Consider the following 56442-nt stretch of genomic DNA (forward strand, 5'->3'; position numbering starts at 1 on the left):
TGAGCGGCCCAGAGGCAGGCTCTGGGTGAATTCGTCGAATTCGACGGCGCTCGCCAGGAGGGGCAAGCAGAACAGCAACATCAGCAAATAGCGCATTGAAGCCCCAGCGTGGCTCGTCCGGTTGTGTCAGGAAGCCCCCCATTCCCTTTGAGTAGACGTAAAACCGGTATTACCTGTTATTGGTTTGGATCCAGACTAGCATAGCCGTTGATGGCCATTGAGCACCATTGAAATTTTTCCTACAAAGGCTCTAGAACGGGCGTTTCAGAGCAAAGCGGCGGGCTAGAGCTGTTGGATTGGTCAACTTGCGACGACAGCCTCATTGATAGGTGACCAATTGTGGCGAGGGGATTTATCCCCGTTGGGCTGCGAAGCAGTCGCAAGTCCATCCAGCGATGGTGTGTCAGAAAGAACCGGATTGCAGGGTTTGGGGCCGCTTCGCAGCCCAACGGGGATAAATCCCCTCGCCACAAATGTGCTCCAAATAAAGACTGCGGGGTTGTCCGACAATCTGCTCGCAAACACCGTCAGTACTGAACCCGAAAATCAGCTTTGGTGGTAAGCTCGCGCACCATGAATATCTACAGCTCCCGCCCCGTTGTCCTCTGTCTCTCCGGCCACGACCCCAGTGGTGGCGCCGGCTTGCAGGCAGATATCGAAGCCCTGCTCGCGCAGGGTTGCCATGCGGCTCCGGCCGTCACCGCCCTGACCGTGCAAGACACCGTCAACGTCACTGACTTTCGCGTCCTCGATCGCGAGTGGGTCCTGGCCCAGGCCAATGCCGTGCTCAACGACTCCGAAGTCGCGGCGGTGAAACTGGGCATGCTCGGTTCGCTGGCGATGGTCGACACGGTGGTCGAACTGCTTTCGGCGCACCCGCACCTGCCCGTCGTTTGCGACCCGGTACTGCGTGCCGGCGGCGGTGGACGCCTGGGCAAGGACGAGGTCGGCTATGCGATGCGCGAGCGTCTGCTGCCGCTGTCGATCATTGCCACCCCTAATCTTCCTGAAGCCCGCATCCTCGCCGAACTGCCCGAAGGCACTGCGGATGAGTGCGCGGAAAAACTCCTGCCTTTCGTCAAAAACCTGCTGATCACCGGCGGCCACGGCGACGAAACTGAAATCCACAACCGCGTGTACAGCCGCGACGGTCTGCGCGAAACCTTCATCTGCCAGCGCCTGCCGGGCAGCTATCACGGCTCCGGCTGCACCCTCGCCAGTGCGCTGGCCGGGCGCCTGGCTCAGGGCGAACACCTGGCCAGCGCCGTGCGCAGTGCCCTGGATTACACTTGGCGGACCCTGCGCGATGCCGAACAACTGGGCAAAGGCCAGTTCGTCCCGCGTCGCCTGCCGCTGGATTTCTGCTCGTAACGTCGTGAGGTCTGCCTGATGAAACTACGTGGCCTGTATGCCATTACCGACAGCCAATTGCTGGCCGGCAAGTTTCTGTCTTATGTCGAGGCGGCGCTGGAAGGCGGCGTCACCCTGCTGCAATACCGCGACAAGAGCAGCGACGAGGCCCGCCGCCTGCGCGAGGCCGAAGCACTGCGCAACCTGTGCGAACGCTACAAGACGCAGCTGATCATCAACGATGACGCCGAACTGGCCGCGCGCCTCAACGTCGGCGTGCACCTGGGCCAGACCGACGGCCCGCTGTCACCGACCCGCGCCCTGCTCGGTTCGAAAGCCATCATCGGCTCGACCTGCCACGCGCAAATCGCGCTGGCCGAACAGGCCGCCAAAGAAGGCGCCAGCTACGTCGCCTTCGGCCGTTTCTTCAATTCCAATACCAAGCCCGGTGCGCCGACGTGCAGCCTCGAACTGCTCGCCGAGGCCAAACGCTCACTGCACCTGCCCGTCTGCGCGATTGGCGGCATCACCCTGGAAAACGCCGCGCCACTGGTCGAACACGGTGTCGATCTGCTCGCGGTGATTCATGGCCTGTTCGGCGCCGACAGCAGCGCCGAAGTGACCCGCCGCGCCCGCGCATTCAACGAACTGCTGCGTAAATAATTCGCCAAATCCTGAAGATTGAGAGCCCGATCATGTCTCGTTCCGAAACCCTGTTTGCCAATGCCCAGAAACACATTCCCGGTGGCGTCAACTCACCGGTCCGCGCGTTCAAGAGCGTGGGCGGCACGCCGCTGTTCTTCAAACACGCCGAAGGCGCCTATGTCACCGACGAAGACGACAAGCGTTATGTCGATTACGTCGGTTCGTGGGGGCCGATGATCCTCGGCCATAGCCATCCGGACGTGCTCGACGCGGTACGCAATCAGCTGCAACACGGCTTGTCGTACGGCGCGCCGACTGCGATGGAAACCGAGATGGCCGATCTGGTCTGCGCGCTGGTGCCATCGATGGACATGGTGCGCATGGTCAGCTCCGGCACCGAAGCGACCATGAGTGCGATCCGTCTGGCCCGTGGTTACACTGGCCGCGACAGCATCATCAAATTCGAAGGCTGCTACCACGGTCACTCCGACAGCCTGCTGGTCAAGGCCGGCTCCGGCGCGCTGACCCAAGGTGTACCGAGTTCGGCCGGCGTGCCGGCGGCATTCGCCAAACACACCCTGACCCTGCCGTTCAACGACATCGGCGCGGTTGAAACCATGCTCGCTGAAGTTGGCCAGGACGTGGCGTGCATCATCGTCGAGCCAGTGGCCGGCAACATGAACTGTGTGCCGCCAGCGCCGGGCTTCCTCGAAGGCCTGCGCTCGCTGTGCGACCAACATGGCGTGGTGCTGATTTTCGACGAAGTGATGACCGGTTTCCGTGTTGCTCTCGGCGGCGCCCAGGCGCATTACGGCGTGACTCCCGACCTGACCACCTTCGGCAAGATCATCGGCGGCGGCATGCCGGTGGGCTGCTTCGGCGGCAAGCGCGAGATCATGCAACGCATTGCGCCACTGGGCCCGGTGTATCAGGCGGGCACCTTGTCAGGCAACCCGCTGGCGATGGCGGCCGGTCTGACCACCCTGCGCCTGATCAGCCGCCCGGGTTTTCACGCTGAACTGACCGACTACACCACGCGCCTGCTCGACGGCTTGCAACAGCGCGCCGATGCGGCGGGCATTCCGTTCGTCACCACCCAGGCCGGCGGCATGTTCGGCCTGTACTTCAGCGGCGCCGACGACATCGTTACCTTTGAAGACGTGATGGCCAGCGATGCCGCACTGTTCGGTCGCTTCTTCCACCTGATGCTCGAAGGCGGCGTGTACCTGGCGCCGAGCGCCTTCGAAGCCGGTTTCACCTCGATTGCCCACGGCGAAGCCGAGTTGAAACTGACCCTGGACGCCGCCGAGCGCGCCTTCGCCGCACTGAAGTAAGCACCGCCCCCGCTGACGTTGGCTATCGCCAGCGTCAGCTTTCACCTACAACTGCACGGTTTTTCCGACGTGTCTGCTAAAAATGTACGCAGAAGTGGGCGATATATTCCCCACGCAGCAGAAAAACGAGTAAAGACTTTGTAAGGATGGCCCTGCTTATTTCATAATGCGCGCTTATTGGATCCCTCGACGGGTCCACGTGCCCTTCAGAGGTAAGTCGATTCCCATGAACCGCACCGGCCGCACCCTTGCATTGGGCTGCCTGTTGCTCCTTCAGCCCCTGCTCGCGCATGCACAAGCAGGCGGCAACTCGTTGTTGATCCCGGCGATGGGTCGTTGCACCCTCAATACTCAGCCGCAAGACGTCACGCAGGCACTGGCCGCCTGCCAGAAAGCGGCGGACGAAGGGGATGCGCAAGCGCAATACGAGTTGGGTGAGTTCTACTATGACGGCAAGAACACGCCGCGCGACCTCAATCAAGCCCTGAGCTACTTCGAAAAGGCCTCGCTGCAAGGCCACGCGCAGGCACAGTTCAAGCTCGGCACCATGTTCTTCCACGGCGAAGGCGTGCAGGCCAACAATATCCAGGCCTACATCGTGCTGAAGATGGCCGCGGTCAACGGCGCCGAAGACGCGCTGGACACTGCCGACGAAGTCTCGGAAAAAATGTCCCGCGAAGATCTCGAAACGGCTACTCAGGTGCTGGGGCAGATCTTCCGCAAATATCTGATGGAACTGCAGAGCGCCGATGGGCGTACGCCATTCTCACCACTGCCATAAGCGCTGTGGACATAACCCTGTGGCGAGGGGATTTAGCGAAACGTCGCACCGCCCCGTTCGGCTGCGCAGCAGTCGCAAATCCATTCAGCGAGGTGTGTCAGACAGAACCGGATTGCAGGGTTTGGGGCCGCTTTGCAGCCCAGCGGGGATAAATCCCCTCGCCACAACTCATTCCAATGCAGAATCTACTGTTACTTCTCAGGCATCGGCATCGGGAACGGCATGACATTGCCGACCGCGCCGCGGGCTTCGCTGATTTTCGGGGTGCCCAGACGTTCCACTTCGTCGATGCGCACGATCGAGTGCATCGGCACAAAGCTGCGCACCACGCCCTCGAACTGCGCCTTGAGCTTCTCTTCGCTCGGGTCGACGACCACTTGCGTGCGCTCGCCAAAGACGAATTCTTCCACTTCCAGAAAGCCCCACAGATCACTTTGATAGATCTGCTTGGCGTACATTTCGAACACCTGGCCCTGGTTGAGGAAAATCACCTTGTAGATTGGAGCTTCGCGTTTGGTCATGGCGGACGGATAACATCGGGGAGAAAAATGAGGGCGCGAACTATAGCATAGCCACCGGACGCACAGCGGTAGGAACCTGACGGCTTGTTCCCTATAATGCGCGGTTCTTTGAATCACGTGACGACACTAATCCATGGCCAAGAAGCTTTACATCGAAACCCACGGTTGCCAGATGAACGAGTACGACAGCTCGCGCATGGTCGATCTGCTGGGCGACCATCAGGCCCTGGAAGTCACCGCACGCGCGGAAGACGCCGACGTGATTCTGCTCAACACCTGCTCGATCCGCGAACGTGCCCAGGACCGCGTGTACTCGCAACTGGGCCGCTGGCGCGAGCTGAAACTGGCCAACCCGGACATGGTCATCGCCGTCGGAGGTTGCGTGGCCAGTCAGGAAGGCGCGGCAATTCGTGATCGCGCTCCTTACGTCGACGTGGTGTTCGGCCCGCAGACCCTGCACCGTCTGCCGGAGATGATTGACGCCGCGCGTCTCACCAAACTGCCGCAGGTCGACGTCTCGTTCCCGGAAATCGAAAAGTTCGACCACCTGCCCGAGCCGCGTATCGATGGGCCGAGCGCCTATGTCTCGGTGATGGAAGGCTGCAGCAAGTACTGCACGTTCTGCGTGGTGCCGTATACCCGTGGCGAAGAAGTCAGCCGGCCATTCGACGACGTGATCGCCGAGATCATCCACCTCGCCGAACACGGCGTGCGCGAAGTGACCCTGCTGGGGCAGAACGTCAACGGCTATCGCGGCTTGACCCACGACGGTCGTCTGGCCGATCTGGCCGAGCTGATTCGCGTGGTCGCCGCCGTCGATGGCATCGATCGCATTCGCTACACCACCTCGCACCCGCTGGAATTCTCTGACAGCCTGATTCAGGCCCACGCCGAAGTGCCGGAGCTGGTCAAGCACCTGCATTTGCCGGTGCAGTCGGGCTCCGACCGGATCCTCGCGGCGATGAAGCGCAACCACACGGCGCTGGAGTACAAGTCCAAGCTGCGCAAACTGCGCGCCGCCGTGCCGGGGATCAGCATCAGTTCGGACTTTATCGTGGGCTTCCCGGGTGAAACCGAGAAAGACTTCGAACAAACCATGAAGCTGATTGCCGATGTCGGCTTCGACTTCTCCTATTCGTTCGTTTATAGCCAACGCCCGGGCACGCCCGCCGCCGATCTGGCCGACGACACCCCGGAAGAGTTGAAGAAAGAACGCCTCAACGCATTGCAACATCGTTTGAATCAGCAGGGCTTCGAGATCAGCCGACAAATGGTCGGTTCGATCCAGCGCATTCTGGTGACCGATTATTCGAAGAAAGATCCGGGCGAGCTGCAAGGGCGCACCGAGAATAACCGTATCGTCAACTTCCGCTGCGACAATCCAACCCTGATCGGCCAGTTCGCCGACGTGCACATCGACGCGGCGCAACCGCACTCGCTGCGCGGCTCGCTGGTTCAATAACAATGCCTATCCCCTGTGGGAGCGAGCCTGCTCGCGAAAGCGCTGTGTCATTCAACAGAGATGTCGTCGGGCACTCCCCCCTTCGCGAGCAGGCTCGCTCCCACAGGTCAAGCGCAGCGGCGCTTATCGGCTGAGCTATTTAAGAGCTTTCGCACCCAAGCCACTGGCGTTATCCTTGATTTCATCTTAATTGCCCCAGGGCGGCTAAATACGACCTTGAACGCACCCATCGAACCACATCGTTTTATTCTCGAGCCCTTTGAGGCTCGCCGCTTCGCCAATCTGTGCGGGCAATTCGACGAGCATTTGCGCTTGATCGAACAGCGCCTGACCATCGAGATCCGCAACCGCGGAAACCAGTTCGAGCTGATCGGCGATCCCAAGCTCACCACATCTGCGGAAAACCTGCTGCGCCGCCTGTACCGGGAAACCAAGGGGACCGAGCTGTCGCCGGACCTGGTGCACCTGTTCCTTCAGGAATCAGCCGCCGAGCAGATGGACAACCACTCTCCTGCCGAACCGTCCGTCGCCCTGCGCACCAAAAAAGGCATGATTCGCCCGCGCGGCCTGAATCAGCTGCGCTACGTGAAGGAAATCCTCGGCAACGACATCAACTTCGGCATTGGCCCGGCCGGTACCGGCAAGACTTATCTGGCCGTGGCCTGCGCTGTCGATGCGCTGGAACGCGAGCAGATACGGCGCATCCTGCTGGTGCGTCCGGCGGTCGAAGCGGGCGAAAAGCTCGGCTTCCTGCCCGGTGACCTCGCACAGAAGATCGACCCGTACCTGCGCCCGCTCTATGACGCACTCTACGAGATGCTCGGATTCGAGTACGTGGCCAAGCTGATCGAGAAGCAAGTGATCGAAGTCGCTCCGCTGGCTTACATGCGCGGTCGCACGCTGAACAACAGCTTCATCATTCTCGATGAAAGCCAGAACACCACGGTCGAGCAGATGAAGATGTTCCTCACCCGGATCGGCTTCGGCTCCACCGCGGTTATCACCGGCGACATCACCCAGGTCGACCTGCCACGCGGCACCAAGTCCGGCCTGCATCATGTGATCGAGGTACTCAAAGACGTGCCGGGCATCAGCTTCACTCACTTCCAGCCTAAAGACGTGGTGCGCCATCCATTGGTGCAGCGGATTGTCGAAGCCTACGAGCGCTTCGAAAGCCGCGCCGATGCGCCAAAGGAAGCCCCACGCGATGCTTGAGCTGGATCTGCAAATTGCCACCGAAGCGTCGGCGCCGAGTGAAACCGAATTGCGCCAATGGTGCGAACTGGCCCTGCGCCAGCGCACCGCCGACTCGGAGATGACCATTCGTCTGGTCGACGAGGAAGAAGGCCGCGAACTCAATCACACCTGGCGTCACAAGGATTACGCGACCAACGTCCTGTCGTTCCCGGCCGAAGTGCCTGACGAGTTTCTTGACATCCCGCTGCTCGGTGATCTGGTGATCTGCGTGGCGGTGGTCGAACGCGAGGCCGCCGAGCAGGGCAAGGCACTCAACGCCCACTGGGCACATCTGGTCATTCACGGCTGCTTGCATCTGCTCGGTTACGACCATATAGATGACGAAGAAGCCGAGGAAATGGAAGCACTGGAACGCGAGTTGCTTGCTGAACTGGGCTTTCCCGATCCGTACGCGGACGACGAAACCGAACACTCCCCCATCGTTACAACAAAGGATTCAGAGTAATCGCTATGAGCGAAGATCGATCGAGCAACGGGCAGAAGTCATGGCTGGGTAAACTCACCCAGGCTTTTGCCCACGAGCCGAAGAACCGTCAGGAGCTGCTTGAGCTGCTGCGCGATGCACATCAGAACAAATTGCTGGACAGCGAAGCGCTGGCCATCGTCGAAGGCGCCATTCAAGTGGCTGACCTGCAAGTTCGCGACATCATGGTGCCGCGCTCGCAGATGATCAGCATCAAGGCGACCCAGACACCCCGCGAATTCCTCCCTGCCGTGGTCGACTCGGCCCACTCGCGCTATCCGGTGATTGGCGAAAGCCACGATGACGTGATGGGCGTGTTGCTGGCCAAGGACTTGCTGCCGCTGATCCTCAAGGAAAACGGCGACAGCTTCAACATCAAGGACCTGCTGCGCCCGGCCACCTTCGTGCCGGAGTCCAAGCGCCTGAACGTGTTGCTGCGTGAATTTCGCGCCAACCACAACCACATGGCCATCGTCATCGACGAATACGGCGGCGTGGCGGGTCTGGTGACCATCGAAGACGTGCTCGAGCAAATCGTCGGCGACATCGAAGACGAACACGACGTCGAAGAAGACAGCTACATCAAGCCGCTGCCCAGCGGTGATTTCCTGATCAAGGCGCTGACGCCGATCGAGAACTTCAACGAGTTCTTCGACAGCGAATTCTCCGACGACGAGTTCGATACCGTTGGCGGTCTGGTGATGAGCGCGTTCGGGCACTTGCCAAAACGCAACGAAATCACTGAAATCGGCGCCTATCGTTTCCGCATCCTGAACGCCGACAGCCGTCGGATTCATTTGCTGCGACTCACGCCAATTGCTCGGTAAAGAAATCTAAGGACTGAAATGCGCTGGACAACCCGCCCCGGCTGGCCCGGTAACCTGCTGGCCGTGGCGGCCGGTGCAATCACCACGTTCGCTCTTGCTCCGTTCAACATCTGGCCGCTGGCGTTGCTGGCGGTCGGTCTGTTCTATGCCGGTTTGCGTGAACTGAACCCGCGTCAGGCGCTGGGCCGTGGCTGGTGCTTCGGCTTCGGCCTGTTCGGCGCCGGCACCAGCTGGATCTATTACAGCATTCACCATTTCGGCGGCGCTTCGGTATTGCTGGCCGGGTTCCTGATGCTGCTGTTCACGGCGGCGATTGCCTGGTTCTTCGCGCTCCCTGCCTGGCTATGGGCGCGCTGGTTGCGCCGTAACGAAGCACCGCTGGCCGATGCGTTGGCGTTCGCTGCGCTGTGGGTCGGCCAGGAAGCGTTCCGCGGCTGGTTCCTCACCGGTTTCCCTTGGTTGTATTCCGGTTACAGCCAGCTCGACGGCCCGCTGTCCGGACTCGCGCCAGTCGGCGGCATGTGGCTGGTGTCGTTCGTGCTGGCGTTGACGGCAGCGTTGATCTACAACGCGCCGCGCCTGTTGCAGGCTCGTCGCAAGGGCTTTATCGCCGCCGGTGTGTTGCTGCTCGTTGGCCCTTGGGCGGCGGGGATCGCCTTGAAAGGTCACGCCTGGACCAGTCCGTCCGGTGCACCGCTGACGGTCGCCGCGATTCAGGGCAACGTTGCGCAAAGCATGAAATGGGACCCGGCCGAGCTCAACGCGCAACTGGCGTTGTACCGCGATCTGAGTTTCCGCTCCAAACCGGTCGACCTGCTGATCTGGCCGGAAACCGCCGTGCCGGTGCTCAAGGAGTCCGCCGAGGGCTACCTGACGATGATGGGCACGTTCGCCGCCGAGCGTAAATCGGCGTTGATCACCGGCGTACCGATTCGCCAGACCGTGCACCACGAACGCCGCTTCTACAACGGCATCACCGTGGTGGGCGAAGGCGATGGCACGTATCTCAAGCAGAAACTGGTGCCGTTCGGCGAATACGTACCCTTGCAGGACGTGCTGCGCGGACTGATCGCATTCTTCGACTTGCCGATGTCCGACTTCGCTCGTGGCCCGTCCGATCAGGCGTTGTTGCAGGCCAAGGGTTATCAGATAGCACCGTTCATCTGCTACGAAGTGGTCTACCCGGAATTTGCCGCCGGGCTGTCGGCACGCAGCGATCTGTTGCTGACGATCAGCAACGACACCTGGTTCGGCACTTCGATCGGCCCGCTGCAACATCTGCAGATGGCGCAGATGCGCGCGCTGGAAGCCGGCCGCTGGATGATCCGCGCGACCAATAACGGCGTAACCGGCCTGATTAACCCGTTCGGGCAGATCACCGAGCAGATTCCGCAGTTCGAACAGGGCGTGCTGTACGGCGAAGTGGTGCCGATGCACAACCTGACGCCATACCTGCAATGGCGGTCGTGGCCGCTGATCATTGTCTGCTTGCTGCTGTTTGGCTGGGCGCTGATGGCGAACCGGATGTCGAAAACCCTCTGACAAATGTGGCGAGGGGATTTATCCCCGTTGGAGTGCGCAGCAGTCCCCTCTTCTGAAGGGAAGAGAGGGGCCGCTACGCGCCCCATCGGGGATAAACCCCCTCGCCACAGTGATCTTCAGCGGTAAAACAACGAATACCCCACCTGCCCCACCGCCTCGTTAATTAACTGCCCGCTCTGCCAGATCGACTTGAACTCCGGCAACCAGCCGCCAAAAGGCCGGGCGTTGTCAGTGCCTAAAAAGCCAACCGGCGCCGGCACCACTTCAAATCCCGCCTGCTGAAAACTCCAGACCGAACGCGGCATATGCCACGCCTGCGTGACCACGACGACACGTTTGATCCCTTGCGGCAGCAACATGTCGGCGCTGAATTTGGCGTTTTCCCAAGTGGTGCGACTTTCGCCTTCCTGCCAACGCACCGTCACGCCGAAGTCATCGCGCAACGAATCAGCCATCAACTTGGCCTCGGTCGGCGGCGTACCGTAATGCAGGCCGCCACTGGTCAGAATCGGCAGGCCAGACGCCTTCGCCAGACGCGCCGCGTAACGCTGGCGCTCAAGCCCGATCCCGGTCGGCTGATCGTCGCCCCAGGCCAGATCGCCACGCTCACGCCCCGAACCCAGCACCACAATCGCATCGGCACGTTGCGCTAGCGTCGCCCACTCTTCGCGGGCCAACGGCGGCTGGCGTTCGAGCGCCTTGGCGCCCCACTGCACGACCACCGGCAGGCTCATCAGCCAGAGGCCGCCAAAGCCAAGGGCAAAGCACACCCCGGCCAGTCGCGGCCGCGAGCGGCGCAACCACCAGGCGGCGAGCAACAGCAATAAAAGAATGCCGGGCGGCAAGAGCAGTTGTTTGACGAAATAACGAAACGGCATCGGGCATCTCCAGAGATGCCCGAAGCCTAAGTGGCTTAATCCAATGCGACAACCGCCAGGGTCGGATCCTGTTGAAAAAGATCTCGTTGTTGCCCTGCCATGGGGTTACTTGGCCTGCAGAGAACGAACCTTGACGGCCTCTCTGGCCGGCTTCTTGTCCTTGAGCCAGATGACCTTGGCCGAATGAGCCGCATCGAGCTGCTTCACTGCTTGTGACAGGCATCCGTGGGTTTCACGCTCACTTCGATCCAGATAGGCCTTGACCAGTTTGAACTCGGCGGGGCTCAAGCCACGCAGTTCCAGTTCCAGGGGGCGCTCGTCGCGCAGCCGGTCAGCGGTTTTCAAGGCGTCCAGGGCCGTGCCCAGACGATCGATCAGCCTTTCGTACAACTCGGGTTTCGTTACGTTTTTTTTCCGTTGCTCCACCATCCCTCACCTCATTGAAGATAAGACTCACTCCCCAGTTAGAGCTTAGCTTCACTGCGCAAACCGGCTACACGCCGCGACCAACGGCCCCCGCTGCGCTTTGACCGGGCCCACCCGCTGTAATCAGGGTTTCCCTAGGCCAAGCGCGGTCATGTATGCTACGGCGCTTCCTGTCATTCCACTTCCAGCGCACCCGGGCCATCCCGAATGCTGCCGTCGAAGAGGATTAGGCCACCCCTATCCAGTACAAAAGTAGCCATGCACGAACAATATCAGCCCCGTGAGATCGAAGCCGCCGCCCAATCGTTCTGGGACGAGCAAAAGTCCTTTGAAGTCAGTGAACAGCCAGGCAAGGAAACCTACTACTGCCTGTCGATGTTCCCTTACCCCAGCGGCAAGCTGCACATGGGGCACGTGCGCAACTACACCATCGGCGACGTGATCTCCCGCTATCAGCGCATGCAAGGCAAGAACGTCCTGCAACCGATGGGTTGGGACGCCTTCGGCATGCCGGCAGAAAACGCCGCGATGAAAAACAACGTCGCGCCGGCCAAATGGACCTACGAAAACATCGCCTACATGAAGTCGCAGCTACGCAGCCTCGGCCTTGCGGTCGACTGGTCCCGTGAAGTGACCACCTGCAAGCCGGACTACTACCGCTGGGAACAATGGCTGTTCACGCGTCTGTTCGAAAAAGGCGTGATCTACCGCAAGAACGGTACCGTGAACTGGGACCCGGTCGACCAGACCGTGCTGGCCAACGAGCAAGTCATCGACGGTCGCGGCTGGCGCTCCGGCGCGCTGATCGAGAAGCGCGAAATCCCGATGTACTACTTCAAGATCACCGCCTACGCGGATGAGCTGCTGGAAAGCCTCGACGAACTGACGGGCTGGCCGGAACAGGTCAAGACCATGCAGCGCAACTGGATCGGCAAGTCCCGTGGCATGGAAGTGCAATTCCCGTACAACGTCGACTCCATCGGCGAAGCCGGTACCTTGAAAGTCTTCACCACCCGTCCGGACACCCTGATGGGCGCGACCTACGTCGCCGTTGCTGCCGAACACCCGCTGGCCAGCCTGGCCGCGCAGAACAACCCTGAGCTGCAAGCGTTCATCGCCGAATGCAAGGGCGGCAGCGTCGCGGAAGCCGACGTCGCCACCCAAGAGAAAAAAGGCCTGCCGACCGGCCTGTTCGTCGAGCACCCGCTGACCGGTGAAAAACTCCCGGTGTGGGTCGCCAACTATGTGCTGATGCACTACGGCGACGGCGCGGTCATGGCCGTACCGGCCCACGACGAGCGCGATTTCGAATTCGCCCACAAGTACAACCTGCCGGTGAAATCGGTGGTGCGCACCAGCTCCGGTGATACCAACCCCGCGCCGTGGCAAGACGCCTATGGCGAGCATGGCACGCTGATCAACTCCGGCGAATTCGACGGCCTGGACTTCGCGGGCGCATTCGACGCCATGGAAGTCGCCCTGATCAAGAAGGAACTGGGCGCCTCCCGTACCCAGTTCCGCCTGCGCGACTGGGGCATCAGCCGTCAGCGCTACTGGGGCTGCCCGATCCCGATCATCCACTGCGATGCGTGCGGTGACGTGCCGGTGCCGGAAGACCAACTGCCTGTCGTGCTGCCGGAAGACGTGGTGCCGGACGGCGCCGGTTCGCCGCTGGCGCGCATGCCGGAGTTCTATGAGTGCAGCTGCCCGAAATGCGGCGCGCCGGCCAAACGCGAAACCGACACCATGGACACCTTCGTCGAGTCGTCGTGGTACTACGCCCGCTACGCCTCGCCGCACTTTGAAGGTGGTCTGGTCGAAAAATCCGCAGCGGATCACTGGCTGCCGGTCGATCAATACATTGGCGGTATCGAACACGCGATTCTGCACCTGCTCTATGCGCGCTTCTTCCACAAGCTGATGCGCGACGAAGGCCTGGTCAGTTCCAACGAGCCGTTCAAGAACCTGCTGACCCAGGGCATGGTGATCGCCGAGACTTACTATCGTCGCGAAGCCAACGGTGCCTACACCTGGTTCAACCCGGCGGACGTGGAACTTGAGCGTGACAGCAAAGCCAAGGTCATCAGCGCCAAGCTGAAGTCAGACGGCCTGCCGGTGGAAATCGGCGGCACGGAGAAGATGGCCAAGTCGAAGAACAACGGCGTCGACCCGCAGTCGATGATCGATCAGTTCGGCGCCGACACCTGCCGCCTGTTCATGATGTTCGCCTCGCCGCCCGACATGAGCGCGGAATGGTCGGACTCCGGTGTTGAAGGCTCGCACCGTTTCCTCAAGCGCGTCTGGCGTCTGGCCCAGTCCCACGTTACCCAGGGTTTGCCGGGCAAACTGGACATCGCAGGCCTGAGCGACGAGCAGAAAGCCGTCCGTCGTGCCATTCACCTGGCGATCAAGCAAGCCAGCCATGACGTTGGCCAGAACCACAAATTCAACACCGCCATCGCCCAGGTCATGACGCTGATGAACGTGCTGGAAAAAGCCGCGCAAGACACCGAACAGGATCGCGCGCTGCTGCACGAAGGGCTGGAAGCGGTCACGCTGCTGCTGGCGCCGATCACCCCGCACATCAGCCACGAACTGTGGAAGCAACTGGGTCACGCCGACGCCGTGATCGACGCAGGCTGGCCGGCGGTGGACGAAAGCGCACTGGTGCAGGACAACCTGACTCTGGTTATTCAGGTCAACGGCAAGCTGCGCGGCCAGATCGAGATGCCGGCCAGCGCGACCCGCGAAGAAGTCGAAGCGGCCGCTCGGGTCAACGAAAACGTGTTGCGCTTCGTCGATGGCCTGACGATTCGTAAAGTGATCGTGGTGCCGGGCAAACTGGTCAACATCGTTGCCAGCTAAATTGGATTGGGTGTCGGGCTTGCCCGGCGCCCTGTAAAACCTTTCGGGCCGCCGGGTCGGCCCACATGGTTTCAAGGGGAGCAACACAATGATCAAACGCAATCTGCTGGTGATGGGCCTCGCTGTCCTGCTGAGCGCCTGCGGTTTCCAGCTGCGTGGCACTGGCACCAATGAACTGTCTATCAAGGAACTCGACCTGAGCGCCCGTAACGCCTATGGCGAAACCGTGACTCAGCTGCGTCAGGTACTGGAGTCCAGCGGTGTCAAGGTTTACAGCGGCGCGCCGTACAAACTGTTCCTGGCTGACGAGCAGGAAAGCCAGCGCATCCTCAGCTATGCCGGCGCCGGTCGTACAGGCGAGTATCAGGTCAGCACTATCCTGAGCTATGACATCCGCGGCGAGAACAACCTGCAACTGCTGAGCGACAAGCTTGAAGTGCAGAAAGTGTTCATCCATGACGGCAACAACCTCGTCGGTTCCGATCAGGAAGCCAATGACGCCCGCCGTGAGACCCGCCGTGAGCTGGTTCAGCGCATGATGCTGCGCCTGCAGCAACTGACCCCGGGCCAACTGCAACAATTGCAGCAAACCGCCAACGACCGTGCCAAGGCAGAAGCTGACGCACTGGAAGCGGCGCAAAAGGCTGAGGCGCAAACCCCGCGTCAGTCGCCGCTCGAAATCCCGCAGCAGTAAGACGACCGGGGCGCCCAGGCGCCCCGCTCGCCCTTCCTTATGAAGCTCGCTCCCGCTCAACTCGGCAAACACCTGCAAGGCGCTCTTGCGCCGGTCTACATCATCAGTGGCGATGACCCGCTGCTGTGTCAGGAAGCCGCCGACGCTATCCGCAGCGCTGCTCGCCAGCAAGGTTTCGACGAACGCCAGGTCTTCGCCGCCGACGCCAATTTCGATTGGGGCACGTTGTTGCAGGCGGGCGCCAGCATGTCGTTGTTCTCGGAAAAACGCCTGCTGGAATTGCGCCTGCCTTCGGGCAAGCCCGGTGACAAAGGTGCCGCGGCACTTATCGAATACTGCTCGCGTCCCGCTGAAGACACGGTGCTGCTGGTCAGCCTGCCCAAGCTCGATGGCAGTGCGCAGAAAACCAAGTGGGGCAAGGCGCTGGTCGAAGGCCAACAAACCCAGTTCATTCAGATCTGGCCGGTGGATGCCAATCAGCTGCCGAGCTGGATTCGCCAGCGCCTGTCTCAGGCGGGCCTGTCGGCCAGCCAGGACGCCGTCGAACTGATTGCCGCGCGAGTCGAGGGCAACCTGCTCGCCGCCGCGCAGGAAATCGAGAAGCTTAAACTGATGGCCGAAGGTGGGCAGATCACCCTTGAAACCGTTCAGGCCGCCGTGGCGGACAGTGCGCGTTTTGACGTGTTCGGCCTGACCGACGCGGTACTCAACGGCGAACCGGCCCACGCCTTGCGCATGCTTGAAGGCCTGCGCGGTGAGGGCGTCGAGCCGCCAGTGATCCTCTGGGCGCTGGCGCGGGAGTTGCGTCTGCTGGCCAATATCTCGCTGCAGTACAGCCAGGGCACGCCGCTGGACAAATGTTTCAGCCAGGCGAAACCGCCGGTCTGGGACAAGCGCAAACCCCTGATGAGCAAGGCCCTGCAACGCTACTCGGCGCAACGCTGGGCGCAACTGTTGCTCGAAGCTCAGCGTATCGATGCGCAGATCAAGGGGCAGGCGGCGGGTTCGCCGTGGATGAGCCTGAGTCGGTTGGCGCTGTTGATGGCCGGTCAGCGTCTGACACTTCCTGCCGAATAACCACTTTTGTGGCGAGGGAGCTTGCTCCCGCTCGGCTGCGCAGCAGACGACTTTTGGGGTCGCTTCGCAACCCAGCGGGAGCAAGCTCCCTCGCCACAAAGGTTGCGCGAACCCATTGAGATTTTTCGCATCGTCGGACTGGACATCTCGCTGGCATCGGCAGATTATTTCCCCCGCAAAAACCCACCTCACCGAGAGCACCTCATGAGCAAAAAGCCAGCGAAACACGGCCCCAACAAGGCCAAATCCATCGTCGCCCAGCCCTTGTTCCGCAGCCGCCAGGAACGACCAGCCAAGGGCAAAGGCAGCTACCGCCGCGAAGCCTTCCAGTCTGACAACTGGGAGGCTTCTTACTTTCTGGCCGCTTAAAGCGCAGTACCCCCCGCTCATGTTAAGGTCTGCACCTGATCCGTATCTCCTGGAACCGTGCATGCCCTTAAGTCTTTCCCGTCGTTGGCCTGTCCGCCAATTGATCGCTGCCTCCAGCTTCATTTTGCTTGTCGCCTGTGCGGAAAAACCCACCGCCGCCGATGCACAACCGCTTCAAGCCGCCCCGGTCACCACGGCCCCAGCGATCGTCCCGCCGGTAGTGCCGTCCGCCGACCCGCTTGATATTCAACCCACCCAGACGTTTGCCGAATGGCAGGCCGGTTTCCGCAAGGATGCCCTGGCCGCCGGGATTCGCGCCGAGCTGTTCGATCGCGCCTTCGCCAACATCAGCTTCGATGCCAGCGTGATTCGCGCCGATCGCAGCCAGCCGGAATTCTCCCGTCCGGTATGGGAATACCTCGACGGTGCGCTGTCGCCATTGCGGGTGCGAAAAGGTCAGGCACTGATCGAGCAGTACGCCGACATTCTGCAAAGCATCGAGCAACGCTATGGCGTTGATCGCCAGGCATTGGTGTCGGTATGGGGCATGGAAAGCAACTTCGGCCAGTTCCAGGGCAGCAAGTCGGTGATCAACTCACTGGCGACCCTGGCTTATGAAGGTCGCCGTCCGGGTTTCGCCCACGCGCAGCTGATTGCCGCCCTGCAAATTCTGCAACAGGGCGATATCACTCCCGAGAAAATGCTCGGCTCATGGGCCGGTGCGATGGGCCAGACCCAATTCATTCCGACCACTTACAACACCCACGCGGTGGACTTCGACGGTGACGGTCGCCGCGATATCTGGGGCAGCCCCGCCGACGCATTGGCCTCGACCGCACACTACCTGCAAAGCTCGGGCTGGCAGCGTGGCCAGCCGTGGGGTTTCGAAGTGCAAGTGCCGACCAACTTCAATTACACCCTCGCTGACGGGGCGATTCGCAAAAGCGTTGCCGAATGGCGCCAACTGGGTGTGACCCTGCCAAATGGCGCGCAGGTCCCGGCGGGTTCCGAACAACTGTCCGCCGCCCTGTTGTTGCCCGCCGGCCATCGTGGCCCGGCGTTCCTGATCCTCGATAACTTCCGGGCGATCCTCAAATACAACAATTCGTCGTCGTATGCGCTGGCGGTGAGTCTGTTGTCCGAGCGTTTCAGCGGCGCAGGCCTGATCAGTGGCAACTGGCCGAAAGATGATCTACCACTGAGCCGCACCGAGCGGATCGAGTTGCAAACGCTGCTGAGCGCGCGCAATTACGATGCCGGCACGGCAGACGGGATTATCGGCGCCAATACGCGCAAGGCGATTCGCAGTGCCCAGCAGGCGCTGGGCTGGCCGGCGGATGGTTATCCGACGCATAAGTTGCTCGAAAGCCTGCGCACCCAATAAAGCCTTCGGGAGCAAGCCCCCTCCCACATTCGACCGGGTCTCAGCATGAGAACAGGGTCAATGGTGGGAGGGGGCTTGCTCCCGAAGACTGAATCACTGGCAACGAACCTTTAAGGTCTGACCACCACATCCTGCTCCAGCATCAACTCCTGCTTGCCCGCATCCAGCCGCACCAGCGCGCCCAACGGCAATGTCAGGTTCGGATCGCAATGGCCGCTGCGCCATCCCGACAACACCGGAATCCGCAGCGGTTCAAAGGTCTGCTTCAGTAAGCGATTCAGCGCCGCGACCTCCACACCCGCGATATCACCGACCAACACCCCACGCAACCTGGCCAGCTTGCCGGCCAGACGCATCTGGGTCAGCAGTCGGTCGATGCGATACAGCGGCTCGTTGATGTCCTCGATGAACAGAATCGCCCCTTCGACCTCGATCTCATAAGGCGTGCCCAATGTCGCAGCGATCATCGCCAGATTGCCGCCAAGCAAACGCCCGTGGGCGATGCCCGGCTCTACGGTAGTCAGCGGATAAGCCACCGGGTGGCTCAGCACACTGCCCGCCTTGATCTGCCCGCGCAGCATGGCGAAAAACGAAGTGACCGTCGGCGGTTCCTTGTCGCCCAGCAGATCAGCGTTGAGCAGCGGCCCGTGAAAGGTCACAAACCCGGCATAGCGGCTGATCGCCAAATGCAGCGCGGTGATATCGCTGTAGCCGACGAAGGGCTTGGCATGGCGGCTCAGCAGGTCATAGTCGATGCGATCCAGCAGCCGTGGCGTGCCGTAGCCGCCGCGCAGGCAAATGATCGCGTCGACTTGGGCGTCAGCGAACGCTGCGTGCAGATCGCGCAGACGTACCTCGTCACTGCCGGCCAGATAGCCATCCTTCTCGTAGACCCCGGGAAACACTTTCAGCCCGTAGCCGCGGGCGCGCATCCATTGCGCCGCCTTATCGGTGTCCAGAGCACCGGGGCCGGCAGGTGCAATGACGCCGATCAGCCCTTCCGAGGGCAGCGCGGGCACAGCGCGGTGCGGGCAAAGTGTGTGGGTCGGTCGAACGGTCATCCTTGGATCTCCCTGTGAATTCATGCACACACAGTAGTCAGGAACGGGGACAAACAGAAGAGGGTCAGCCACGCCGTGGATTGAAGGAAAAATCAGCAACGAATGTAAGCCGGGCAAAAAAATGCCCGCCGGGCGTTAACCTCGGCGGGCATTTTGTACCTCAGTGCGGGATCAGGAACCCAGCAGCTCTGCCTTGACCAGCTTCGCCTGCTCATCGGCGTGGTACGAGGAGCGTACCAGCGGACCGGAAGCAACGTTCTTGAAGCCCATCTTGTAGCCTTCCTCGGCGAACCAGGCGAAGGTGTCCGGGTGCACGAAACGCTGCACCGGCAAGTGGCTGCGCGACGGTTGCAGGTACTGACCGAGGGTCAACATGTCGATGTCGTGTTCGCGCATGCGCTTCATGACTTCGATGACTTCGTCGTCGGTCTCGCCCAGACCCAGCATCAGGCCGGACTTGGTCGGAATGTGCGGCATCATCTGCTTGAAGCGTTGCAGCAGGGTCAGCGACCACTGGTAATCCGAACCCGGACGCGCGGCCTTGTACAGGCGTGGCACGGTTTCCAGGTTGTGGTTGAACACATCCGGCGGCTCGGCGGCGGTGATTTCCAGGGCAATGTCCATGCGGCCACGGTAGTCCGGGACGAGCGTCTCGAGCTGCACGTTCGGCGACAGTTTGCGGATTTCACGGATGCAGTCGGCAAAGTGCTGGGCGCCGCCGTCACGCAGGTCGTCACGATCAACCGAGGTGATGACCACGTACTTGAGCTTGAGGTCGGCGATCGCAATAGCGAGGCTTTGCGGCTCATTCACGTCCAATGGCTTCGGACGACCGTGACCCACGTCGCAGAACGGGCAGCGACGGGTGCAGATGTCGCCCATGATCATGAAGGTCGCGGTGCCGCCGGAGAAGCATTCGCCGAGGTTCGGGCAGGACGCTTCTTCGCAGACGCTGTGCAGCTTGTGCTTGCGCAGCAGGCTCTTGATGCGGTCGACTTCCGGGGAAACCGGGATGCGTACGCGGATCCAGTCGGGTTTCTTCGGCAGTTCGGTGGTCGGAATGATCTTGACCGGAATGCGTGCAACCTTCTCGGCGCCGCGCAGCTTGACGCCGGCTTCAACCTTGGGACGCGGGGCCGGGCGCTCGGTCACGTCGAGCGTCGGGATCATGGTTTGCACTGCATCAGTAGTCATATCAGTCGATTCCGCCCGTGAGGGTCGTCTGCTCAGCATAGTCGAGGTGTTTGACGAGCTGCGCGCGCAGCCGGGCACTTACCTCGGCAAATTCAATCGATCCTGCGTGGTCACTCAGCTGGGTCATCGCCAGCCCGGCGTAGCCGCAGGGATTAATCCGTCGAAACGGTTCCAGGTTCATATCCACGTTCAAGGCCAGGCCGTGAAAGGAGCAACCGTGGCGAATGCGCAAACCCAGAGAAGCGATTTTCGCTCCATCGACGTACACGCCGGGAGCATCTGGCTTGGCGGCGGCGGTGACGCCGTAGCTGGCCAGCAGTTCGATCAGGCAGGCTTCCATGCGGCTGACCAGATCACGCACGCCGAATCCCAGCTTGCGTACATCCAGTAACAGATAGGCCACCAGTTGCCCGGGGCCATGATAAGTCACTTGGCCGCCACGATCGACCTGCACCACCGGAATATCGCCCGGCAGCAGCAAATGCTCGGCCTTGCCCGCCTGGCCCTGGGTGAACACCGGAGGGTGTTCAACCAGCCAGATTTCGTCAGCGGCACTGCTGCCGCGTTCGTTGGTAAAGCGCTGCATCGCATGCCAGACCGGCTCGTACGCCATCTGGCCAAGCTCGCGAAAGCCCAGCGTGCCCGGCATCACAGCACCATGTGTACGAAGCCGGTCGCCCGCAGTTCGCTGTTGATGTTGTACAGCTGATCCTGATCGGTGGCGACGATGTGCAGCTGGATAGTGGTGTACTTGCCGGTGCTGCTTTGACGCTCGTCGATGCGCTCATCATTGATGGTCGCGTGTTTCTTGACGATCTCGATGATCTGGTCTTTGCGGCCGACGCCCGTATCGCTGATCACCTTGATCGGATAATCAGTCTGCGGAAATTCGATCTTTGGCGCCTGTACTTCGGTATCGGTCATGGCGTAACGGCCTCTTAAGCCGTGGTAACGCACATGGCCCCGCACCGGATCGGGGCGGGGCCATGCAGGTCAACACTAAATCAGTTGAACAAGCCGTAGAAGAATAGACGGATGCTATCCCACATGCGGCGGAAGATACCACCCTCCTCGACGCCATCCAGAGCGATCAGGTCAGCGCTGTGCACAACCTTGTCTTCCAGTTTGACTTCAACTTTACCGATCACGTCGCCCTTGGCGATTGGCGCAACCAGTTGCGGGTTCATGGTCATGCTCGCAGCGAGCTTCTTCAACTGGCCTTTCGGCAGAGTCATGGTCAGGTCTTGCGCCAGGCCGGCCTTGACCTGGTTGGTGGTGCCCTTCCAGACCGGCGCCTGCGCCAGTTCAGTGCCCTTCTGGTAGAAGGTCTGGGTTTCGAAGAAGCGGAAACCGTAGGTCAGCAGCTTCTGGGTTTCAGCGGCGCGAGCCACTTCGCTGTTGGTGCCGAACACCACGGCGATCAGGCGCTGGCCGTCACGTACCGCCGAGGACACCATGCAGTAGCCGGCTTCATCGGTGTGGCCGGTTTTCAGACCGTCAACGGTCTTGTCGCGCCACAGCAGCAGGTTGCGGTTCGGCTGTTTGATGCCGTTCCAGAAGAACTCTTTCTGCGAGTAGATCGCATAGTGAGCCGGGTCTTCGTGGATGATCGCGCGAGCCAGGATCGCCATGTCGTGCGCGGACGAGTAGTGCTCAGGGTTCGGCAGACCGGTCGGGTTCATGAAGTGGGTATTGGTCATGCCCAGTTCGGTGACGGTCTTGTTCATCAGGTCGGCGAATGCGTCTTCGCTGCCGGCGATGTGTTCGGCCAGGGCGACGCTGGCGTCGTTGCCGGACTGGATGATGATGCCGTGCAGCAGGTCGCTGACAGTCACTTGCGAGCCGACCTTGATGAACATCCGCGAACCGCCGGTGCGCCAGGCGTTTTCGCTGACGGTCACCGGGTCGTTTTCACCGATCTGGCCGCGACGGATTTCCAGGGTCGCGATGTATGCGGTCATCAGCTTGGTCAGGCTGGCCGGCGGCAGACGCTGGTCGCCATTGTTTTCGACCAGCACGTTGCCGCTGCTCGCGTCCATCAGAACGTAGGCCTTGGCAGCCAGTTGTGGTGGCGACGGCATCATCTCGGCCGCAAAAGCGGCTGGCGAGAGGAGCAGCGGGACTAGCAGACACAGGCGTTTGGCAAAGGTGGTGATGTTCATCCGTCTCTCGAAATCGCTAATGGAAACTTGCCCGAAGGCAAAACTTATTCAGACAGCCTTCTAACGGGCCATCGCGTGTTCAGTTGCTCACTCCAGTCACCCTTGCCGGGCTTTTGTTCTTCGACGAGCCAACAACCTGGTTCACCCCCCGAATACCGCAAGTGAACCGTCAATCAAGGTCTACGTATTACTCGGTGACCACACTGGGCGAACCCAGGTTGGCCAGGCGCACGCTGTTCTGCACCTGGGCGATCTCACCCGGCGAGCCGATCGGCCCCAGGCGTACCCGGTGCAGGGTCTGCTGATTGCGCACGATCGAGCTGATGAACACCGGAGCGCTCACCATCCCGCTGAGCTTCGACCTCAGCAGTTCGGCAGCGTCCGGGTTGGCGAACGCGCCCACCTGCAGATACTGGCCAGACGCTGGTGCAGAAGCGTTTTTTTTTGCATCGATCTGCACGGGCACTACGGCCGCAGCGTGCTGTTGCGGCGGTGGCGTCCACTGCTCGACGGTGCCGGCCGAAGCCGTGATCACCGGCGCGCTATTTTGCGCCACTTGCGGCTCGTTGAGCATCAGCGGCGCCGGACGCCCCTTGGCTGCCCACCATTGCTGCGGATCGATGCCTTCAACCTTGACCCGCGCGGTGCCAGTTTCGGCATAGCCGAGTTTCTTCGCCGCCGCGTAGGACAGGTCGATGATGCGATCGGAGTAGAACGGCCCGCGATCATTGACGCGCAGGATCACGCTCTTGTTGTTGTCCAGGTTGGTCACCCGAACGTAGCTCGGCAGCGGCAAGGTCTTGTGCGCGGCACTCATGCCGTACAGGTCATACACTTCGCCGTTGGCGGTGTTCTGGCCATGGAACTTGGTGCCGTACCAGGACGCCGTGCCCGAAGCCACGTAGGTCTTGGATTCCTGCAACGGAAAGTAGGTCTTGCCCAGCACGGTGTACGGGTTGGCCTTGTACGGGCCGGTGTGCAGGGTCGGGGTCGCATCGGGGATGCGCGAAACATCAACGTCCCACCACGGCGCGCCATCTTTGTGCGCGCGGTTGATGTCCAGGCCCGGTTGGGCGCGGACAGCGGTGGACGAGGTCTTCTGCGTCGGCGTGCGGCTGGTCGTGCAACTGGCGACCAGGACTGCCAACGCAGCGAAAGCCACCAGCTTCAGGGGTTTGTTGTTAGGCAATGCCTGCATTACTTGACGCCCCGTGCTTGTACCAGCTGTTCAGACAGTTGATGTACGGCCATGGCGTACATCACGCTGCGGTTATAACGCGTGATTGCGTAGAAATTCTTCAGGCCCATCCAGTATTCCGGGCCATTGTCGCCTTCAAGGCGAAATGCAGTAACCGGCATATCATCGCGCAGCGCATCATGACTTGACCAGCCCAGCGCCCGCAACTCCGCCACCGTCTTCACCGGCTCGATGCCGGTGGTCAAGCCTTCATCGGCCTGCTCGCCACGCACATCGGCGCGGCTGACCACCGGTTCGCCAGCAACCCAGCCATGACGCTTGAAATAGCTGGCAACGCTGCCGATCGCATCGTCGGGGTTGTTCCAGATATTGATGTGGCCGTCACCGTCGAAATCCACCGCGTAGGCGCGAAAGCTGCTGGGCATGAATTGCGGCAAGCCCATGGCCCCGGCGTACGAGCCTTTGAGGGTCAGGGGATCGACCTGCTCTTCACGGGCCAGCAAGAGGAACTCACGCAGTTCCTTGCGGAAAAATTCGGCACGGGGAGGATAGTCGAAACCGAGGGTCGACAAGGCGTCGATGACGCGGAAATTACCGGTATTACGTCCGAAAAAAGTCTCTACGCCGATGATCGACACGATCACTTGTGCGGGCACCCCATATTCCTGCTCGGCACGGGCCAGTGTCGCCTCGTGCTGACGCCAAAAGTCCACGCCGCGGGCAATGCGCGCGTCAGTGATGAACATCGGGCGGTATTCGTTCCACTGTTTGACCCGTTCGGCGGGCTTGGAGATGGCGTCGAGAATCGACTGCTTGCGTTGCGCCTCGCGGAACACACCCATCAGTTGTTCACCGGCGAAACCGTAGTCGCGGGTCATTTCACCGACGAATTCGGCCACCTGCGGCGAGCCTTCATAGTCGCCGGCCAGCGCTTCCTGCACGCTCCCCAGCAGGCCCATCAGGCCAACCAGCGGCGCACATCGAGTCGCCCAGCCACGCATTGCTTGCATTGAACTCTTCACCTTATTCAAACCTGTGCGATCCACTTGCGATGGGTATGGATCGACATCAAAACCCCAAACGCTGACAGCAGCGTCACCAGCGAAGTTCCTCCGTAGCTAATGAACGGCAACGGCACCCCTACGACCGGCAACAGGCCACTGACCATACCGATGTTGACGAAAACGTAAACAAAAAATGTCATGGTCAACGCACCGGCGAGCAACTTGCCGAACAGCGTTTGCGCCTGAGCGGTGATCACCAGCCCGCGACCGATCAACAGCAGGTAGATCAGCAGCAGCGCACAGATGCCGACCAGACCGAACTCTTCGCCGAGCACGGCAATAATGAAGTCGGTGTGGCTTTCCGGCAGAAAGTCCAGGTGCGACTGGGTGCCGAGCAGCCAGCCCTTGCCGAATACCCCACCGGAACCGATCGCCGCTTTCGACTGGATGATGTTCCAGCCGGTGCCGAGCGGGTCGCTCTCCGGGTCGAGAAACGTCAGGACCCGCTGCTTTTGATAGTCGTGCATGACGAAAAACCACATCGCCACCGACACCGGCACGGCCGCCGCCAGCACGCTGAGAATCCAGCGCCAGCGCAAGCCGCCCATGAACAGTACGAAAGCGCCCCCGGCGAGAATCAGCAGCGAGGTGCCCAGATCCGGCTGGCGCACGATCAGAACGAACGGCACGCCAATCAGCATCAGGCTGATGCCGACGTGCTTGAGCTGCGGCGGCAGGGTGCGTTTGGACAGATACCAGGCGATGGTTGCCGGCATGAGGATCTTCATGAACTCCGAGGGCTGGAAGCGGATCACCCCGGGGATGTTGATCCAGCGCGTGGCGCCCATGGCGTTGTGGCCCATGATGTCGACGACCATCAGCAGCACCACGCCGATCACATAACCGAGCGGCACCCAGCGGGCCATGAACCGCGGTTCGAGCTGGGCGATGACGACCATCGACACCAGACCGATACCGAACGAGGTAGCCTGCTTGGCCAGCAGATCCCAGCTCTTGCCACTGGCCGAATACAGCACGAACAGACTGCCGGCGGCGAGGATCAGCAGCAGGATCAGCAGCGGCCCATCAATGTGCAGCCTTTGCAGCAGCGTCGCACGGCGACGCATCACATCCTCGCTGGAGAGCATGCGATCGAAGTTATTCATCACGGGCCGAGGCCTCCGCAGTGATTGGGCTGGCGTATTCGGCTTTCAGATGACCGTCCTTATCGAGCAGCCAGGCGTCCATGATCTGACGCACCACGGGCGCGGCGACGCCGGAACCGGATTCACCGTTCTCGACCATCACCGAGACGACGATTTTAGGGTCATCGGCCGGGGCGAAACCGACGAACAAGGCGTGGTCGCGGTGGCGCTCCTGAACCTTGGAACGGTCATATTTCTCGCCCTGCTTGATCGCGACCACCTGCGCGGTACCGGACTTGCCGGCAATGCGATATTGCGCGCCGATCGCCGCTTTGCGCGCGGTGCCACGGGCCCCGTGCATCACCTGCTGCATGCCGTGGTTGACCTTGTTCCAGTCGGACGGGTCGCGCAGCACGATGTTCGGCATCGGGTTGTCATCCACCGGTTTCACCCCGTCGAGGGATTTGGCCAGGTGCGGGCGATTCCAGATGCCTTTGTTGGCGACCAGCGCAGTGGCTTGGGCCAGTTGCAGCGGCGTCGACTGCATGTAGCCTTGGCCGATTCCGAGGATCAGGGTTTCGCCAGGGAACCACGCCTGTTTGCGGGTGGCGCGCTTCCATTCGCGGGACGGCATCAGGCCGGGGGATTCTTCGAACATGTCCAGCGAGACCTTCTGGCCGATGCCGAACTTGTTCATGTAGGCCGACAGCCGATCGATGCCGAGCTTGTGCGCCAGGTCATAGAAGTAGGTGTCGTTGGAACGCATGATCGCCGTGTCGAGGTCGACGAAGCCGTCACCGGTGCGGTTCCAGTTGCGGTACTTGTGATCGTAATTGGGCAGCATGTAGTAACCCGGGTCGAACACCCGGCTGGACGCCGTGACCACGCCCGCGTCGAGGCCGGCAATCGCCACCGCCGGTTTGATCGTCGAACCCGGCGGGTACAGACCGCGCAACACACGATTGAACAGCGGCCGGTCGATGGAATCACGCAACTCGGCGTAGGCCTTGAAGCTGATACCAGTGACGAACAGGTTCGGGTCGAAGCTCGGCTGACTCACCATCGCCAGCACTTCACCGGTCTTCGGATCGAGCGCAACCACCGCGCCACGGCGCCCGCCCAGTGCTGCCTCGGCCGCTTCCTGCAATTTGATGTCGAGGCTCAGGACAATGTCCTTGCCGGGAATCGGATCGGTGCGCTTGAGCACGCGCAACACGCGGCCACGGGCGTTGGTCTCGACTTCCTCGTAACCGACCTGACCGTGCAATTCCGGCTCGTAGAAACGCTCGATGCCGGTCTTGCCGATATGGTGGGTGCCGCTGTAATTGACCGGGTCGAGCGACTTCAGCTCTTTCTCGTTGATCCGCCCCATGTAACCCACCGAGTGCGCAAAATGCGCGCCCTGCGGATAGTGACGGACCAGTTGCGCCACCACTTCCACGCCAGGAAGGCGGAACTGGTTCACGGCAATCCGGGCGATCTGCTCCTCGCTCAGTTCGAACAGAATCGGCACCGGTTCGAACGGTCGGCGCCCCTGACGCATGCGTTTCTCGAAGATCACCCGGTCCTCGGGCGTCAGCTCCAGCACCTCGACAATGACGTCGAGCACCTGTTGCCAGTCGCCGGAGCGCTCGCGGGTCATGCTCAGGCTGAAGCTCGGACGGTTGTCCGCCACCACCACGCCGTTGCGGTCGAAGATCAACCCGCGGGTCGGCGGAATCGGCTGCACGTGGACGCGGTTGTTTTCCGACAGCGTCGAGTGGTACTCGTACTGGATCACTTGCAAGTAATACAGCCGCGCGATCAGCACACATATCAGCGCCACGATCACGATCGCACCGAACACGACGCGGCTGCGCACCAGACGGGCGTCCTTTTCGTGGTCCTTGATGCGGATCGGCTGAGTCATGGGGGCAGGATTACTTGTGGTAAGGGTGACCGGACAGCACGGTCCAGGCACGGTACAACTGTTCGCCGATCAGGATCCGCACCAGCGGGTGCGGCAACGTCAGCGGCGACAACGACCAGCGCTGGTCAGCCCGGGCGCAAACTTCCGGCGCCAGCCCTTCCGGGCCACCGACCATGAAATTGACCGTGCGCGAATCCAGCCGCCAGCGATCAAGCTCGACCGCCAGTTGCTCGGTGCTCCAGGGCTTGCCGTGAACTTCCAGCGTGACGATCCGCTCGTTGTGCCCGACCTTGGCCAGCATGGCTTCGCCTTCCTGGCGGATGAAACGGGCCACGTCGGCATTCTTGCCGCGGGTATTGAGCGGAATTTCCACCAGTTCCAGCGCCAGCTCGGACGGAAGACGCTTGGCATATTCATGCCAGCCTTCTTCCACCCACTTGGGCATGCGTGAACCGACGGCGATCAGGCGCAGTCGCACAGCAATCCCTTAGAACTGGTCTTTGTTGAGCTTGGTGAAGTGCTCGTGGGTGTTTTCCGGGCTGTGGTGCTTGGCGTCGGCCGCGCGGCTTTGCTCGGCACCGGCCCACAGACGCTCCAGGTCGTAGAACTGACGTGCCGAGGCGGTCATCATGTGCACGATCACCAGATCGAGGTCGAGCAACACCCAGTCGCTGTCGCCCTTGCCTTCTTCGCCCAGCGGCTTGGCGCCCTGTTTCTTCACTTCTTCGCGGACCTTGTCCAGCATCGCGTTGATCTGGCGATTGGAGGTACCGGTGGCGATGATCATGTAGTCAGTGATGCTCTGCTTGTCGCGCACATCAATGATCTGGATGTCCTGGGCCTTGACGTCTTCCAGCGCGGCGACGGCAAGCTTGACCAGTTCGTCGCCCTTGAGCGGCTCATTGGTGTTGACCGCTTCAGGCAGCGGCGCGCTCTTGAAGGTGCCTTTGCGCTTTACTTTCGGTAGATCTTTGTCAGTCATATAAAACTCGTTTTGCTCATGTATTCGGCGGCTTGGGATACGGTGATTCGTATCAGTGAAGCACGCCTTGTTCAGTTCGACGCACGGTACAGACCGTGCGCATCGATGTAGGCCAGGACCGCGTCGGGCACCAGGAAACGTACCGACTTACCGCTGGCCAGCAGTTGACGGATCTGGGTGGCGGAAACCGCGAGCGGTGTCTGCCAGACGAATGCAATCTGTCCGCTCGGCCCTTTCAGGGCCAGCGGGTCGCTCACCGAACGCGCTGCCAGCAGGTTGCGCAAGGCATCCGGCGGTTCGCTGTCGGCGTCCGGGCGCTGTAGCACCAGGATATGGCAATGCTGGAGCAACTCTTCCCAGCGGTGCCAAGTGGGCAGGCCGCAAAATGCGTCCCAGCCCAAAAGCAGAAAAACCTGGGTCTCGGCGGCCATTTCGGCGCGCAGCGACTCCAGGGTATCGATGGTCCAGGACGGTTTGTCCCGCTGCAATTCACGGGCGTCCACCACCAGCGGCGGCAAACCGGCCACCGCGCTTTCGACCATCGCCAGGCGATCCTGCGCCGACACCTGCGGCGTATCGCGGTGCGGCGGTCGGGCGCTGGGCATCATGCGCAGCTCATCCAGCGCCAGCGCTTCGGCGACTTCCAGTGCGCCACGCAGATGACCGATGTGCACCGGGTCGAACGTGCCGCCCAGCACGCCAATGCGTTGCGGACGGGACTCGCTGCCGGGCTGCGGTGCTGTCAGGTCGAGGTCGGTCAAGTCAGACCGTCGCCTGGCCGCGCAACTGGCCATCGCCGACCACGATGTACTTCTCGCAGGTCAGTCCTTCCAGGCCCACCGGGCCGCGGGCGTGCAGCTTATCAGTAGAAATGCCGATCTCGGCACCCAATCCGTATTCAAATCCATCGGCAAAGCAGGTCGGGGTGTTGATCATCACCGAGGCCGAGTCGACTTCCGCCACGAAGCGACGGGTGTCTGCGAGGTTTTCGCTGACGATCGAGTCGGTGTGATGGGAGCCGTAATGGTTGATGTGCTCGATCGCCTGGTCCAGGCCGTCGACCACGCGGATCGACAGGATTGGCGCCAGATACTCGGTATGCCAGTCGTCTTCGCTGGCAGCCACGGCCTCGATGATCGCCCGGGTGCGCTCGCAGCCGCGCAGCTCGACGCCTTTTTCGCGGAACTGCGCCGCCATCGCCGGCAGGAAGTCAGCGGCGACTGCCTGATCGACCAGCAAGGTTTCCATCGCGCCGCAAATGCCATAACGATACGTCTTGGCATTGAAAGCGATGCGCTGGGCTTTCGGCAGATCGGCATGGGCACTGACGTAAACGTGGCAGATACCGTCCAGATGTTTGATCACTGGCACGCGGGCATCGCGGCTGATGCGTTCGATCAGGCCACGGCCGCCACGGGGCACGATGACGTCGACGTATTCAGGCATGGCGATCAGCGCACCGACGGCGGCGCGGTCGGTGGTCTCGACCACTTGCACCACGGCGGCGGGCAATTGGGCCTCGGCCAGACCGCGTTGAATGCACGCGGCAATCGCGCGATTGGAATGAATCGCCTCGGAGCCGCCGCGCAGAATCGTCGCATTGCCGGACTTCAGGCACAGACTGGCCGCGTCGATGGTCACGTTGGGACGGGATTCGTAAATGATCCCGATCACGCCCAGCGGCACGCGCATCTTGCCGACCTGGATGCCCGACGGACGGAAGCTCAGGTCGCGGATCGCACCGACCGGATCAGGCAGCGCCGCGACCTGGCGCAGACCGACGATCATGCCGTCGATGCGCGCCGGGGTCAGTTCCAGACGCTCCAGCAGAGCCGGTTCCAGACCATTAGCGCGACCGGCTGCCAGGTCTTGCTCATTGGCGGCGGCGAGCTCGGCGCGCGCGGCGTCCAGCGCATTGGCCGCTGCCTGCAAGGCGCGGTTTTTCTGCGCAGTGCTGGCACGGCCAATGACCCGGGAAGCCTGGCGGGCGGCGCGACCCAATCGGGTCATGTAGTCAAGAACGGACTCAGTCATGGCTGCTGGGGTCTTGGCAAAGAGGAAAGCGGCAGATTATAGCTGTCGCGTCCCGGGACTAACAGCAGTGACGGGCGGATGGTCGAAATGAGCAGCATTTGGCCAACGTTCAGACGTAATTAAGCTGAGCGTTGCTATCATCACGGCCTCTTGAGCCTGGATAAACCTTGCCCATCATGACCAACGTGCACCTTCGCCCTGCCACCGAGCGCCTGCCGGTGGGCCTGCCAGACAGTTTTTTTGACCGTGACGCGCAAGTGCTGGCGCAGGATTTGCTCGGCAAAGTCATCCGCCATCGCATCGGGGACTTGTGGTTGAGCGCACGGATCATCGAAACCGAAGCCTATTACTGCGCGGAAAAAGGCAGTCACGCCTCGCTCGGCTACACGGAAAAGCGTAAGGCTTTGTTTCTGGATGGCGGCCACATCTATATGTATTACGCCCGTGGCGGCGACTCGCTGAATTTCAGCGCCCAAGGGCCGGGCAATGCAGTTCTGATTAAATCCGCCTATCCGTGGGTCGATGAAATCAGCGGCCCGGCGAGCCTGGCGCAAATGCTCCTGAACAATCCCGATGCCCAGGGCCGTCCACGTCCGACGCAAAAGCTGTGCGCCGGACAGACCTTGCTGTGCAAGGCGCTGGGGTTGAAAGTGCCGGTGTGGGACGCCAAGCGTTTTGACCACGAGCTGTTGCTGGTCGAGGACACCGGACCGAAGCCCTCGCACGTTATTCAAACCACCCGACTGGGCATTCCGCTGGGCCGGGACGAGCATCTGCTGTATCGCTTCGTTGACGCCGCCTATGCGCAATGGTGCACAAGGAACCCGCTGCGACGCGGTCAGGTCGAAGGGCGGGATTATTTTCTGCTTCCCGGGGCTGACGCCGAATCTGCAACCAAATGACATCCCCTGTGGGAGCGAGCCTGCTCGCGAAGAGGGCGTGCCAGCCAATGTTTCTACGTCTGACACGGGGCATTCGCGAGCAGGCTCGCTCCCACAGGTGATCAGTCAACCGCTGATAACGATGCATCCTTCGGGATCAATTAAAGATTTGATGGAGTTGTCTGTATGGGCCCATGGCTCGATAGCATCACTGGTTGGTTGACCGCCAATCCGCAGTGGCTGGCTGCCGCGGTCTTCATTGTCGCGTGTGTGGAATGCCTGGCGATTGCCGGGTTGATCGTGCCGGGCACGGTGTTGTTGTTTACCGTGGCGGTGCTGGCCGGCAGCGGCGCACTGTCTTTGAGCGAAACGCTGTTGCTGGGTTTCCTGGGCGGAATCCTTGGCGACCTGATCTCGTATTTCCTCGGCCGGCATTTCCACCAGAACATCCGCCGCCTGCCGGGGCTGCGCCATCATCCGGAATGGATGGCCGGCGCCGAATCCTATTTCCAGCGCTATGGCATCGCCAGCCTGCTGGTCGGACGCTTCATCGGCCCGCTGCGGCCCATGCTGCCGATGGTCGCCGGCATGTGCGACATGCCCTTCCCGCGGTTTTTTGCTGTCAGCCTGCTGGCGGCCGCTGGTTGGAGCCTGGCCTATCTGCTGCCGGGCTGGGCCACGGGTGCGGCATTCCGTTTGCCATTGCCCGAGGGTTTCTGGCTCGAAGCGGGGATCGTCGCCGCCGCTATCGCAGTGATGGTCGGCATGAGCGTCAACAGCAGCCTGCGCCGCCATCGTCGCGCAACGATCTGGATCAGCAGCATGAGCCTGTTGATTCTGATCGGCCTGTTCATCGGTTTTCCCTATCTGACCGCGCTCGACCAAGGCGTGATGACGCTGGTACAGGAACATCGCCAACCGACGCTTGATGAGATCGCCGTCACGCTGACCCTGATCGGTGAGTTTCACAACATGCTGTTGTTCAGCGCTCTGCTCACCGGCCTGCTGTTGCTGTGCCGGCAATGGCGCCACGCGATCTTCACCGGTGGCACGTTGCTGTGCACTGCATTGCTCAACACCACGACCAAACACTTTTTCGCCCGGGTCCGCCCGGAAGTGCTGACGGACCCATTGACCAGTTACAGCATGCCCAGCGGCCACGCCTCCGGCGCCTTTGCGCTGTTCCTGACCCTGGCGGTGCTTGCCGGCCGGGGGCAACCACCACGCATGCGCCTGACCTGGCTGCTGGTGGGCTGCATCCCGGCGTTGGCGATTGCCCTGTCGCGGGTATACCTGGGCGCGCACTGGCCGACGGACATTCTCGCCGGCGCGATGCTGGCGGCCTGTGTCTGCGCCGCGGGCCTGTGGCTGAGCCAGCGCCGAACACCACTCAACGCCATGCCATTCAAGGTCTGGTGGCTGATTTTGCCGGCCCTGGTCTTGCTGTTCAGCCTGTTTGTCCTGCGTCATTTGCCGCACATGATGCTGCGCTACGCGTACTGACTGGGCATCGCTCTTCTGGGGCCACTCTCAAGGATTCCCCACGAGAGTGGCGCTGTTTTAGAGCTCGCCCCGGCGCGTAACTATTTCTGCGCCAGGCACAATAAAAACTGACGTTTAAATACCGCTAACTAACGCGCGTTACATCTCCACTCAAAGTTCGACAATCATCGGTCTCTAAACTTGGCAAATTCAATTACATTGAATCCCGCCAACGCATGGCTGCACTTGGCTGACTCTAAATTCCGTTACAACATTCAACAGCCCTCTTCAAAACTTCATATCACTTCCGGTAAGGACACCGGAGCGCCAACGCGCTTATCACTCAAGGACGAACACATGGCCAAACTTATTGCCCCGCCCATCGACTCCGTAAACATTCGCTCCGTTCATGTAACGCCCATCTCCGCGTCGAGCAACATCCATGCCCCCAATGCCAGCAGAACCACCAGCCTGGCAAGAACCACATCGCCTCACAATTCAGCCCCGACCATCAGCACCGCCGCCGCTTCGGCGCCAACCCTTAAAGCCCTCGACAAGCAGCACGGGCCTCTGCGCATCGGCGAGGTCGAAGTCACGCGAGTCGAGCTCAGTGCGCTGGGAGCGACCGTGGACGGCGTCGCCATCAGCCCGGCGAACGCCGGGATGCAGACGCCAGACCAACCGTTTCTCGACGCGCTCAACTTCGAGTCGGCCAGTGTCGAAGCGCGCTTGAAGTCCGTCGACAACCCTGACAGCGGCATCATCGCCACGCTGTTCTATGAAATCGCCTGCAAGCGCTCGACCGATGCCCCGCCGCTGTTCGTCAGCCACACCGCGCTCGCCGACGGCAGCGCGATGCAGCGCCTCAATCAGCTCGGCAAGGCTGCGCAGAAACTGGACATTCATCGCGTCGATTCTTTCGAAAACACCCCCGGCTGGGTCAGCAAGAGCAAAAGCTATTTGATGAGCGGCGCAGGGGTCGGGCTGCAAGCCTTTGGCATCTACAGCGGCTATATGGGCACGATCGAGGCCATCAAGAAAGGCGAATCGCTGGAGGCGGTTTATCAGGGAGCGTCGATCGCCGCCGAATTCGGTTCGCTGATCATCGAACAGGGCCTGACCAAGACCGGTCAGGCGATGCTCAGAAATGGCTCGACGGCCTTCCGTCGCTTTCCGCTGACCTCGGCCGGCAAAGTTCTGAGCCGTGGCGCCGGGCTGTTTGCCAGCGCGATCACCTTGCCCTTCGACATCACCGATGCCGTCAAATCGTTCAATGCCGCCGCGGCAAGCAGCGGCAAGCAGGCCCAGGACCATTACGTCAGCGGTGCCTTGAGCGTCACGGGCGCGGGCATCAGCCTGATACTCGGCGTGGCGGCGCTCGCCGGGTTCGGCAGCACGGCCGGCCCCATCGGCCTCGCCGCGGCCGCCATCCTCATCACCGGTTCGATGATCTACCAGGCCGCCCGGGTGGTGGATGACATCGATGACTACATCGAGCTGACCACCCACGAACGGCTGCGCTCCGGCTGGTTCGCCTTCACCGGGCAGGAACTGGACAAGGAAGTGTTGGATCGCTTCCGGGTGTCCAAGGCCTTCAGTGAGCATCGCAAGCAACTGCAGGCATCCGCCAAGACGCTGATCGAGGGCGCTTACAAAGACTTTGTGGAACAGGTTGTCGATGGCAGCTTCAGCGTCGAACTCAGACCGGTGAAAGTCTGGGCTCACCAGTGGAAAGCCGGCACCGACCAGCCGTTCAAGCTTGAGAGCGAACCGGTCCTGGTGGAGAACGACGACGCCATCAGCGCCCGGGACGGGGTGCCCGCCAACCTGCCAGGCGTCGTCCACGGCGTCCCCGGCGACAAAGGCGTGCTCTGGCGCCTGGGTGACGGCAACGACAAGGTCGAAGGAGTCAGTAAAAAGGTCAATCTGTTCAGCTATCGGGAAGGCGCCAAGACTCTTGAGGGCGGCGACCTGGATGACGGGTTCTACGATCAAGTCACCGAGGGCGAGCTCAATCAGGAAAAAACCTCTGCCCCAGCCACCACGCTCAAGGGCGGCGCCGGCTCGGACACCCTGGCTTTCGAAGGCACACGCCCGGTTGCACCGACCCGTCATGTCGGTCACGAGGTCAACTTGCAGACCGGCCAAGTGCTGCTGCGCAGCAACACGCTCGGCGTCGATCCGATCGAGATTGCGCAACTGGATTCCATCGAAAACGTCTCGACATTACGCAGCGGCACCAGCCGGGTCACCGCCACCGATGATGCCAACCGAATTGTCGCCAATGGCAACGATGACATCGTCGCTGGCGGAGGCGACGACACGATCATCATACGCGGGGAAAACTGCTCAGTGGATGGCGGCCCGGGCGCTGACCGCTACTACATCGCGCCAACGTCCGCCTACGCGACCATCATTGAGGACGGCGAACAGCCGAGCGTGATCGAATTGGGCTGGTCCATGGAACGCATCCAGCGCTGGCAGATCATCGGCACGTCCCTGGTCGTCCACTCGCTGCGCGGTATCGACGGCGAGGATCCGCCACAGACGTTGACGATCAAAAACGTCTACCGACAAGTCGACAGCACGCGCGAACTGCGGCACAGCAAGTTGTCGTTCAAGACCGAGGATCAGTACCAACTGGTGCCACTTTTGCCAGCGCTGGTCAAAGAGCCCGGCAATCACGCCGTAGAAATGCTGATCAGTGCCGTGGGCAAACCGCTGGCCGCCCCCGCGATCGTCAATGAGGGCCCCGTCTCGATCAGCGAAAAAAGTGCACACCGCCACTACGTTTCGCGCATTGGGCGCCGGGTTGAGTTCATTGCGACCCGCGAAACGCCCAGCACTTCGCAGGTGGTTTTTATCGACTTCAAAGCCGAAGACATCGTCGATGTGATCGCCACGTATGACGTGGACAAGCGTGAAGGTGTGTCAGGCAACAGCCATTTGTATTACAGCCACATCAACCTGTCGGTTCTGCTGCCGTCCAAAGTCGTGATTTTCAAAGGCCTGATTCAGACCGCAAGGCATTCCACAGGCTACACCGGCCGGAACAGTCTCAAGGTCAACACCCCTTATCTGGCCCGGGACATTGTGCTGGTCATGCAGGACGGCGTGTCGTATCGGTTGCAGGGCTTCTATCCCGATTATTTCGACGACGCTGAAATGCCAGGCACCAAAGTGCGCAACGCCAAAGACTGCCTCAAGCTCCGTCAGGGCAACTACGTGTTTTCCAGCCCCCAGGTGACGGAAAGCATTTTGCTCTCCGCCAAGCCCAACAAGGTCGAGATCGATGCCAAGGCACACAACGGCATTTATGTCCTCAAGGGCCAGAGTTCGACCTATGACATTCACTTGGTCAGTAACTGCATCATTCGCCTGTCGACGCCCGGCGCGCTGGCGAAAACAGCCAACGCTTCCACCTGGAACCTGTACACGGCCAGCATGAGCGAAACGATACGCCGTGATGACATTCAGCTGATTTCAACCCGGCTGCAAGTCGGCAGCGCCTCAATCGAATTGCCGGACATCGATGACGACGTGCCTGTCGACACCCTCAGCGTAGTGACGTCAGCCGGCAACATTTATGAAGTGTCACTGTTGTTCGAAATGGTCGTGCTGTACCTGATCGATGCCCGTGGCTATGCCAGTGTTGAAGCGCTGCTGGCCGATATCCAGGCGCACAGAATGCGCAATGAATTGGCTGCAAGGGTTCGTGTCATCAACATCGGATTCAAGCAAGGCAGCGTCGGTACCGTGGTTTATCATTCCCCGAGTAATCATTGGAGCATCGATGCCGAGCCGAATGCGCCAATCACCTTTGAAGAACTGACACTGGAGAGCGCAGTCGATACGCTTTAAGTACCGAACATGACCGCGCCGATGTGAGCAATGCTCACATCGGCGCGAGTCCGATTCAATTAACGACGCTTTTGATCAAGCCAGGGCAGGCAGTCGATCAATGACCTTGATCACAAACACGGCTGGATCACTGTTGAACGCATCGTGCCCCGTGACATTGGGATCGGCGGCTTTGAAACTGCTGACCCGGTTAACCACGTTTCGATACAACGGCTTTTTAGTCGACTCGCTACCCAGATCGATGTAAGTCGGCCCCGATTCGAAATCACCCAACGACGCCCGTCGCACGCCAACCTTGCTGATTGAAAAAAACTCACTGCGTTCGGTCGTGCTGACCAGTAAATCGTAGGTTTTGGGGTCTATGACCCATCGCGCGCCATCATAGATACCGCGAAGTGAAACATGGATGGCGTAACTGTCTCCATGCGGCGTAAACGTCAACAAAAGGGGCTTATCGTCTTCGTGATCGGCGAGCGTGATAAAGCAGCTCTCGCGCTTGTCCGCCAATGCTACCTCCGTACTCAACTGGACCTGTCGGGTCATCCGCGGCTCACGCAACTTTTGCTTCAAGCGTTGTTGGTTCAACACCACTGGCAGACCATTAAAGTAAAGATTGGCCGTGAAAGAACCGTTGTTGTTCTTGTTCATGAAACACACCACCTGAATAAACGGGCGCTGCCAGACACACACTAAAAAATGGCAGGCTGTATTGGAAAATATCGAGATCAAGCGACTATGGCAGTTGCCACTGATGCGGCCGTCGCTGAAACACGCGGCAGATCATCAACGGGGATTTTTGCAGCTCTGCGTAGACGCCGTTCGAGCACCATCGCATCGGCGTACTTGCCGGCGCCTTCAACGACATGTTTGACGTTATGATCGCTACCGGCATGTTTGAAAATATACTTGCCGGCGATATCGTCCCAGAACCCCCACTCATCTTCATAAACAGTCATGATTTCTTCCTTGTTATTAATCGGGTCGCCGATTCCTGTCGGCAACTTGAAATTAAGACAAAGGCAAAATCAAAACAATGCTGGCAGGCACGGCCAGCTAATTCAAAGTGCAACTAAGCAAACAATTCACCTTGCAACTCATCGAGCAATGCCTGTATCGCATCCAGACGTTGCTGCGGATTATCCAGTTGCAACAGGTCGATCTTGTCTTCTTCGGCAAACGGCAGCAGGTAGGCCAACTGATTGGCCAGCGACTGCTGCCCCGACGCCTCGGTGCCCATGTCCAGCGCTTCCACCATCGGGTGTTCGGCCAGCGCCTTGAGCAGGGCCACCAGATCGGCGTCTTCATCTTGCAACGGTTGTTCGGGCTCATCGTCGAACCACTCGATGTCGGCCTGAATCAATTGGTCGCGCTGCACTTCGCTGCGCAATACCTTGAAGCGCCGCCCGCCCTGTACACGGATACCGAGCAAGCCGTTGTCCTGCTGCTGGAAATCGATGATCCGCGCTTCGCAACCCACCATGGCAAAACCTTCCGGTGCCACACCGACTTCGCTGCCTTCAAGAATGCACACCACACCGAAGCCAACGCCTTGCTTCATGCAGCGGCCAATCATGTCGAGGTAGCGCGCCTCGAAAATCTGCAAGTCAAGGTTGCAGCCGGGAAACAGCACTGTGTTCAGCGGGAAAAGCGGCAGACTCATAGACATTTTTCCTTACACCACCATCGACACCGCCAACGGCAGGAACACCGCCGTGGCCACGCCCATCAGACTCATCGCCAGCGCGGCAAAGGCGCCGCACTCATCGTTTTCCTGCATCGCCACCGCCGTGCCGACAGCGTGGGCGGTCATGCCCAGTGCCATGCCGCGCGCCTCGGGGCTGTGCACGCCGAGGCGCGTCAGCAGCGCCGGGCCGAAGATCGCACCAATAACCCCGGTGATCAGCACGAACACTGCTGCCAGCGCCGCGACGCCGCCGATCTGCTCGGCCACCAGCATGGCAATCGGCGACGTCACCGATTTTGGCGCCATGGTCATCAAGATCATGTGATCGGCACCGAACCACCAGCCCAGCGCCACGCCCATGCCTGTCGCCACCACCCCGCCTATCACCAGCGTAGTAAAAATCGGCCAGAACAATTGGCGGATGCGTCGCAGATTCAAATACAGCGGCACTGCCAGCGCCACCGTGGCCGGGCCCAGCAAAATGCTGAGGATTTCGGTGCTCTTGCGGTACTCGGCGTAGGTCAGACCGCAGCCGACCAGCACACCGATCACCAACAGCATGGAGACCAGCACCGGTTGCAGAAAGATCCAGCGAGTTTTCTCGAATGCCGCCAGCACAAGCTGATAGGCACCCAGCGTAATACCGATGCCGAACAACGGATGGTGAATGACCGAAGCCCAGGCACCTTGCCAGTCAAAGAGCATCAGGACTCCTCCGCCGGCGGCGCGTGACGTTTGATCAGACGCTGCATCAGCACGCCGGCAAAGGCCATCGACAAGATCAGCGAGACCACCAGTGCGCCGACAATCGCCCAAAAGTCTGCAGCAATTGCCCCCGCATACACCATGACACCCACCGCTGGCGGTACCAGCAGCAACGGCAGATAACGCAGCAGGCTACCCGCCGCCTGATTCAGCGGCTCGCCGACTTCACCGCGAATGATCAGAAATACCAGCAACAACAGCAGACCGATGATCGGCCCCGGCAGTATCGGCAGCAGCAAGTGATTGAGCGCCGTGCCGAGCAACTGAAACAGCACCAGCATGGTCAGGCCACGTAACAACATCTGACATCTCCGTCTGACTTTCCAACCCGCAAATCGCCCGCATTATAAGCATGCCTGCGCTATGGACCGGCATTCGCCAAAAGCATGGTCGGTTGACCTGAGCAAATCGCCATGATGATCTACAGTGGTTCGCAGGCCGGTCAAATCCGCCCCTGAAAAACTATAAAACCGATGAACCCAAGGAGAGTCTCAATGCCCTATGTTCCCGTTGCAGAGCTCAAAGATTATGTCGGCAAGGAACTCGGACGTTCCGAATGGCTCACCATCGATCAGGAACGCATCAACCTGTTCGCCGAAGCCACCGGTGATTATCAGTTCATTCATGTCGACCCGATCAAAGCCGCGCAGACCCCGTTTGGCAGCACCATTGCCCATGGTTTCCTGTCGCTGTCGCTGATGCCCAAATTGATGGAGGACATCCTCGTTCTGCCGGAAGGCGTGAAAATGGTCGTCAACTATGGCCTGGACAGCGTGCGTTTCATCCAGCCGGTCAAGGTCGATTCGAAAGTCCGATTGAAGGTCGACATGGTCGAAGTGACCGAGAAAAAACCCGGCCAGTGGTTGCTCAAGGCAACCGCAACACTGGAGATAGAGGGCTCGGACAAACCGGCCTATATCGCCGAGCCGTTGTCGCTCTGTTTCGTCTGATCGTTCCGTATGCGAAGCAGCACACGCTGTTTCGCGTCACGTCTCTATATATGCGACGCATAGCTGCGGCATACTCGGTCGCCTAATTGCCCGGATCCCGCTATGCGCTCACTCGCTCGTCTTGCACCCCTTGCCCTGACCCTGATGCTCACCGCTTGCGGCGACGGCGAATCGCTGTTGCCGCCGGATGCGCGCCTGCCGGATGGCGGACGCTATCGCGGTGAGCTGGTCAATGGCTTGCTGCAAGGCCAGGGCCGCGTCGACTACCCCAATGGCAGTTGGTACGCCGGGCAGTTCGATCAGGGTCAATGGCACGGGCAAGGCGAATGGCACGGCAGCAATGGCGAAGTCTATCGCGGCCAGTTTCAGCAAGGCCTGTTCGACGGCCAGGGCAGCCTGACCACCAACGCCAGCAGTTACACCGGCGGCTTCAAGCAGGGGCGGCGCGACGGCGAAGGCACGCTGAAAGAAAACGGCATGACCTATCGCGGCGAGTTCAAGGCGGATCAGTATTCCGGACTCGGTCGTCTGGAGATGGACGACGGCAGCTCCTATCAAGGGCAGTTCGGCCATGGCAAACCCAACGGCGAAGGCCAGCGCGGCGATGCCAGCGGCAATTCGTTCAGCGGCCATTTCGTCAACGGTCAGTTGGAAGGCAACGGCACCTATAACAGCGCCGACGGCGACATCTATGTCGGCGGTTTCAAGAACAATCAATTACACGGCAAGGGCCGCTACGAAAACGCCGATGGCGATGTCTGGATCGGCCAGTTCAAGGAAGGCGCATTGACCGGCAAGGGCGAACTGATCGGCGCCGACGGCAGCCATTACATCGGCAGCTTCGTTGACTGGCGCTTCAGCGGCCAGGGTCGCCTGAACCTGTCCGACGGCAGTTTCTACATCGGCGGCTTTGACAACGACAGCTATTCCGGGCGCGGCACCCTGGTGCTGACCGATGGCAGCGTGCTCAGCGGCAGCTGGATCAACGGCCAGCGGGTGCGCGATGCCGACGGCAAGTTGCTGCCCGATACCCTTGAACTCGGCCTGCTCGCCCAAGGGCGCCTGCTCGATGACGCCCTGGCGGCGATTCCCGCGTCGACTCCAACGGTCGAGTTGTACACCCTGACTCTGGGCGGCGACGGCAAGCAAAGCGTGTTCCTGCGCGAATCCGATTACGTCGCCAACATGCTCAACACGCGTTTCGGCGCTTTCGGCCAGATTCGTCTGGTCAACCACCGCGACCATCTCGGCGACCGCCCCATGGCCACCCGCGAAAACCTGCGCCGCGCTGCGCAGACCCTCGCCGAACGCAGCGGTCCGGAAGACTTGTTGTTCATTTACCTGACCAGCCACGGCACCGCCGAGCACGAACTGGTGCTCGATCAGCCGCGCATGGAGCTGGCCGACCTGCCCGCCGACGAACTCGCCGCCGTGCTCGCACCGCTGAAAAACCGCGACAAGGTCATCGTCATTTCATCGTGTTATTCCGGTGGTTTCATCCCGGCGCTGAAAGACCAGCGCACCCTGATCATGACCGCCTCGCGCGCCGATCGGGTGTCCTTCGGCTGTTCGGAGGAGGCCAACTTCACCTATTTCGGCGACGCGCTGTTTGCCCAGGCGCTGAACCAGACCGATGATCTGGAGCAAGCCTTCAAACTGGCCAAGGCCACGGTCGCCGAGCGTGAACTGGCGGACGGTTTCGAAGCGTCGGAGCCGCAAATCTGGGCGCCGAAGACCGTGCTGTCGCATTGGCAGTTGCTGCGCAAACAGCAAGCGCGCAAAGCATTGCAAAGTGCGGCGTTGAACGACGGGCCGACAAAAGGCAACTAAGCTGAACAGTATCAAGGGAGAGACCTTATGTACTTGACGCCTCAGCATGTATTGCTTGCCGGAGCCACCGGGTTGACCGGTGAACATCTACTCGACCGCTTGCTCAACGAGCCCACGATCACCCGCGTCCTCGCCCCTTCCCGTCGACCACTGGCCGAGCATCCGCATCTGGAAAACCCGGTCGGCGATCCGCAGGCTTTTCTGCCGCAGCTCGCCGGACGCGTCGATATTGCGTACTGCTGCCTCGGCACCACGATCAAGCAGGCCGGTTCCGAAGCCGCCTTTCGCGCGGTGGATCTGGACATGGTCGTGGCGTTCGCCAAGCGCGCCCGTGAGCTGGGCGCGCGGCACCTGATCGTGATCAGTGCGATTGGCGCCGATCCGAAATCCTCGGTGTTTTACAACCGGGTCAAAGGTGAAATGGAACAGGCCTTGCGTGCGCAGGACTGGCCGCAACTGACCATTTGCCGGCCTTCGCTATTATTGGGCGAGCGTACGGAACCGCGTCTGGCCGAGCAATTGGCCGGGCCGTTGTCGAAATTGATTCCGGGCAAGTACCGCGGCATCGAAGCGTGCCAGCTGGCGCGGGCGATGTGGCGGTTGGCGCTGGAGGAGCAGGACGGAGTGCGCGTGATTGAGTCGGATGAGCTGAGGAAGTTAGGCAAATAACTCCGGGACTTTGTGGTGAGGGGATTTATCCCCGTTCGGCTGCGCAGCAGTCGTCGCTTTTAAAATTTTGGGGGCGCTTCGCACCCCAACGGGGATAAATCCCCTCGCCACAGAGGTTGTGCGCTCCCCTACAATCCGCCGGTTGCCTGGAAACCTACGCCAATCACCGTGAGCAACGACAACGGCAACAACAGCGTATCGAGCAACGCACTGGCCGGCAGGTCCGCGCCCGGATAGCTCGGCGCCTCAGCACCAAAGCGGTCCATCGCGCAGCAGCCGCCATTCAACGCGTACAAATCCAGCCGCGTCCCGGCGTACACCACCGGTGCGCCCGGTTTAGCCGCATCGAGCGTGCGCGCCGTGGCACAGCCAGTCAGCAGCGCCGCCAGAACAATCACCAACAGCTTATTCATCACTGCTCAGATGATGCTCGCCCCAGCGCGGCAGCATGTCCTGAGGTATGCCGAGCAAATTGAGAATCCGCGCGACGACAAAATCGATCAGGTCGTCGATGGTCTGCGGCTGGTGATAGAACCCTGGCGAGGCCGGCAGAATCGTCACGCCCATGTTCGACAGCTTGAGCATGTGCTCCAGATGAATGCTCGAATACGGCGCCTCGCGCGGCACCAGAATCAACTGGCGGCGCTCTTTCAACGTGACGTCCGCCGCGCGCTCGATCAGGTTGTTGCAGGCCCCCGTGGCAATCGCCGACAACGTGCCGGTCGAACACGGCACCACCACCATCGCCGCTGGCGCACCGGAGCCGGAAGCGACTGGCGACATCCAGTCTTCCTTGCCGTACACACGAATCTGCCCGGCGGCGGCGCCGGTGTATTCGGTCAGAAAGGCCTGCATCATTTGCGGCTTGGCCGGCAAGGAAACATCGGTCTCCGTGGCCATCACCAGTTGCGCGGCCTTGGAGATCAGAAAATGCACCTCGCGATCCTCGCGCACCAGGCAATCGAGCAGGCGCAAGCCGTATTGCGCGCCGGACGCACCGGTCATCGCCAAGGTGATGCGTTCCGGGCCATTGCTCTCGAAACGAGTGTTCATTGCAGCGCCTCGGCGAGCTTGCCGTGCAGGCCGCCGAAGCCGCCGTTGCTCATGATCACCACGTGGGTGCCGGGTTGTGCCTGGCTCTTCACGCGCTCGATGATGCCCTCCAGCGAATCGCTGACAATCGACGGCACGGTGCACAACGCCGCGGTCGCCGCCAGGTCCCAGCCGAGGTTGGCCGGGGCGTACCAGATCACCTGATCGGCATCGGCCACGCTGTCCGGCAAGCCGTCACGGTGCGCGCCGAGCTTCATCGAGTTGGAGCGTGGTTCGATGATCGCGATCAGCGGCGCATCGCCAATACGTTTGCGCAGGCCGTCGAGGGTAGTGGCGATGGCGGTCGGGTGGTGGGCGAAGTCATCATAGATGGTGATGCCGCGCACTTCGGCGACTTTCTCCATGCGCCGCTTGACGTTCTTGAACGCGCTCAACCCGGCGATGCCCATCGACGGCACCACGCCGACATGCCGCGCAGCCGCCAGAGCGGCCAAGGCGTTGGCGACGTTGTGCTGACCGGTCAACTCCCACTCGACGGTGCCTTGCGACACACCTTCGAACAGCACTTCGAACGCCGAGCCGTCTTCACTAAGCAATTTGACCTGCCACTGACCGCCGGCACCGGTGGTCTGCACCGGGGTCCAGCAGCCCATTTCGATCACGCGCTGCAAAGCCGGCTCAGTGGTCGGATGAATGACCAGTCCTTCGCTTGGAATAGTGCGTACCAAGTGATGGAACTGCCGCTCGATCGCCGGCAAATCGGGGAAGATGTCCGCATGATCGAACTCAAGGTTATTGAGGATCGCAGTGCGCGGGCGGTAATGGACGAATTTCGAACGCTTGTCGAAAAACGCGCTGTCGTATTCATCGGCCTCGATCACGAAGAACGGCGTACCGCCCAGCCGCGCCGACACCGAGAAATTCTGCGGCACACCACCGATCAGGAAACCCGGGCTCATGCCTGCGTGCTCCAGTACCCAGGCGAGCATGCTGCTGGTGGTGGTCTTGCCGTGGGTACCGGCGACTGCCAGCACCCAACGACCTTGCAGCACATGATCGGCCAGCCACTGCGGCCCGGACACATACGGCAGGCCTTTGTTCAGCACGTATTCCACCGCCGGGTTGCCACGGGACATGGCGTTACCGATGACCACCAGATCCGGCGCCGGATCGAGTTGCGCCGGGTCGTAGCCCTGCGTCAGCTGAATGCCTTGGGCCTCGAGCTGCGTGCTCATTGGCGGATAGACGTTGGCGTCAGAGCCGGTCACGTGATGGCCCAGCTCTTTGGCCAGCACCGCCATCGAACCCATGAAAGTCCCGCAGATACCCAGAATATGAATGTGCATAGTCGACCTCGTAAAACATGGCCGCAGGTTAGCGTAGGGAGGGGGAAATGGCACTCTTTAGCTGAAGCGGCCGGACGGGGTGGCTGCTACATTGATCGTTCCCACGCTCTGCGTGGGAATGCAGCACGGGACGCTCCGCGTTCCAAAGCGGACGCAGAGCGTCCGGGGAGGCGTTACCACGCGGAGCGTGGGAACGATCAGATTACGCAGATCGCCCAATCCCATGTTTACGCAGCTTCCTATAGAGCGTGTTACGGCTGACGCCGAGCTGCTGCGCTGTTTGAGTCATGTGCCAGCGCGTCTGTTCCAGCACAGTGAGCAACGTCAAACGTTCGGCATCCCCCAACGGGTGCCCGGATTCAACCGACTTCAGCTCCGGCGCCGGCCGCGCCTGCCGAATCATCACCGGCAAATCCTCAACCCCGACCCGCCCGCCATCACACAACGCTGCCAGCGTGCGCAGCACATTGCGCAACTGCCGCACGTTGCCCGGCCAATTGAACGTCAGCAACGCCTGACGCGCCGGCTCGTCGATCAGGATGGTTTCGCCGCCCGCCTCTTCAGCCAACAGAAAATCCAGCAACTGCGCCTTGTCACTGCGCTCGCGCAATGCCGGCAACGCCACTTCCAGCCCGTTGAGCCGGTAATACAAATCCTCGCGGAAGCTGCCGTCCGCGACTCGCTCAAGCAGATTGCGGTGGGTGGCGCTGATGATCCGCACGTTGACCGCTTCCGGCTCGCCGCCAATCGGCACCACCTGCCGGTCCTCCAGCACGCGCAGCAAACGGGTCTGCAAGGCCAGCGGCATGTCACCGATTTCATCGAGGAACAAAGTGCCGCCGTCGGCCTGCTGCAACTTGCCGCGCATGCCATCCTTGCGCGCACCGGTGAAGCTGCCACCGCGATAACCAAACAGTTCGCTCTCGATCAGGCTTTCCGGGATGGCTGCGCAATTGAGGGCGACGAAGGCTTTGCCTGAGCGTTGGCTGGCCTGATGCACCGCCTTGGCGAACGCTTCCTTGCCCGAGCCGGTTTCACCGTTGATCAACAGCGGCACGTCGCGCTCGAACACGCGCAGGGCCTTGCGGAAATCGGCCTGCAATGCCTCGTCGCCAAGGCAGATGCCGGACAGACGTGGCGCAGGCGTCGCGATCGGCGTGGGGAAAACCGGCGTCGGCTTGCGCGATTCGCCGCGCACCACGGCGAACAGATGGCGTCCGTCGCGGGTGCGCAGCGGCCAACTGGCGCTGGCAATAGCGCTCGCTCGGCCAAGCAGGTCATCCAGCGAACAATCGAAAAACGCCTCGACGGGTTTTCCCAGCAAACCACCGCGAACATGCCCGAGCAGGTTCAACGCGCTCTGATTCGCCGCACTGATCCGCCCTTCGCCGTCAAACGCCAGCAGCCCCTCGCTGAACAAGCCGACGGACTCGGCCTGTAGATGAAAACGCAACAACCACTGATTGTCGAAACAGCGCAGGAAGTAACAGCTTTCGATCATCTTTGCCGACAGATTGACCAGCGCCATGGTGTGGAACTGGCTCTGGCGCGAGACGTCCGGGCGGGCCGAGGAGACGTCGAGTACCGCCAGCAGTTCGCCATGCGGATCGAACACCGGGCTCGCCGAACAGGTCAGCCCGGTGTGACGGCCGCGAAAGTGCTCGTTTTGATGAATAGTCAGCGCCTGGCGCTCGACCAGGCACGTGCCGATGCCATTGGTGCCTTCGCAGGCCTCGCTCCAGTCGGCGCCGAGCCAGAGCCCGGCGCGCTCGAAAATCTTCCGTTCGGCCGGCGCAGTGACGCAGTTGAGGATTACCCCGCGGGCATCGGTCAGCAGCACCGCGTGGCCAGCGCCGGAAAGTTGTTGATGCAGACTGCTCATTTCCGTGCCGGCGATTTGCAGGACTTGCTGCAAGCGCTCGCGACTTTCCAGCACGCGTCCGTGCTCGAGCACGGTCGGCGCCATGGTCACCGAAGGATCGAGGTGATAGTCCTCCAGACAGCGCAGCCACGAGCGGGCGATCGACGGATCGGCACCGGGGCCGTGCAGGTGCGGCTTGCCCTGGGTCACAGTGAGAACCTGACGCGCGTGGCGACTTAAATGGTTATCGTGCATTTCTTATTGTTCTCCCCGAGGCGCGAGGGCCCAAAGCATGAGGTGAGGCCCAGCATCCTCCAGCCACCGGCGCATTGCAATGGCAAGACCGCTCGGTCACGGGCTGTGCCGAAAGCGGTACAAATTGTCACGCCTGCTGTACCGAAACCGTCACAGCGCAAATCCGCTCGTCCGACATAAACCCGCCAAGCCCTTGATTTGCCTGACCTGCACGGCAGTGGCCCGAGCCTTGCTCTACGCTTATAGCAAGCGCACTTGCGCGTTTCTCTAATAAGTACAAAGCCAAGGAGAACATCATCATGCGTTACGCCCACCCCGGTACTGAAGGCGCCAAAGTCTCGTTCAAGAGCAAGTACGGTAACTACATCGGCGGCGAGTTCGTCGCGCCGGTCAAAGGTCAGTACTTCACCAATACCTCGCCAGTGAATGGCCAGCCAATCGCCGAATTCCCCCGTTCCACTGCCGAAGACATCGACAAGGCACTGGACGCCGCCCACGCTGCCGCCGATGCGTGGGGCGCAACCTCCGTGCAGGCGCGCTCGCTGATCCTGCTGAAAATCGCCGACCGCATCGAAGAAAACCTCGAACTGCTGGCGATCACCGAAACCTGGGACAACGGCAAAGCCATCCGCGAAACCCTCAACGCGGATATCCCGCTGGCAGCCGACCATTTCCGTTACTTCGCCGGTTGCCTGCGCGCTCAGGAAGGCAGCGCTGCGGAAATCGACGGCAACACCGTGGCCTATCACATCCATGAACCACTGGGCGTGGTCGGCCAGATCATCCCATGGAACTTCCCGCTGCTGATGGCCGCGTGGAAACTCGCGCCGGCGCTGGCCGCCGGCAACTGCGTGGTGCTCAAGCCCGCCGAGCAAACCCCGCTGGGCATCTGCGTGCTGATGGAACTGATCGGCGACCTGCTGCCGCCGGGCGTACTCAATGTCGTGCAAGGTTTCGGCAAAGAAGCCGGCGAAGCACTGGCGACCAGCAAGCGCATCGCCAAGATCGCCTTCACCGGCTCGACCCCGGTCGGCTCGCACATCATGAAATGCGCGGCGGAAAACATCATTCCGTCCACCGTGGAACTGGGCGGCAAGTCGCCGAACATCTTCTTCGAAGACATCATGCAGGCCGAGCCGAGCTTCATCGAAAAAGCCGCCGAAGGCCTGGTGCTGGCGTTCTTCAACCAGGGCGAAGTGTGCACCTGCCCTTCCCGCGCGCTGGTGCAGGAATCGATCTACGACGAATTCATGCAGGCGGTGATGAAGAAAGTCAGCCAGATCAAACGCGGCGATCCGCTGGACACCGAGACCATGGTCGGCGCGCAAGCGTCGGAGCAGCAATTCGACAAGATCCTGTCGTACCTGGAGATCGCCAAGGGCGAAGGTGCCGAGCTGCTGACTGGCGGCAAGGTGGAAAAACTCGAGGGCAGCCTGGCCACCGGTTACTACATCCAGCCAACCCTGCTCAAGGGCACGAACAAGATGCGCGTGTTCCAGGAAGAAATCTTCGGCCCGGTGGTGAGCATCACCACCTTCAAGGACGAAGCCGAAGCCCTGGCGATTGCCAACGACACCGAGTTCGGCCTCGGCGCCGGCCTGTGGACCCGCGACATCAACCGCGCCTACCGCATGGGGCGGGCGATCAAGGCCGGTCGCGTATGGACCAACTGCTACCACCTGTACCCGGCGCACGCCGCGTTCGGTGGTTACAAGAAGTCCGGCGTCGGGCGTGAGACGCACAAGATGATGCTCGACCATTACCAGCAGACCAAGAACCTGCTGGTGAGCTACGACATCAATCCGTTGGGGTTCTTTTAAGCGGACGGGGCGAGGCAGTGATTACTGCATCGCCCCTTGAATAGCTTCGCGAGCAGGCTCGCTCCCACAGAGAATCTGCGTGCGACCACACATCCACTGTGGGAGCGGGCTTGCTCGCGAAGGCGGTCATACCTTCAATATCCAAGTCACTGACACACCGCTTTCGCGAGCAAGCCCGCTCCCACAGGGGTAATGCGCCACTTCAGCGAACAGGTTGGATAAAAACAATAAAAACAGGTAACTGCTTATGCCAAGCGATCATGCAAATCCGCAACCGGCAACTTCCTCCGTCGACTTCGAAAAAGTCGGCACGGACTACTTCCAACAACGCGAACTGAAAAAAGGCGCCGCCGGCTGGGTCCTGCTGGTGGGGCTGGGCGTCGCTTATGTGATCTCCGGCGATTACGCCGGCTGGAACTTCGGCCTCGCCCAAGGTGGCTGGGGCGGCATGTTCCTCGCCACGTTGCTGATGGCGACCATGTACCTGTGCATGTGTTTTTCTCTGGCCGAACTGTCATCGATGATCCCCACCGCCGGCGGCGGCTACGGTTTTGCCCGCAGCGCCTTCGGGCCGTGGGGCGGGTTTCTCACCGGCACCGCAATCCTCATCGAATACGCCATTGCCCCCGCCGCGATCGCGGTGTTCATCGGCGCCTACTGCGAGTCGTTGTTCGGCATCGGCGGCTGGATGATCTATCTGGCGTTCTACATCATCTTCATCGCCATCCATATTTTCGGGGTCGGCGAAGCGCTCAAGTTGATGTTCATCATCACCGCCGTCGCTGCGCTGGCGCTGGGGGTGTTTCTGGTGGCGATGGTGCCGCACTTTGATGTCGCCAACCTGCTCGACATCCCGGTGACCGCTGCTGCCGGCGCCAGCCCGTTCCTGCCGTTCGGCTATGTTGGCGTTTGGGCGGCGATTCCGTATGCGATCTGGTTTTTCCTCGCCGTCGAAGGCGTGCCGCTGGCCGCTGAAGAAACCAAGAACCCCAAGCGCGACCTGCCGCGCGGCCTGATCGGCGCCATGCTGGTGCTGCTGATGTTCGCTCTGCTGATTCTCATCGTTGGCCCCGGCGGCGCCGGCGCCAATTCGTTGCTGACCTCCGGCAACCCGCTGGTCGAAGCACTGAGCAAAGCCTACGGCGGCTCGACCTGGATGGGCAGCTTCGTCAACCTGGTCGGCCTGGCCGGACTGATCGCCAGTTTCTTCTCGATCATCTACGCCTATTCACGGCAGATCTTCGCGCTGTCGCGGGCCGGCTACCTGCCACGCAAACTGTCCGAGACCAACAAAAGCAAAGCGCCGGTGCTGGCCCTGGTGATCCCGGGCATTATCGGTTTCGGTTTGTCGCTGACCGGTCAGGGCGACCTGCTGATTCTGGTGGCGGTGTTCGGCGCGACCATTTCGTACGTGCTGATGATGGCCGCGCACATCACCCTGCGCATCCGTCGCCCCAAAATGGACCGGCCGTATCGCACGCCGGGTGGCATCTTCACGTCGGGCGTGGCGCTGGTGCTGGCCTGCATCGCCGTGGTGGCGGGCTTCCTTGTCGATCCGCGGGTGGTGATCGGCGCGGCGATCATCTATGGAGTGTTAATTGCTTACTTTGCTTTCTACAGTCGGCATCACTTGGTAGCGGGCACGCCGGAAGAAGAATTCGCGGCGATTCAGAAAGCTGAACAAGCCTTGCACTGATTGTCGAAAACCACGGCGCAGACAGTTCTGCGCCGTCACGGAGAACGCTGAATGGCCAGTTTTGCTCACACGGTCGGCGCGCAGACTTACCGCTTCGACAGCTTGAAAGACGTCATGGCCAAGGCCAGCCCCGCCCGCTCGGGGGATTTTCTCGCCGAGATCGCCGCGCTCAATGACGGCGAACGGGTGGCCGCGCAAATGGCGCTGGCGGACATCCCGCTCACGCACTTCCTGCAGGAAGCGCTGATTCCTTACGAAGCCGATGAAGTCACCCGGCTGATCATCGACACCCACGACAAGCAGGCCTTCGCCGTGGTCAGCCATCTCACCGTTGGCGGCTTTCGCGACTGGCTGCTCAGCGACGCGGCGGATGAAACCAGTCTGCGCGCCCTCGCCCCCGGCCTGACCCCGGAAATGGTTGCCGCCGTGTCGAAAATCATGCGCGTGCAGGATCTGGTGCTGGTGGCGCAGAAGATCCGTGTGGTCACGAAATTTCGCGGCACCCTCGGTCTGCGCGGGCGCCTGTCGACCCGTCTGCAACCCAACCACCCGACCGACGAACCGTCCGGCATTGCCGCGAGCATTCTCGACGGTCTGCTCTACGGCAACGGCGATGCGATGATCGGCATCAACCCGGCCACCGACAGCATCGCCTCGATCTGCGCGATGCTGGAGATGCTCGACGCGATCATCCAGCGCTACGACATTCCAACCCAGGCCTGCGTGCTGACCCACGTCACCACCTCGATCGAGGCGATCAACCGTGGGGTGCCGCTGGATCTGGTGTTCCAGTCGATTGCCGGCACCGAAGCGGCCAACGCCAGTTTCGGCATCAATCTCAACGTCTTGCAGGAAGGCTACGACGCCGGCCTCAGCCTGAAGCGCGGCACCCTCGGGCAGAACCTGATGTATTTCGAAACCGGTCAGGGCAGTGCGCTGTCAGCCAACGCCCACCACGGCGTCGATCAACAGACCTGCGAGACAAGGGCCTACGCCGTGGCGCGCCATTTCAAGCCGTTCCTGGTGAACACTGTCGTAGGATTTATCGGCCCGGAATACCTCTATAACGGCAAGCAGATCATCCGTGCCGGCCTCGAAGATCACTTTTGCGGCAAGCTGCTCGGCGTGCCGATGGGTTGCGACATCTGCTACACCAACCACGCCGAAGCCGATCAGGACGACATGGACACTCTGCTGACGCTGCTCGGCGTCGCCGGGATCAACTTCATCATGGGCATCCCCGGCTCCGACGACATCATGCTCAATTACCAGACCACCTCGTTCCACGACGCCCTCTATGCGCGCCAGACCCTGGGCTTGAAACCGGCGCCGGAGTTCGAGCAATGGCTGGCGAACATGGGCATCTTCACCCAGGCGGACGGCAAGGTTCGCTTTGGCAATAACCTGCCGCCGGCCTTCCGTCAGGCCTTGGCGCACTTGGGATGAGTCATATGGAAAAACCACCGGTCGATCCGCAAAACCCGTGGCTGGAACTGCGCCGCCTGACCCCTGCACGCATTGCCCTGGGCCGCACCGGCACCAGCCTGCCGACACGGGCGCAACTGGACTTTCAGTTTGCCCACGCGCAGGCGCGGGATGCGGTGCATCTGGCCTTCGATCACGCCGCAATCAGCGCACAACTCACTGAACGCGGGCGTGACAGTCTGCTGCTGCACAGCGCCGCACTGGATCGCAACAGTTACCTGCAACGGCCGGATCTGGGACGCAAGCTGAGCGATGAATCGGCGCAGGTCTTGCGCGACTACGCCACGGCGCACCCGGGCGGCGTCGATCTGGTGATTGTCGTCGCCGACGGCCTGTCAGCGCTGGCGGTGCATCGCCACACGTTGCCGTTTCTGACGCGCCTGGAGGAGCAGATGGGCGCCGATGGCTGGTCCGTGGCGCCGGTGGTGCTGGTCGAACAGGGCCGTGTTGCCGTGGGCGATGAAATCGGCCAGTTGCTCGGCGCGAAAATGGTCGTAATGCTGATCGGCGAGCGCCCGGGCCTCAGTTCGCCGGACAGCTTGGGGCTGTATTTCACCTACGCGCCGAAAGTCGGGCTGACCGATGCTTATCGCAACTGCATTTCCAACGTCAGGCTTGAGGGCTTGAGCTACGGCATGGCTGCGCATCGCTTGCTGTACCTGATGCGCGAAGCCTGCCGGCGGCAGTTGTCAGGGGTCAATCTGAAGGACGAAGCACAGGTCCAGACTCTGGAGGCCGACGAGGGCGTCGACATGCGAGGAAATTTCCTACTGGCTCCACCTACAACCTGAACCGTTTCCGCATTGCCTTTCTGCGCTGGTTTCAGGCAGGATCGATGCACGGCCGCCAAGGGTTTCCCATCGCCGTCAGAGCAGTTGAAGACAGCCACTTGAAGACGAGACCTATCATGCGGATTATTCAAGCGACCCTCGAACATCTGGATTTGCTGACCCCGTTGTTCGTCAAGTATCGCGAGTTCTACGGTTCCCTGCCTTACCCGGACTCCTCCCGCGCCTTTCTGGAAAAACGCCTGCGCCGCAAGGAATCGGTGATCTACCTGGCCCTGGCGGATGACGACGACAAGAAGCTCATGGGCTTCTGTCAGCTTTATCCGAGCTTCTCCTCGCTGTCGCTCAAGCGCGTGTGGATCCTCAACGACATCTACGTCGCCGAAGACGCGCGCCGCCAACTGGTCGCCGACAACTTGATCCGTACCGCAAAGAAGATGGCCAAGGAAACCCAGGCCGTGCGCATGCGCGTCTCGACCAGCAGCAACAACGAAGTGGCGCAGAAAACCTACGAATCCATCGGTTTCAAGGAAGACACCGAGTTCAAGAACTACGTGCTGCCGATCAGCGACGAACTCTGAACCTCAGTGGGGTTGTTCTGTGGCGAGGGAGCTTGCTCCCTCACCACAGCTGACCTGCGCCCGACAATTAATCACACCCGACATTCCCCGCTACAAAACCGACGCGCTTTTCATCAGTCAGACCTTATAATCCCGACTTTTCCGGCTTGTAAGAAAAACTACACCCGGCTGTAGGCTTACACGAAGTCATCCGCACAGGCCTGCCGAGTCGGGCCGTCATACAGGTGCCCCCATGGATTTCAACCCGCTCGACCTTATCCTGCATCTCGATGTGTACCTCGATTTGCTGGTGAACAACTATGGGCCGTGGATCTACGCCATCCTGTTTCTGGTGATCTTCTGTGAAACCGGCCTGGTGGTAATGCCCTTCCTGCCGGGCGATTCGTTGCTGTTCATCGCCGGCGCTGTGGCAGCGGGCGGCGGCATGGACCCGGTGCTGCTCGGCGGCCTGCTGATGCTGGCAGCGATCATGGGCGACAGCACCAACTACGTAATCGGACGAACGGCCGGGGAAAAGCTGTTCAGCAATCCGAACTCGAAAATCTTCCGTCGTGACTACCTGCAAAAAACCCACGATTTCTACGACAAACACGGCGGCAAGACGGTGACTATGGCGCGTTTCCTGCCGATCATCCGCACCTTCGCGCCGTTCGTTGCCGGCGTGGCACGCATGCCCTATCCGCGCTTTTTCGGCTTCAGTGTGCTCGGCACCATCCTTTGGGTCGGCGGTCTGGTCACCTTGGGCTACTTCTTTGGTAACGTGCCGTTCATCAAGAAAAACCTGTCGCTGCTGGTGGTGGCCATCATCCTGCTGTCGCTGGTGCCAATGATCATCGGCGTGGTGCGCAGCCGTTTCGGCGGCACCAAAGTGCAATCGCACTAAGCCGATGTGGTCCCTGAGCGCCTGGCGTCGCCGGCGCCTCCTGGCGAAACATCCGATTGCCGACGACCTGTGGCAACGGGTACGCCACCATCTGAGCTTTCTCGACGGCATCAACGCCGACGAAGACCGCTGGCTGCGTGAAGCCTGCGTGTTGTTTCTCCACGACAAGCACCTGAGCGCCCTGCCCGGCGTCGAACTGCATCAGGAACAACGCCTGCTGCTCGCCGCCCAGGCGCAACTGCCGTTGCTCAGGCTGGGCGACTTGAATTGGTATCAGGGCTTTCACGAGATCGTGCTGTATCCCGACGACTTCCTCAGCCCGCAACGCCATCGCGATGCCAGCGGCATCGAGCATGAATGGGACGGCGAACACAGCGGTGAAGCCTGGCAGCAAGGGCCGGTCATCCTGGCCTGGCCCGGCGTAATGGCCAGCGGTGGCTGGGACGGCTACAACCTGGTGATCCACGAACTCGCGCACAAACTCGACATGCTCAACGGCGATGCCAACGGCCTGCCGCCACTGCACGCCGACATGCGCGTCAGCGAATGGGCCGAGGTGATGCAAGCGGCTTACGACGACCTCAACCGCCAACTCGACCACGATCCCGACGCCGAAACCGCCATCGATCCCTACGCCGCCGAGAACCCGGCCGAGTTCTTCGCCGTCACCAGCGAGTACTTTTTCAGCGCCCCGGATCTGCTCCACGAGGCCTATCCACGGGTGTATGCGCAACTGCAGCTTTTCTACCGTCAGGACCCGTTGGGCAGGTTGCGGCAACTTCAGGCCTCGGACCCGGTCTATCAGGCGCACGCCTGAGTTCTGCACGACTTTCGGCACATGGCGTACGCGGCAGAATATGCCTATAATCGCCGCCACTTTTTGGTCAATCCGACCAGGTTTTTTTGGTCAACTACGGGGGCAACGCCCAATGAGCTACAGCAAGATTCCGGCTGGCAAAGACCTGCCGAACGACATCTACGTCGCGATCGAGATCCCGGCCAACCACGCGCCGATCAAATACGAAATCGACAAAGACAGCGATTGCCTGTTCGTTGACCGTTTCATGGCCACCCCGATGTTCTACCCGGCCAACTACGGTTACATCCCGAACACCCTGGCTGACGATGGCGACCCCCTCGACGTGCTGGTCGTGACCCCTTACCCGGTCGCCCCAGGCTCGGTTATCCGTGCCCGTCCGGTCGGCATCCTGAACATGACCGACGACGGCGGCGGCGATGCCAAAGTCATCGCCGTGCCACACGACAAGCTGTCCCAGCTGTACGTCGACGTGAAGGAATACACCGACCTGCCACCCCTGCTGATCCAGCAGATCGAGCACTTCTTCGCGAACTACAAAGATCTCGAAAAAGGCAAATGGGTCAAGATCGAAGGCTGGGCCGGTGCAGACGCCGCCCGCGAAGCGATCACCAAGTCGGTTGCCGCCTACAAAGGCTGAGCCATTGCGCTTCGCGTTAGGCTTGACGAAAACCCCGGAATTCCGGGGTTTTTTGTGCCTGGAAAACTTCGTTAAACAGCGTGTTTAAAATTCAGCATACGGTTTTAATCTGTTTAATTTCCCACAAGCAAGTCTTACATCCAGTCGCAAAATACAGCCATTTTTTGAACGCCGAGTTTATTCAAACCGCTCTAGCCCGCCCGTAGACTCGTGTTTATGAGAAAGAACACTAGCGGTCCACGATTCAGGGCACTCCTGGAAGCAGCGAACATCAGCACCACGGATTTCGCAAAGTTCTGGGGCACGGAAGCCCAAAACGTTCATAACTGGTACACCCGGGGCGTCCCGGCGTATCGCATGGAAGAAGTCTCACGCCTGCTGTCGGTCAATAGTGACTGGCTGAAGACCGGAGAAGGCGTCAAGGACATCCCGCGCCTGCACGCTCCGGCGAGCAATGGCGACACGTTCGATGCCCAGGCCATTCGCGGGGTGTACACGGTCGTCAACCCCAGCGACATCGACCTGTCGTTC

General features: G+C 61.0%; 55 protein-coding genes (2 of these 55 cut by a window edge). 29 read left to right on the forward strand and 26 right to left on the reverse strand.

Going from position 1 to position 56442, the window contains the following annotated elements; all coding sequences use genetic code 11:
- Positions 1–96, reverse strand: the 5' end (the start) of a protein-coding gene (locus HU765_RS06745) for a hybrid sensor histidine kinase/response regulator (RefSeq protein ID WP_186619488.1). The gene continues 2253 nt to the left of window position 1, outside the view; 96 of the gene's 2349 nt are visible here — the first part of the coding sequence; it begins with the start codon at positions 94–96; its stop codon lies off the left edge, out of view.
- Positions 97–573: 477 nt separating this feature from the next.
- Here HU765_RS06745 and HU765_RS06750 point away from each other — a divergent pair, with 477 nt between their 5' ends.
- From HU765_RS06750 to HU765_RS06765, 4 genes are all read left to right on the forward strand, one after another.
- On the forward strand, positions 574–1371 hold the full coding sequence (locus tag HU765_RS06750; protein WP_186546806.1) for a hydroxymethylpyrimidine/phosphomethylpyrimidine kinase: 798 nt from the start codon (positions 574–576) through the stop codon (positions 1369–1371).
- 18 nt (positions 1372–1389) lie between these two features.
- Positions 1390–2013: a thiamine phosphate synthase gene (thiE, locus tag HU765_RS06755; protein ID WP_186619489.1), complete on the forward strand. Its 624-nt coding sequence runs from the start codon at positions 1390–1392 to the stop codon at positions 2011–2013.
- Positions 2014–2045: 32 nt separating this feature from the next.
- Positions 2046–3329: a glutamate-1-semialdehyde 2,1-aminomutase gene (gene hemL / locus HU765_RS06760; protein ID WP_186619490.1), complete on the forward strand. Its 1284-nt coding sequence runs from the start codon at positions 2046–2048 to the stop codon at positions 3327–3329.
- A gap of 226 nt (positions 3330–3555) precedes the next feature.
- Positions 3556–4110 carry a tetratricopeptide repeat protein gene (locus tag HU765_RS06765; protein ID WP_085612557.1) on the forward strand — a complete coding sequence of 185 codons (555 nt, stop codon included), beginning with the start codon at positions 3556–3558 and terminating at the stop codon, positions 4108–4110.
- A gap of 191 nt (positions 4111–4301) precedes the next feature.
- On the opposite strand, the gene HU765_RS06770 is transcribed toward HU765_RS06765, so the two are convergent.
- Positions 4302–4631, reverse strand: a complete 330-nt coding sequence (locus HU765_RS06770; RefSeq protein WP_003185742.1) for a DUF1820 family protein — start codon at positions 4629–4631, stop codon at positions 4302–4304.
- Between the two features lie 133 nt (positions 4632–4764).
- Between HU765_RS06770 and miaB the strand changes: the two genes are divergently transcribed.
- The 5 genes from miaB (at position 4765) to lnt (ending at position 10182) form a co-directional block, all read left to right on the forward strand.
- Positions 4765–6093, forward strand: coding sequence for a tRNA (N6-isopentenyl adenosine(37)-C2)-methylthiotransferase MiaB (miaB, locus tag HU765_RS06775; protein ID WP_186619491.1), 1329 nt, complete (start codon positions 4765–4767; stop codon positions 6091–6093).
- Between the two features lie 216 nt (positions 6094–6309).
- Entirely contained in the window at positions 6310–7308 is a 999-nt protein-coding gene (locus HU765_RS06780) for a PhoH family protein (protein WP_186546802.1), read from the forward strand.
- Positions 7301–7795 (forward strand): rRNA maturation RNase YbeY, encoded by a 495-nt coding sequence (ybeY, locus tag HU765_RS06785; protein WP_186619492.1) that lies wholly within the window; start codon positions 7301–7303, stop codon positions 7793–7795. The genes HU765_RS06780 and ybeY overlap by 8 nt, the downstream gene beginning before the upstream one ends.
- Before the next feature lie 5 nt (positions 7796–7800).
- Positions 7801–8640 carry an HlyC/CorC family transporter gene (locus tag HU765_RS06790; RefSeq protein ID WP_007909641.1) on the forward strand — a complete coding sequence of 280 codons (840 nt, stop codon included), beginning with the start codon at positions 7801–7803 and terminating at the stop codon, positions 8638–8640.
- Between the two features lie 18 nt (positions 8641–8658).
- On the forward strand, positions 8659–10182 hold the full coding sequence (gene lnt, locus HU765_RS06795) for an apolipoprotein N-acyltransferase (RefSeq protein ID WP_186546935.1): 1524 nt from the start codon (positions 8659–8661) through the stop codon (positions 10180–10182).
- A gap of 116 nt (positions 10183–10298) precedes the next feature.
- On the opposite strand, the gene HU765_RS06800 is transcribed toward lnt, so the two are convergent.
- On the reverse strand, positions 10299–11060 hold the full coding sequence (locus HU765_RS06800; protein WP_186619493.1) for a YdcF family protein: 762 nt from the start codon (positions 11058–11060) through the stop codon (positions 10299–10301).
- 105 nt (positions 11061–11165) lie between these two features.
- Positions 11166–11489, reverse strand: coding sequence for a hypothetical protein (locus HU765_RS06805; protein WP_186546799.1), 324 nt, complete (start codon positions 11487–11489; stop codon positions 11166–11168).
- 255 nt (positions 11490–11744) lie between these two features.
- Between HU765_RS06805 and leuS the strand changes: the two genes are divergently transcribed.
- From leuS to HU765_RS06830, 5 genes are all read left to right on the forward strand, one after another.
- A complete protein-coding gene (gene leuS / locus HU765_RS06810) occupies positions 11745–14351 on the forward strand; it encodes a leucine--tRNA ligase (RefSeq protein ID WP_186619494.1) in 2607 nt (868 codons plus the stop codon).
- 88 nt (positions 14352–14439) lie between these two features.
- Positions 14440–15045, forward strand: coding sequence for an LPS assembly lipoprotein LptE (lptE, locus tag HU765_RS06815; RefSeq protein WP_186619495.1), 606 nt, complete (start codon positions 14440–14442; stop codon positions 15043–15045).
- Positions 15046–15084: 39 nt separating this feature from the next.
- Positions 15085–16122: a DNA polymerase III subunit delta gene (holA, locus tag HU765_RS06820; RefSeq protein WP_186619496.1), complete on the forward strand. Its 1038-nt coding sequence runs from the start codon at positions 15085–15087 to the stop codon at positions 16120–16122.
- Positions 16123–16326: 204 nt separating this feature from the next.
- On the forward strand, positions 16327–16491 hold the full coding sequence (gene arfA / locus HU765_RS06825; protein ID WP_186546795.1) for an alternative ribosome rescue factor ArfA: 165 nt from the start codon (positions 16327–16329) through the stop codon (positions 16489–16491).
- Between the two features lie 61 nt (positions 16492–16552).
- Positions 16553–17875 (forward strand): lytic murein transglycosylase, encoded by a 1323-nt coding sequence (locus HU765_RS06830; RefSeq protein ID WP_186619497.1) that lies wholly within the window; start codon positions 16553–16555, stop codon positions 17873–17875.
- A 110-nt stretch (positions 17876–17985) separates the two neighbouring features.
- Here HU765_RS06830 and HU765_RS06835 read toward each other — a convergent pair whose 3' ends face one another.
- From HU765_RS06835 to HU765_RS06895, 13 genes are all read right to left on the reverse strand, one after another.
- Positions 17986–18936: an LD-carboxypeptidase gene (locus HU765_RS06835; protein WP_186619498.1), complete on the reverse strand. Its 951-nt coding sequence runs from the start codon at positions 18934–18936 to the stop codon at positions 17986–17988.
- Positions 18937–19107: 171 nt separating this feature from the next.
- The gene (gene lipA, locus HU765_RS06840; RefSeq protein ID WP_169432710.1) at positions 19108–20106 is read right to left on the reverse strand and encodes a lipoyl synthase; all 999 of its coding nucleotides are present in this window, start codon (positions 20104–20106) and stop codon (positions 19108–19110) included.
- A 25-nt stretch (positions 20107–20131) separates the two neighbouring features.
- Positions 20132–20779: a lipoyl(octanoyl) transferase LipB gene (gene lipB, locus HU765_RS06845; protein ID WP_186619499.1), complete on the reverse strand. Its 648-nt coding sequence runs from the start codon at positions 20777–20779 to the stop codon at positions 20132–20134.
- The gene (locus tag HU765_RS06850) at positions 20779–21054 is read right to left on the reverse strand and encodes a DUF493 domain-containing protein (RefSeq protein ID WP_016773029.1); all 276 of its coding nucleotides are present in this window, start codon (positions 21052–21054) and stop codon (positions 20779–20781) included. The genes lipB and HU765_RS06850 overlap by 1 nt, the downstream gene beginning before the upstream one ends.
- 80 nt (positions 21055–21134) lie before the next feature.
- On the reverse strand, positions 21135–22292 hold the full coding sequence (locus HU765_RS06855; RefSeq protein WP_186546791.1) for a D-alanyl-D-alanine carboxypeptidase family protein: 1158 nt from the start codon (positions 22290–22292) through the stop codon (positions 21135–21137).
- Between the two features lie 187 nt (positions 22293–22479).
- A complete protein-coding gene (locus HU765_RS06860; protein WP_186619500.1) occupies positions 22480–23490 on the reverse strand; it encodes a septal ring lytic transglycosylase RlpA family protein in 1011 nt (336 codons plus the stop codon).
- Positions 23490–24500 (reverse strand): lytic murein transglycosylase B, encoded by a 1011-nt coding sequence (gene mltB / locus HU765_RS06865; protein ID WP_186619501.1) that lies wholly within the window; start codon positions 24498–24500, stop codon positions 23490–23492. The genes HU765_RS06860 and mltB overlap by 1 nt, the downstream gene beginning before the upstream one ends.
- Before the next feature lie 17 nt (positions 24501–24517).
- Positions 24518–25621, reverse strand: coding sequence for a rod shape-determining protein RodA (gene rodA / locus HU765_RS06870; RefSeq protein WP_186619555.1), 1104 nt, complete (start codon positions 25619–25621; stop codon positions 24518–24520).
- A 31-nt stretch (positions 25622–25652) separates the two neighbouring features.
- Complete coding sequence (gene mrdA, locus HU765_RS06875; protein ID WP_186619502.1) at positions 25653–27548, reverse strand: penicillin-binding protein 2; 1896 nt, start codon at positions 27546–27548, stop codon at positions 25653–25655.
- 10 nt (positions 27549–27558) lie between these two features.
- The gene (rlmH, locus tag HU765_RS06880; protein ID WP_011063671.1) at positions 27559–28026 is read right to left on the reverse strand and encodes a 23S rRNA (pseudouridine(1915)-N(3))-methyltransferase RlmH; all 468 of its coding nucleotides are present in this window, start codon (positions 28024–28026) and stop codon (positions 27559–27561) included.
- A 9-nt stretch (positions 28027–28035) separates the two neighbouring features.
- Positions 28036–28530 (reverse strand): ribosome silencing factor, encoded by a 495-nt coding sequence (gene rsfS / locus HU765_RS06885; RefSeq protein ID WP_186619503.1) that lies wholly within the window; start codon positions 28528–28530, stop codon positions 28036–28038.
- Positions 28531–28601: 71 nt separating this feature from the next.
- Positions 28602–29324, reverse strand: coding sequence for a nicotinate-nucleotide adenylyltransferase (gene nadD / locus HU765_RS06890; RefSeq protein WP_238344658.1), 723 nt, complete (start codon positions 29322–29324; stop codon positions 28602–28604).
- Positions 29293–30564 carry a glutamate-5-semialdehyde dehydrogenase gene (locus HU765_RS06895; RefSeq protein ID WP_186619504.1) on the reverse strand — a complete coding sequence of 424 codons (1272 nt, stop codon included), beginning with the start codon at positions 30562–30564 and terminating at the stop codon, positions 29293–29295. The genes nadD and HU765_RS06895 overlap by 32 nt, the downstream gene beginning before the upstream one ends.
- A gap of 176 nt (positions 30565–30740) precedes the next feature.
- Between HU765_RS06895 and HU765_RS06900 the strand changes: the two genes are divergently transcribed.
- The 3 genes from HU765_RS06900 to HU765_RS06910 all read left to right on the forward strand — a co-directional run bounded on the left by HU765_RS06900 (position 30741) and on the right by HU765_RS06910 (position 36788).
- On the forward strand, positions 30741–31466 hold the full coding sequence (locus HU765_RS06900) for a DNA-3-methyladenine glycosylase (RefSeq protein WP_186546933.1): 726 nt from the start codon (positions 30741–30743) through the stop codon (positions 31464–31466).
- 165 nt (positions 31467–31631) lie between these two features.
- Positions 31632–32948, forward strand: coding sequence for a bifunctional DedA family/phosphatase PAP2 family protein (locus HU765_RS06905; protein WP_186619505.1), 1317 nt, complete (start codon positions 31632–31634; stop codon positions 32946–32948).
- Positions 32949–33284: 336 nt separating this feature from the next.
- The gene (locus tag HU765_RS06910) at positions 33285–36788 is read left to right on the forward strand and encodes a calcium-binding protein (RefSeq protein ID WP_186619506.1); all 3504 of its coding nucleotides are present in this window, start codon (positions 33285–33287) and stop codon (positions 36786–36788) included.
- Between the two features lie 75 nt (positions 36789–36863).
- Here the strand turns inward: HU765_RS06910 and HU765_RS06915 are convergent, their stop codons facing one another.
- From HU765_RS06915 to HU765_RS06935, 5 genes are all read right to left on the reverse strand, one after another.
- Entirely contained in the window at positions 36864–37436 is a 573-nt protein-coding gene (locus tag HU765_RS06915) for a hypothetical protein (protein WP_186619507.1), read from the reverse strand.
- Positions 37437–37513: 77 nt separating this feature from the next.
- Entirely contained in the window at positions 37514–37744 is a 231-nt protein-coding gene (locus HU765_RS06920) for a hypothetical protein (RefSeq protein WP_186619557.1), read from the reverse strand.
- Positions 37745–37857: 113 nt separating this feature from the next.
- On the reverse strand, positions 37858–38448 hold the full coding sequence (locus HU765_RS06925) for an LON peptidase substrate-binding domain-containing protein (RefSeq protein WP_186619508.1): 591 nt from the start codon (positions 38446–38448) through the stop codon (positions 37858–37860).
- A 12-nt stretch (positions 38449–38460) separates the two neighbouring features.
- Positions 38461–39177: an LrgB family protein gene (locus tag HU765_RS06930; protein WP_016773013.1), complete on the reverse strand. Its 717-nt coding sequence runs from the start codon at positions 39175–39177 to the stop codon at positions 38461–38463.
- Complete coding sequence (locus HU765_RS06935; protein WP_186546781.1) at positions 39177–39539, reverse strand: CidA/LrgA family protein; 363 nt, start codon at positions 39537–39539, stop codon at positions 39177–39179. The genes HU765_RS06930 and HU765_RS06935 overlap by 1 nt, the downstream gene beginning before the upstream one ends.
- Positions 39540–39731: 192 nt before the next feature.
- On the opposite strand from HU765_RS06935, the gene HU765_RS06940 reads away from it, so the two are divergent.
- From HU765_RS06940 to HU765_RS06950, 3 genes are all read left to right on the forward strand, one after another.
- The gene (locus HU765_RS06940) at positions 39732–40187 is read left to right on the forward strand and encodes a MaoC family dehydratase (protein WP_186619509.1); all 456 of its coding nucleotides are present in this window, start codon (positions 39732–39734) and stop codon (positions 40185–40187) included.
- 102 nt (positions 40188–40289) lie between these two features.
- The gene (locus HU765_RS06945; protein WP_186619510.1) at positions 40290–42017 is read left to right on the forward strand and encodes a C13 family peptidase; all 1728 of its coding nucleotides are present in this window, start codon (positions 40290–40292) and stop codon (positions 42015–42017) included.
- Positions 42018–42044: 27 nt separating this feature from the next.
- Positions 42045–42686 (forward strand): oxidoreductase, encoded by a 642-nt coding sequence (locus HU765_RS06950; RefSeq protein WP_186619511.1) that lies wholly within the window; start codon positions 42045–42047, stop codon positions 42684–42686.
- Positions 42687–42814: 128 nt separating this feature from the next.
- Here the strand turns inward: HU765_RS06950 and HU765_RS06955 are convergent, their stop codons facing one another.
- The 4 genes from HU765_RS06955 to HU765_RS06970 all read right to left on the reverse strand — a co-directional run bounded on the left by HU765_RS06955 (position 42815) and on the right by HU765_RS06970 (position 47201).
- Positions 42815–43099 (reverse strand): YceK/YidQ family lipoprotein, encoded by a 285-nt coding sequence (locus HU765_RS06955; RefSeq protein ID WP_186619512.1) that lies wholly within the window; start codon positions 43097–43099, stop codon positions 42815–42817.
- The gene (gene ubiX / locus HU765_RS06960) at positions 43092–43739 is read right to left on the reverse strand and encodes a flavin prenyltransferase UbiX (protein WP_039771880.1); all 648 of its coding nucleotides are present in this window, start codon (positions 43737–43739) and stop codon (positions 43092–43094) included. The genes HU765_RS06955 and ubiX overlap by 8 nt, the downstream gene beginning before the upstream one ends.
- Positions 43736–45085 (reverse strand): UDP-N-acetylmuramate:L-alanyl-gamma-D-glutamyl-meso-diaminopimelate ligase, encoded by a 1350-nt coding sequence (gene mpl, locus HU765_RS06965; protein ID WP_186546775.1) that lies wholly within the window; start codon positions 45083–45085, stop codon positions 43736–43738. Before mpl ends, ubiX begins: the two co-directional genes overlap by 4 nt.
- Before the next feature lie 202 nt (positions 45086–45287).
- A complete protein-coding gene (locus HU765_RS06970) occupies positions 45288–47201 on the reverse strand; it encodes a sigma-54-dependent Fis family transcriptional regulator (RefSeq protein WP_186619513.1) in 1914 nt (637 codons plus the stop codon).
- A gap of 299 nt (positions 47202–47500) precedes the next feature.
- Between HU765_RS06970 and HU765_RS06975 the strand changes: the two genes are divergently transcribed.
- The 9 genes from HU765_RS06975 to HU765_RS07015 all read left to right on the forward strand — a co-directional run.
- Positions 47501–49021, forward strand: a complete 1521-nt coding sequence (locus HU765_RS06975) for an aldehyde dehydrogenase family protein (RefSeq protein WP_186546773.1) — start codon at positions 47501–47503, stop codon at positions 49019–49021.
- A 247-nt stretch (positions 49022–49268) separates the two neighbouring features.
- A complete protein-coding gene (gene eat, locus HU765_RS06980; RefSeq protein ID WP_186619514.1) occupies positions 49269–50717 on the forward strand; it encodes an ethanolamine permease in 1449 nt (482 codons plus the stop codon).
- A gap of 51 nt (positions 50718–50768) precedes the next feature.
- Positions 50769–52163: an ethanolamine ammonia-lyase subunit EutB gene (locus HU765_RS06985; RefSeq protein WP_186619515.1), complete on the forward strand. Its 1395-nt coding sequence runs from the start codon at positions 50769–50771 to the stop codon at positions 52161–52163.
- Positions 52164–52168: 5 nt separating this feature from the next.
- Positions 52169–52993, forward strand: a complete 825-nt coding sequence (gene eutC, locus HU765_RS06990) for an ethanolamine ammonia-lyase subunit EutC (RefSeq protein ID WP_186619516.1) — start codon at positions 52169–52171, stop codon at positions 52991–52993.
- Between the two features lie 116 nt (positions 52994–53109).
- Positions 53110–53571, forward strand: coding sequence for a GNAT family N-acetyltransferase (locus HU765_RS06995; RefSeq protein ID WP_003228592.1), 462 nt, complete (start codon positions 53110–53112; stop codon positions 53569–53571).
- A 232-nt stretch (positions 53572–53803) separates the two neighbouring features.
- Positions 53804–54454: a DedA family protein gene (locus HU765_RS07000; RefSeq protein WP_016773001.1), complete on the forward strand. Its 651-nt coding sequence runs from the start codon at positions 53804–53806 to the stop codon at positions 54452–54454.
- Positions 54455–54458: 4 nt separating this feature from the next.
- Positions 54459–55271: a zinc-dependent peptidase gene (locus HU765_RS07005; RefSeq protein ID WP_186619517.1), complete on the forward strand. Its 813-nt coding sequence runs from the start codon at positions 54459–54461 to the stop codon at positions 55269–55271.
- A gap of 112 nt (positions 55272–55383) precedes the next feature.
- Complete coding sequence (gene ppa, locus HU765_RS07010) at positions 55384–55911, forward strand: inorganic diphosphatase (RefSeq protein WP_003205933.1); 528 nt, start codon at positions 55384–55386, stop codon at positions 55909–55911.
- A gap of 216 nt (positions 55912–56127) precedes the next feature.
- Positions 56128–56442, forward strand: partial view of a helix-turn-helix transcriptional regulator gene (locus HU765_RS07015; RefSeq protein ID WP_186546768.1) — the 5' portion only. It continues 432 nt past the right edge of the window; the window shows 315 of its 747 coding nt (coding positions 1–315); its start codon is at positions 56128–56130; the stop codon falls past the right edge of the window.

Source organism: Pseudomonas sp. SWRI81, from assembly GCF_014268545.1.
Taxonomy (GTDB): Bacteria; Pseudomonadota; Gammaproteobacteria; order Pseudomonadales; family Pseudomonadaceae; genus Aquipseudomonas; species Aquipseudomonas hamedanensis.

Excerpts from the sequence above, each read along its gene's own strand:
- HU765_RS06750 (WP_186546806.1), top strand. The coding sequence starts at position 574 with ATGAATATCTACAGCTCCCGCCCCGTTGTCCTCTGTCTCTCCGGCCAC.
- thiE (WP_186619489.1), top strand. The coding sequence starts at position 1,390 with ATGAAACTACGTGGCCTGTATGCCATTACCGACAGCCAATTGCTGGCC.
- hemL (WP_186619490.1), top strand. The coding sequence starts at position 2,046 with ATGTCTCGTTCCGAAACCCTGTTTGCCAATGCCCAGAAACACATTCCC.
- HU765_RS06765 (WP_085612557.1), top strand. The coding sequence starts at position 3,556 with ATGAACCGCACCGGCCGCACCCTTGCATTGGGCTGCCTGTTGCTCCTT.
- HU765_RS06770 (WP_003185742.1), bottom strand. The coding sequence starts at position 4,631 with ATGACCAAACGCGAAGCTCCAATCTACAAGGTGATTTTCCTCAACCAG.
- miaB (WP_186619491.1), top strand. The coding sequence starts at position 4,765 with ATGGCCAAGAAGCTTTACATCGAAACCCACGGTTGCCAGATGAACGAG.
- ybeY (WP_186619492.1), top strand. The coding sequence starts at position 7,301 with ATGCTTGAGCTGGATCTGCAAATTGCCACCGAAGCGTCGGCGCCGAGT.
- HU765_RS06790 (WP_007909641.1), top strand. The coding sequence starts at position 7,801 with ATGAGCGAAGATCGATCGAGCAACGGGCAGAAGTCATGGCTGGGTAAA.
- lnt (WP_186546935.1), top strand. The coding sequence starts at position 8,659 with ATGCGCTGGACAACCCGCCCCGGCTGGCCCGGTAACCTGCTGGCCGTG.
- HU765_RS06800 (WP_186619493.1), bottom strand. The coding sequence starts at position 11,060 with ATGCCGTTTCGTTATTTCGTCAAACAACTGCTCTTGCCGCCCGGCATT.
- HU765_RS06805 (WP_186546799.1), bottom strand. The coding sequence starts at position 11,489 with ATGGTGGAGCAACGGAAAAAAAACGTAACGAAACCCGAGTTGTACGAA.
- leuS (WP_186619494.1), top strand. The coding sequence starts at position 11,745 with ATGCACGAACAATATCAGCCCCGTGAGATCGAAGCCGCCGCCCAATCG.
- lptE (WP_186619495.1), top strand. The coding sequence starts at position 14,440 with ATGATCAAACGCAATCTGCTGGTGATGGGCCTCGCTGTCCTGCTGAGC.
- holA (WP_186619496.1), top strand. The coding sequence starts at position 15,085 with ATGAAGCTCGCTCCCGCTCAACTCGGCAAACACCTGCAAGGCGCTCTT.
- arfA (WP_186546795.1), top strand. The coding sequence starts at position 16,327 with ATGAGCAAAAAGCCAGCGAAACACGGCCCCAACAAGGCCAAATCCATC.
- HU765_RS06830 (WP_186619497.1), top strand. The coding sequence starts at position 16,553 with ATGCCCTTAAGTCTTTCCCGTCGTTGGCCTGTCCGCCAATTGATCGCT.
- HU765_RS06835 (WP_186619498.1), bottom strand. The coding sequence starts at position 18,936 with ATGACCGTTCGACCGACCCACACACTTTGCCCGCACCGCGCTGTGCCC.
- lipA (WP_169432710.1), bottom strand. The coding sequence starts at position 20,106 with ATGATCCCGACGCTCGACGTGACCGAGCGCCCGGCCCCGCGTCCCAAG.
- lipB (WP_186619499.1), bottom strand. The coding sequence starts at position 20,779 with ATGCCGGGCACGCTGGGCTTTCGCGAGCTTGGCCAGATGGCGTACGAG.
- HU765_RS06850 (WP_016773029.1), bottom strand. The coding sequence starts at position 21,054 with ATGACCGATACCGAAGTACAGGCGCCAAAGATCGAATTTCCGCAGACT.
- HU765_RS06855 (WP_186546791.1), bottom strand. The coding sequence starts at position 22,292 with ATGAACATCACCACCTTTGCCAAACGCCTGTGTCTGCTAGTCCCGCTG.
- HU765_RS06860 (WP_186619500.1), bottom strand. The coding sequence starts at position 23,490 with ATGCAGGCATTGCCTAACAACAAACCCCTGAAGCTGGTGGCTTTCGCT.
- mltB (WP_186619501.1), bottom strand. The coding sequence starts at position 24,500 with ATGCAAGCAATGCGTGGCTGGGCGACTCGATGTGCGCCGCTGGTTGGC.
- rodA (WP_186619555.1), bottom strand. The coding sequence starts at position 25,621 with ATGCGTCGCCGTGCGACGCTGCTGCAAAGGCTGCACATTGATGGGCCG.
- mrdA (WP_186619502.1), bottom strand. The coding sequence starts at position 27,548 with ATGACTCAGCCGATCCGCATCAAGGACCACGAAAAGGACGCCCGTCTG.
- rsfS (WP_186619503.1), bottom strand. The coding sequence starts at position 28,530 with ATGACTGACAAAGATCTACCGAAAGTAAAGCGCAAAGGCACCTTCAAG.
- nadD (WP_238344658.1), bottom strand. The coding sequence starts at position 29,324 with ATGGCCAGTTGCGCGGCCAGGCGACGGTCTGACTTGACCGACCTCGAC.
- HU765_RS06895 (WP_186619504.1), bottom strand. The coding sequence starts at position 30,564 with ATGACTGAGTCCGTTCTTGACTACATGACCCGATTGGGTCGCGCCGCC.
- HU765_RS06900 (WP_186546933.1), top strand. The coding sequence starts at position 30,741 with ATGACCAACGTGCACCTTCGCCCTGCCACCGAGCGCCTGCCGGTGGGC.
- HU765_RS06905 (WP_186619505.1), top strand. The coding sequence starts at position 31,632 with ATGGGCCCATGGCTCGATAGCATCACTGGTTGGTTGACCGCCAATCCG.
- HU765_RS06910 (WP_186619506.1), top strand. The coding sequence starts at position 33,285 with ATGGCCAAACTTATTGCCCCGCCCATCGACTCCGTAAACATTCGCTCC.
- HU765_RS06915 (WP_186619507.1), bottom strand. The coding sequence starts at position 37,436 with ATGAACAAGAACAACAACGGTTCTTTCACGGCCAATCTTTACTTTAAT.
- HU765_RS06920 (WP_186619557.1), bottom strand. The coding sequence starts at position 37,744 with ATGACTGTTTATGAAGATGAGTGGGGGTTCTGGGACGATATCGCCGGC.
- HU765_RS06925 (WP_186619508.1), bottom strand. The coding sequence starts at position 38,448 with ATGAGTCTGCCGCTTTTCCCGCTGAACACAGTGCTGTTTCCCGGCTGC.
- HU765_RS06930 (WP_016773013.1), bottom strand. The coding sequence starts at position 39,177 with ATGCTCTTTGACTGGCAAGGTGCCTGGGCTTCGGTCATTCACCATCCG.
- HU765_RS06935 (WP_186546781.1), bottom strand. The coding sequence starts at position 39,539 with ATGTTGTTACGTGGCCTGACCATGCTGGTGCTGTTTCAGTTGCTCGGC.
- HU765_RS06940 (WP_186619509.1), top strand. The coding sequence starts at position 39,732 with ATGCCCTATGTTCCCGTTGCAGAGCTCAAAGATTATGTCGGCAAGGAA.
- HU765_RS06945 (WP_186619510.1), top strand. The coding sequence starts at position 40,290 with ATGCGCTCACTCGCTCGTCTTGCACCCCTTGCCCTGACCCTGATGCTC.
- HU765_RS06950 (WP_186619511.1), top strand. The coding sequence starts at position 42,045 with ATGTACTTGACGCCTCAGCATGTATTGCTTGCCGGAGCCACCGGGTTG.
- HU765_RS06955 (WP_186619512.1), bottom strand. The coding sequence starts at position 43,099 with ATGAATAAGCTGTTGGTGATTGTTCTGGCGGCGCTGCTGACTGGCTGT.
- ubiX (WP_039771880.1), bottom strand. The coding sequence starts at position 43,739 with ATGAACACTCGTTTCGAGAGCAATGGCCCGGAACGCATCACCTTGGCG.
- mpl (WP_186546775.1), bottom strand. The coding sequence starts at position 45,085 with ATGCACATTCATATTCTGGGTATCTGCGGGACTTTCATGGGTTCGATG.
- HU765_RS06970 (WP_186619513.1), bottom strand. The coding sequence starts at position 47,201 with ATGCACGATAACCATTTAAGTCGCCACGCGCGTCAGGTTCTCACTGTG.
- HU765_RS06975 (WP_186546773.1), top strand. The coding sequence starts at position 47,501 with ATGCGTTACGCCCACCCCGGTACTGAAGGCGCCAAAGTCTCGTTCAAG.
- eat (WP_186619514.1), top strand. The coding sequence starts at position 49,269 with ATGCCAAGCGATCATGCAAATCCGCAACCGGCAACTTCCTCCGTCGAC.
- HU765_RS06985 (WP_186619515.1), top strand. The coding sequence starts at position 50,769 with ATGGCCAGTTTTGCTCACACGGTCGGCGCGCAGACTTACCGCTTCGAC.
- eutC (WP_186619516.1), top strand. The coding sequence starts at position 52,169 with ATGGAAAAACCACCGGTCGATCCGCAAAACCCGTGGCTGGAACTGCGC.
- HU765_RS06995 (WP_003228592.1), top strand. The coding sequence starts at position 53,110 with ATGCGGATTATTCAAGCGACCCTCGAACATCTGGATTTGCTGACCCCG.
- HU765_RS07000 (WP_016773001.1), top strand. The coding sequence starts at position 53,804 with ATGGATTTCAACCCGCTCGACCTTATCCTGCATCTCGATGTGTACCTC.
- HU765_RS07005 (WP_186619517.1), top strand. The coding sequence starts at position 54,459 with ATGTGGTCCCTGAGCGCCTGGCGTCGCCGGCGCCTCCTGGCGAAACAT.
- ppa (WP_003205933.1), top strand. The coding sequence starts at position 55,384 with ATGAGCTACAGCAAGATTCCGGCTGGCAAAGACCTGCCGAACGACATC.